We start from the raw sequence: 57494 nt of genomic DNA on the forward strand, positions 1-57494 counted from the left end.
TATAGTATATTGTTTTAATCTGTTCATTGCATTAAAATTTAAAGTTATAAGAAATGCCGGGTACTATACCAAAAATCGACAATCTTCGGGTTTCATTTGCTCCTGTATCTTCATTTGTTGTAAAGTTGATCGAAGCGGCATTTTTTCTATTGTAAAGATTGTAAATGCTGAATACCCAGTAACTCTGCCAGCCTTTCTTTTTGTCCGGTTTAGGTGTATAGGTTGCCGCAACATCAAGATGATGAAACAGAGGAAGTCTGTTTTCGTTTCGCAGCGAATAATTAGGAACGTGGATATCTCCAAATTCATAATACGAACCGGCATACGTTACAGGCTGGCCGGAACGCAGCGTGAAGTTAGCATTAAAAGACCATTTTGGACTGTATTCATAATTTCCAACTATACTTAAATTATGCAGTTTGTCGTAGCCGGATAAATACCAGTTACCATTGGCAACGCCTGGTTCATCAGGAGTTCTTCCCGGTGTTTTTTGTTCGGCTTTAGATAATGTGTACGAAACCCATCCTGTTAAAATACCTCTGTTTTTTCTAAATAATAATTCCATTCCGTACGATCTCGCTTTTCCGTTCAGGATAACCTGTTCTACATTATTGTTTGCCAAGACATCGGCACCGTCAATATAATCGATACGGTTTTGAACGTTCTTGTAAAACAATTCTCCTTCAAAAGTATAATCATTTTCATGGAAGTTTCTGAAATATCCTACTGCATATTGATCTAATAACTGCGGTTTTGTAAAAGGTCCGCTTGGCGTCCAGATGCTCATAGGCAATGGTGATTGTGTATTCGATAAAATATGAATGTACTGCGCCATTCTGTTGTAACTCGCTTTTACCGAAGTTTCATCATTAAAAGCATACGATAAGGCAGCTCTTGGTTCGAAATTATCAAAACTGCTGATGGTTTTTCCCTTTCCGTAATAAACGCTTCCTGTAGGAACTCCTTCTTCGTAAATATTATATAAAGGATTATATACCACAGCCTGATTGTTTGCGTAAGTGCTGATGGTTTCTGAACCTAAACGATAAAACGTGCTGTAACGAAGTCCGTAGCGGAAATTAAGTTTTTCGGTAATCTGGTTTTCAAAATCAATAAAAGCAGAAGCTTCTAAAGCATATTTTTTATCCAGCTGTTTGTAGTTAAATGAAGACCCCTGCGCAGTTGGACGCACAACTCCGGGATTAAAATCATAATACAAACCATCGACTCCGTAATTAAGTTTAAATTTTTCGGTTACCTGGTGGTTCCAGTTGTATTTTAAGCCGTAACTTTTGATGTTGCTGTCCCATTCGAAACTTTCTATCGGCATTCCCAGATTGAACTTGTAATCGCTGTAAAAAGCAGATAAATTGGTGTTTAAATTATCAGAAAATTTATGTTTCCAGCTTAAAATTCCCATTGTAGTTCCGTATGAACTCGAAAAACGATCGTTTATATCGAACACATCGCTTCCAAAATAACCCGAAAAAGCAATTGTATTATTGGCATTTAAGCGATAATTTAATTTAGCATTGAAATCATAAAACATAGCAGAATTTTTATTATCGGCCAGTTTCATAAATAAATGTGCGTATGATGTACGTCCGGCAAGAATAAAAGAACCTTTTTCTTTTTTTATCGGGCCCTGAACCAAAAGCCGGCTGGAGATTACTCCAACACCTCCGTTTACTTTATAATCTTCAAAATCACCTGTCTGCTGTGTTACATCAAGTACAGAAGAAACACGTCCTCCAAATCGGGAAGGAATTCCTCCTTTGTACAAATCCAGTCCGTTAACGATATCAGCATTAAAAATGGAGAAAAAACCAAACATATGCGAATCAGCATAAACCGGAGCACCGTCAAGAAGAATCAAATTCTGATCGGCAGCACCGCCGCGGACATTAAATCCCGAAGAAGCTTCTCCGGCATTGGTAACTCCCGGAAGTGTCAGGATTGATTTTAAAGGATCTGCTTCGCCCATTGCCACAGGAATTCGTTTTATATCCTGCATAGTCAGCCGGCTCACACTCATTTGAGTATTTTTGATATCAGCAGCTTTGTTACTTGTTACAATCACCTGTTCTAATTCCTGACTGTCAGATTCTATATTGAAATTTAGAGTAGTGTCATCAGAAATAGTAATGTGTTTTTCTCTGTTTTTAAAACCTATGTAACTTATAGAAACCGTATAACTTCCGTTTGGGATTTCGATGCTGAATTTTCCGTTCATATCCGTTACGGCACCAACTTCCAATTCTTTAATATAAACATTGGCACCAATAACGGATTGTTTGGTATCATCAAAAACCTGCCCTGTCAGCCTGCTTTTTTTTTTAGCCGGTTTTGGAGCCTGAGATTTTTGTTTTACAAAAATATTGTTGCCCACAATAGAAAACTGTATAGATGCACTTTTGTTTAGTTCAGTTATAAGCTTTTCGATTTCGGTTTGCTTAAAGGTGCTTTTTTTTGTAAAATACTTTTGATTGGTGTCGATTTGATCAGTAAAAGCAAATTTAAAATCGGTTTGATTCTCAATCTGCTTAAAGAATTCTTTTAAGGTTACATTTTGATCTACAGTTACTGTAACGCTCTGAGCGGATATACATAAACTGAATAAAAAAAAGCATGCTGAAATTATATGCTTCATGAAATTTTGTATTTTTGAATATTATTAACTGGAATAACCTCGTGTTATCCTGACTATGAGAAGGATGTGTAGTTTCGCGGCTTACATCCTTTTTCTTTTCTATTGAAAAGCAATCTGTTTTAGATCTTCATTTATTTCAAAGTTTAGGTTATACATTTCTGATAGTAATTGAACAATCGTTTTTAAATCTTCTTTCTTGTTGATTCTAATGGTGATTTTCTGATTTTGATATTCTTTTGGGAGAATTACTTTATAGCCGTAATTTTCTTCAATGTAAGTACTTACGACTGTTAGTTTTTCGTTGTCGAAATCTACAAAACGGCTGAACTCAGATATTGAAGCACCATGGTTTCCGTAAGTAAATTTTTCACCCGGTTTTAAAATCCATTTCTGATCCCGGCCTTTTACATTCATCTGAACGCTTCCTTCGTAAAGTTCGACCGTGACTTCTTTTTCTTTAAAACCTTTCACGGTAAAAGAGGTTCCTAAAACAGTAGTTGTCGTTTCATTACAAAAAACCAGAAAAGGATGCTGTTTGTCTTTTTTTACCTGAAAATAAGCTTCTCCAACGACTTCAATCTTTCTGTTCAAAGCAAAATTATCGGCATACGAAATTTTCGAATCCGGACTTAAATCGATTCTTGAACTATCGGGTAAAATAACCTGTTTGATTTTTGTTGTTTTGTTTTCGATTACATTTCCGGCCAGAACAACATTTTCCGTTTCATTTTCGGTGTTAAAATACATTCCTGTTCCAATAAGAACAAAAAGTAAAATCGTGGCAGCGGCATAATAACGCCATGGTTTAGACTTTTGCTTTTTGATAGCAAAAGTTTCAGAATGAAATTTCTTCCAGGAAGCTTCTTTGATGCCTTCGGGATTTGAAACCGGAGTTTCATTCCATAATTTTTCAAATTCGTTGTCTAATTTTTCCTTGTCCATTTTTTTTGGTGTTAGATAAGCTGACAATGAAATCCTTGTTTTGTAAAAACACCATAAACCATTTCTTTAATATCTCTGTTGGTTTCGATGTGCAGGATGTTTTCACGCCCTTGCTTGTCGAAATTTATGATACAGTCAGAAATGACGAATTGCAGAAGCGCTACAAGCAAGCTTGCATCTTTCTTTGTTCTGACATTTGTTTTATAAGCCTCAATATGCATTTTTGTGTTGTTATTTTTAGGTATAACAAACGAGAATGCAAAAGTTCCTAATGGTTTTCGATTTTTTTTCGAATAAATTTACTGGCGAGATAAATATGATTGGCAATGGTCTTTTCAGAAAGATCCGTTATTTCTGCAATCTCCTTATAGCTAAGGTTTTCCAGTTTGTGTAGAGTGAATATTTTTTGCTGCTGTTCCGGAAGCTGATTAATAAAATTATGTAATTTTTCTTTTCTGTCCTCAAAAATTCCTGAATCAGTTTCTTCCTGTGCAATGCTTACCTGAGAAGGATCAAGCTGAATTATTTTGTTTTCTCTGTTAACGTGGTTGATAATGATGTTTTTGCAGATGGTAAATAACTGTTTGTCAAACAAAACTTCTTCGTTAAGCAGTTCTCTTTTATTATACAATCGGATAAAGGTTTCCTGAACAAAGTCTTCCGGAGTGAGTACAGAAGAATTAAAACGTCTGGCAATATTTATCAGTTTATCGTAGTAATTGAAATAGGCTTCTTTAAAAGCGGCTTCATTACCTTTTTTTAAACTTATAATAAACTTTCTATTATCCATAACGAAAAAAATCGCAGCTAGTTTTAACTAGTCTAAACTCACTGAAATCAATATTATTGTATAGAAAACGAAGTGATTTCGAGTTGTGAATGTAATACGCTGCAAAGAACCGTAATTTAATTGTATAATTAGACGCAGTTATTAAAAAATGTTACAGACTAAAAGAGTTTTTTTATTTTCGAAATGTATCTTTACTTTGCAGTATTTTTATGCCTAATTATAAAATTAATAATCTTAGATTGATATGAAACAGTTATTCTGTGTGTTGGTTGTTTTGTTTTTGGTAAGTTGTAGAAATACAACAGAAAAGACGAAAAATGATGTGAGTAAAGAGACGCCTTCAGAAAAGAAAAATACTGAAGCTAAAGTCGATACTATTGTAAAAGTAGGTAAGCCGTTTGATGTTAATGGTATTAAATGCAATTGGAAGCAAATTGATTCTGCTTCTGTAAAAACAACAATAGAGTTATTGGAATACAAAACGAATCGTGTTCTGCTGAGTTATTCAGATGAATCTATATTCGAAAATGATTTTAATGCGGCTGATTATTTTAACGAGCACTTTAAAGATTTAAATTTTGACGGGCTCAAAGATTTTTTAATTACCAGTAAGGGCAGTACGGCTATGACTGATCTGATCAATATTTATATCTTTAATCCAAAGACAAAAACATTCGGGTTCTCGGAAAACTTGTCAGATAATACAATCGAAGAAATAAATAATGAAAAGCGAATGCTTGTAACGAGTTCGTTTAATATAGATGATGAAATTATACAGAAACATTATTTTGACAGCAACGGCAAAATAACATATTCTGAAATGATTACGAAATCAGATTTTACAGGAAATGACAACGTTGAAAAATATAAAAACCGATATGAAAAAATAGTCAACGGCGAAATTGTAAAAACAAAAGTATACATTACCACCGAATGATAATTGAAGCAAAGCACCACTTTTTAAGTGGTGTTTTTTGTTTACAGAATAATGTCTGAATTATTTGCTTTCTTCCTCCAAATTGTCGGCTGCAGAAATCTGATCCAGGATATTGGTTTGATTTGGAGAAATGTAGTTTTTTACTTCCGGAGTATTTTCTTTTTTAAAAAGAAGGTCCAATGCCGTATAAAGTCTTAATAAAACATCTTTGTCTTCTTTCTTAATGTCTAAAGCAGAGTTAAAATTGAAAACATAATTATTCGAATTGCGAACTTCTACTTTTATTGTTTTAGATGTGATTTTAAATTTGACTATATCCATTGTTTGTAAATTACCTACTGCAAAATAATGTTTTTAATTGCACTTATTTCCCTTATTTTATATTTTTTTTATTGTCAAAGATCATAATTTACAAAAAATCCTGCCTAGTGCTCGTTATTATAACGAGAGATAACTAAAAGACAAAACCCTTAAACAAATGATGTTTAAGGGTTTTGTGTTTTATAGAGGACGGGAGTTGAACCCGTGTCCGCCGCGGCGGATAAGAATCCTTGCTTTTAAAGAGATTCGATTAGTTCTTTAATGAATTCTCTTCCGATTCCGGTTTTGAAATATTTTTCTCTTTTGATGGCTTCATTTTTAGAATTGAAAAATTCTACATAAACAACTTCCCAAGGTCTGTATTTTACAGTATAGCCTTTTGCCGCAAGTAAATTATGAGATTTAAAACGTTCAATTAGATTAGAAGTAAATCCAGTATAGTTTTTATTGAATTTTTCTGAGAATAAGATATACACTACAAACTCTTCCATTTTGTCAAATTGTTTTAAGCAAAAAAAAAACACCACTTTAAAAAAAGTGGTGTTTTACCTTGTAGCGAGGACGGGAGTTGAACCCATGTCCGCCGTGGCGGATAAGAATCCTTGCTTTTAAAGAGAATCGATTAGTTTTTTAATGAATTCTCTTCCGATTCCGGTTTTCAAATATTTTTCTCTTTTAATTGCTTCATTTTTAGAATTGAAAAATTCTACATAAACAACTTCCCAAGGTCTGTATTTTACAGTATAGCCTTTTGCCACAAGTAAATTATGAGATTTAAATCGTTCAATTAGATTAGAAGTAAATCCAGTATAGTTTTTATTGAATTTTTCTGAGAATAAGATATACACTACAAACTCTTCCATTTTGTCAAATTGTTTTAAGCAAAAAAAAACACCACTTTGAAAAAAGTGGTGTTTTACCTTGTAGCGAGGACGGGAGTTGAACCCGTGTCCGCCGCGGCGGATAAGAATCCTTGCTTTTAAAGAGAATCGATTAGTTTTTTAATGAATTCTCTTCCGGTTCCGGTTTTGAAATATTTTTCTCTTTTGATGGCTTCATTTTTAGAATTGAAAAATTCTACATAAACAACTTCCCAAGGTCTGTATTTTGCAGTATAGCCCTTTGTAGCAAGTAAATTATGAGATTTAAAACGTTCAATTAGATTAGAAGTAAATCCAGTATAGTTTTTATTGAATTTTTCTGAGAATAAGATATACACTACAAACTCTTCCATTTTGTCAAATTGTTTTAAGCAAAAAAAAAACACCACTTTGAAAAAAGTGGTGTTTTACCTTGTAGCGAGGACGGGAGTTGAACCCGTGTCCGCCGCGGCGGATAAGAATCCTTGCTTTTAAAGAGAATCGATTAGTTTTTTAATGAATTCTCTTCCGGTTCCGGTTTTGAAATATTTTTCTCTTTTGATGGCTTCATTTTTAGAATTGAAAAATTCTACATAAACAACTTCCCAAGGTCTGTATTTTGCAGTATAGCCCTTTGTAGCAAGTAAATTATGAGATTTAAAACGTTCAATTAGATTAGAAGTAAATCCAGTATAGTTTTTATTGAATTTTTCTGAGAATAAGATATACACTACAAACTCTTCCATTTTGTCAAATTGTTTTAAGCAAAAAAAAAAAACACCACTTTGAAAAAAGTGGTGTTTTACCTTGTAGCGAGGACGGGAGTTGAACCCGTGACCTCAGGGTTATGAATCCTGCGCTCTAACCAACTGAGCTACCTCGCCTGGACTGCTATCATGAATTCGTGATTGCGGGTGCAAAGATAGAAATAATATTAAAGCAAACAAGAATATTTTGAAGAAAAAAAAATATTTTTAAAAACGCATTGTTTTTGGACATATATTCTTATATTTCCAAAAAAATTAAAAGTAGCACATGGATTCAAAAATACGTTACGAAATCGAGTTTCCGATCAATTCTTCGCCGCAGTTATTGTATCAATATATATCAACGCCGTCAGGTTTATCAGAATGGTTTGCTGACAACGTTAACTCAAGAGGTGAATTTTTTACCTTTATCTGGAATGATTCACAGGAAAAAGCACGTCTGGCTTCTAAAAAATCAGGCGAAAAAGTGAAGTTCAAATGGGTTGACGAAAGCAGTAAAGACACTGAATACTTTTTTGAACTGCATATTTTAGTTGATGAATTAACTAAAGATGTATCATTAATGGTAGTTGATTTTGCTGATAAAGAAGAAATAGGAGAGGCTAAACAATTGTGGGAGAATCAGATCTCAGATCTGAAACATCTTATTGGTTCTGTTTAGTAAAAGTCTATTTTATACCTTATATTTGCCCTGAACAAAATTCAGGGTTTTTTTATGATCAATTTTAACGGAAACACAGTACAGGAAGAAAATATATTAACTCAAAATCGTGCTTTTCTTTATGGAGACGGCGTTTTTGAAACCGTAAAAATAATCAATAACAAAATTTTGTTCCTCGAAGATCATTATTTCAGGTTAATGGCTTCGATGCGTGTTGTGCGAATGGAAATTCCAATGAACTTCACTATGGAATATTTTGAAGAACAGATTTTAAATTTCGTTCAGGCAAAAGGTATCACAGCATCGGCAAGAGCAAGAATTACCGTTTTTAGAAATGACGGCGGTTTGTATCTCCCAACAACAAATGAGATTTCATATTTAATTCATGCGGCCCCTCTTGAAAACACTTCTTATGTTTTAAATACAGCAGAATACGAAGTAGATTTATACAAAGACTTTTATGTAACAAAACAATTGCTGTCGTCTATTAAAACGACCAATAAAATGATAAATGTTACCGGAAGTATTTTTGCGCATGAAAACGGTTTGGCAAACTGCCTGCTGGTAAATGATGCAAAAAATGTTATAGAAGCTTTACAAGGTAATTTGTTTATGGTTTCGGGTAAAAAACTGATTACCCCGCCAGTATCTGAAGGCTGTTTAAACGGAATTATGCGTAAACAGATTTTAGCTCTGGCTAAGAAAATTGAAGGCATAGAGGTAACAGAGGAAATAATTTCGCCATTTGATCTTCAAAAAGCAGACGAATTATTCCTTACAAATGTTATCACGGGAATACAGCCGATAACTAAATACCGAAAAAAGGAGTTTACAAGTAATCTGGCTCATTTATTAGTGCAAAAGCTAAATGAATCCATTTCTGAAAATTAATTCAGATATGGATTCTCAGGTGCGTTTGACCAGATAACGTAATCGCCTCCCAGTTCAATGATCTGTTCCTTCCAAAAATGGGTGGTCGATTTTCCGATAATTTTATTCTTGTAATTATTATCGGCAATGATCCAGGAGTTGCCCTGCATTTCGCTTTCAAGCTGATTTTCATCCCAACCGGTATAGCCTAAGAAAAAACGAATGTTATTCTTGGTTATCGCTCCGTTGTTAATCAGGTCTTTGGTCGATTCAAAATCGCCTCCCCAATATATTCCGTTAGAAATCTCCACACTATTTGGGATTAACTCAGGAATGTTATGAATGAAGTACAGATTGTCTTGTTCAACCGGGCCTCCGTTATATATCTTGAAATTGGCATCAATCTCCGGAATTAAATCATTAATAGTATATTTTAGAGGTTTATTAATGATAAATCCTATTGATCCTTCTTTGTTATGGTCTGCTAATAAAATTACCGATCTGTTAAAAGATAAATCTCCAATTATTGAAGGCTCGGCAATAAGCAGGTGTCCTTTTTTTAATTTTTCTGAAATCATACGGCTACAATTTTCTTTAAATTTAATCATAAAATTTTTAAAATCGCAAAAAAAATCGTTAAACCGCATAAAAAAACCCTCCATAAGGAGGGTTTTAATTATATTATCTTAGTTTAGCGAACTTTAACTAATTAGTTCACTGCACCTTCTAATTCAGCTCCAGCTTTGAATTTTACTACATTTTTTGCAGCAATTTTGATAGTTTTTCCTGTTTGAGGATTTCTACCATCTCTAGCAGCTCTCGCAGACACTGACCAAGATCCGAAACCTACTAATGAAATTCTTCCGCCTTTTTTCAAAGTAGTTCCTACATTTCCTAAAAATGATTCTAAAGCTAATTTTGCCGCAGCTTTTGTAATTCCTGCATCAGCAGCGATAGCATCGATTAATTCTGATTTGTTCATAATAATTAGTTATTAATTGTTGGTTAAAAAAAAATGTTAATACACAAATTTAGTAGGAAATCCGTTGCGTGCAAGTGTTTTCTTTAATTTTAGCAATAATTGTTGATAACTTGCTTTTTTTGTTCATAAAGCACGTTGTTTATCGACTAAAAACAGGTACAAACCCCTGTTTTACTGAGCTTAATGCATCTTTGCTTCATCAGAAAAAGTAATGCCGTTTAATAATTCCGACACCTGCATTCTCTTCTTTCCCGGTAATTGTAGGCTTAATAACTCTATAAAGCCTCCTTTTATTGCAACTTTAATTTCTTTTTTACTGTTAATTAACTTTCCAATCTCATAAGAATGGCTGTCCGGCATCAGTTTAGCCTCGTAGATTTTGATATTTAAATTTTCATTTTTATCATTCAGGAAACACCATGCAGCAGGATAAGGACTCAAACCGCGTATTAAATTGTTGATTTCCTCTCCTGATTTTGTCCAGTCAATTTTGCAGTTTTCCTTGTTTAACTTGTATGCTGTCCTGATTTCGTCATTATCTTCCTGAATAGTTGTGGTCACATTTCCGTTTTCAATTACTTTTAAAGTATCAATTACAGTTGTGCTTCCTAAATTCATTAATCTATCGTGTAATTGTCCTGCATTTTCTGTAGGTTCAATTGAGATTTCCGAATTTAAAATCATGGCTCCGGTATCAATTTTATCATCTATAAAAAATGTTGTAACACCAGTTTTGGTTTCACCATTAATAATCGCCCAGTTAATTGGCGCTGCGCCGCGATAATTTGGCAGTAAAGAAGCGTGAAGATTAAATGTTCCTAAACTTGGCATTTCCCAAACTACTTTTGGAAGCATTCTAAACGCAACCACAATTTGCAGATTGGCATTTAAAGCTTTTAATTCAGCCAGAAAACTTTCGTCTTTTAAATTTACGGGCTGTAATAAAGTCAGGTTGTGCGCGAGTGCATATTCTTTTACAGCCGAGTATTTTATTTTTTGTCCGCGTCCTGCCGGTTTATCAGCAGCCGTAATAACGCCCACAACTTCGTAATTGTTTTTAAGAATGGTATCCAGAATTCCAACCGCAAACTCCGGAGTTCCCATAAATATAATTCGTAATTTTTCCATTATGATTTTAAAGTGTATTTATTGTTCGCCTGAATAACGATATGATTGTTTTCTAATAATTCCTGAATCACTGCCAGAACATCTTTTGTGTCGAGTTTTATCTGATTCTGAATTTCTCTTGATGTTAAAGCAGTTGCTTTTAGCAGATGAAGAATTTTATCTGCAATAGAATCAGCTTCGGTTATTTTTCCTTTTTGGGTAATACAATAGGAGCAGACCCCGCAGTTTGAATCGGCTTTTTCTCCAAAATAATCCAAAACCAAACGGTTTTTGCATGTTTTGTCTTCTTTTATATAATAAAGTACAGATGAAAGCTGGTCGCGTTTTAGTTTGTTTTGTTTTTCCAGATATTTCGAAACACGGTTTATCGTCAAATCATCTTCACGGACTTCATTAAATAATATAGTAGCATCGTTGTTTTTCGATTTGTATTCGATGATTTCTTTCTCTTTCAGTTTTTCCAAAACAGCCGTAATTTGTCCTTCGGTGTGATTTGATTTTTTTGCCAGTAACGGAAGGTTTAATGCTGTTTTCATTTCGTGAATTCCGGGATAGGTTCGTAAAATCGCCAGAATAATTTCTTCTTCGTTCGGATTCAGACTCATATACCGAATCACTTCTTTAGATTCAATTAAAAACTGCATCGTAACTTTTTCCGAAAATTCCTGAGACATCGTAATAATGCCCTGTTGATTCAAAAACTGCAGTGCATTGTAAGTTTTAAGAGTAGGGAAGTCGTATTTATTGCAAAAGTGATTCATTTTAAAAGAATAGGATTCGTCTATTCCTTCGCCGTAAGCAATCTGGAAATAATTGCACAATTTAATGTACATCGTTTTCAGGAATTTTTTATCCGGAAGAATATTCAGAAACTGCTGTTCAGTCTGATTGGCATCTGAGTTATTAAAAAGCAAAACCGAAAATGATTTTTCGCCGTTACGTCCCGCCCTTCCGGATTCCTGATAATAATTTTCTAAATTTTCGGGCAATTGGGTATGGATAACCGTTTTTACATTGTCTTTGTCGATTCCCATTCCAAACGCATTTGTAGCGACAATTACCTGTGCCTGTTCCGACATCCACAATTGCATGTTTTTGTCTTTTTCCTGAGCCGAAAGTCCGCCGTGATAATACGTTGCCCTAAATCCTAATGACTGTAGCTGTGTAGACATGTTCAGGCAAGATTTTCGGTTACGTACGTAAATAATAGAAGGCTGTGGATTTTTCTTTAAAATCTGTTCAACACGGTATAATTTGTCTTCGACTTCAAAGACCATGTATGCGATATTTTTTCTTTCAAAAGACTTTTGGAAAAGTTTGGTGTCTTTTAATCCTAATTCGGTTTTAATGTCTTCAACGACTCTTGGAGTTGCAGTTGCGGTTAAGGCCAAAAACGGAATTTTAGGAAAGTATTTTTTTAGTTCCGAAATTTTTAAGTAAGCAGGTCGGAAATCATGGCCCCATTGCGAAACACAATGCGCTTCGTCAATAGCGATTAAATTAATTGGGAGATTCTTTATTCGTTCCAAAATCCAGTCTGACTGAAGACGTTCCGGAGAAAGATAAAGAAATTTGTAATTCCCAAATTGGCAGTTGTCCAGAAGATCAATAATTTCTTCGGTGTGAATTCCTCCCGTAAGGGCAATGGCTTTAATATCTCTCTTTTGCAGATTAGCCACCTGATCTTTCATCAAAGCGATTAAAGGCGAAATTACGAGGCATATTCCTTCCTGCATCATGGCCGGAACCTGAAAGCAAATCGATTTTCCGCCCCCCGTGGGCAGCAGAGCAAAAGTGTCCTGACCTTCTAAAACCGAATCAATTATTTCTTTTTGCAAAGGTCGGAAACCTTGGTGTTTCCAGTATTTTAAAAGAATGTCTTGTGCTTCCTGCATGACCTGTGTTTTAAAGTTAAAAATGTAGAAATCAGTTTCTAGTTTTGCAACTTTAAAACCGGCTGCTAAATTTTGTCTAAGATAAAAAGAATTCTGTTTTCTACTGTATCTTTCGGAACCTCAATTAAATCGTAACCGTATTTCTTATAAGTTTCGATAAGATGTTTCTGGATTTCTAATGCCTGTTCGAAATTTTCATAACGTTCTGTGTCACTTTTATAAATTTCTTCCCAAGGCGGCAGAATAAATGTTTTAGAGTATTTATAGTTCTCGCAGGCATCTATAAAATATTCAGGATATTCATCGCCAATATAATCCATATAAGCGACAACATCGGGAATACCGCGGTCGATAAAAACTACATTATCGGGTTCCTGTACGGCACTTTTAAATTGCTGAATACGTCCTTCGAGGAGCATTTCGCTAAATAATAAGGGCTGTTCAAGGAATAATTGTTCGATACCTCTTTTTTGAGCTTCGAGCGTAACTTCTCTGGAAATTTCGGGATAACAGCAATAGCCACGAGCGACTAATTCGTTTATAAGTGTAGATTTTCCTGTACCAGGACCGCCAAGCAGGACTATGATTTCTTTTTGCACTATTCTAAAAATAAAGCGCAAATTTACCTAAACTTATTTATAATTAAAAAGAATATTTCTCAGAAACGAAAGATTTGATATTTTATAAATAAAGTTCTTGTTTTGAGACCCTGATTTGGAAGATATATTTCTCTAACATTATGTAATTCGCGTTTAGATCAGAAAATAAATATCTTCAAGGTTATAAAAACCTTGAAGGAGACCAAATAATACTTTCAAGAAATATCTTTTGTCAATTTTATCTTTATCCCGGGAAATTATTGCTCAGCCAAAAGCTGAATACTGTCAGAATGATTAATGATGTTATAGAACCATAAAAAATACCTGATCCTAAATTTTGCGCAGATTCTTTATTTTCTGAAAATTTTCTAATTACAAACCCAATAGTTACAGAAGCAATTAGTATCAAAATTATCAATAAAAAATTGTCCAGTAGTTTAAGAGTATAAATAATAAAAAGATGCAGTACTAAGGTTGACGTAAAAACGATTTGTTTCATCTTTATTTAAGCGTTACTCACAAAAAGAATATTTTTCAGAATCTTTCCCTTTTTTATTAGAAGGGATAATCAAATGCGATTGGAATTTTTTATCATTCAATACATTATTCACAAAATCCAAAACATATTGCTGTCCCTGGTGAAAAAGATAACCGGAAAATTCATGTCCGCCTCCGCAAAAAGTAATCAGCTCAACGTCTTTATGTAAATCGTTCATCTGATTGTAAACTGCGTATGAACCAAAAAGAATCAGCCAGCCCGAAGCATTTGTAGGGCACGAACGGTGCGAACCTGCGCTGTACGGAACTGTGTCGTCATTGTTTCCGTGAGCCAATAACATCGGAATTGCTTTTTCTTTGGTAATCAAATTAATATCCTGAATTGCGCCTGAACCTCCTATAAACCCTTTGTATTTAAAACTTTCAGGCAGATTGCTTTTGTATAAATTCATCAGTTTGTAATCCCAGAAAGAAGCATGAAAACCAATTTCGGCACCGGCACTGATTCCTGAAATAAAGAATTTTGAAGTATCGAGATTGTATTTGCTGGCATTTTCGATTAAATAACCGGTTGCCTGCCACATATCGCTTACGCCAATTTGGATTGCTTTTATTTTTTCGGTTAACGTTCCTTTACAGCCAAAATCCTTCCCTTTCATATACAAACTGTACGAAATACTGGCAACGGCATAACCATTTTGAGCCATAAATAAACCAAAGTTTTTTTCGCTTGTACGCTCTCCGCCTGAGAATCCGCCGCCAAATGCAAACAGAATCAACGGAATTTTTTCGTCCGTTTTTTTCTTTGGCAGATATAAATCTAAATCTAGTTTTAAAGTATCGTTTTGGAAATATGTCAGGGTTTTAACTTCTTGAGCGTTGCTGCTGTAAAAAGTGAAAGATGTAAAAAGGAAGAAGAGGAATTTTTTCATTATAAAGTGTTTTATTCTCGTAAAGGCGCTAAAACGCAAAGTTTTTTCTCAAATATAAGAGGAAATTTTACAAAGAAATAATCTTCTATTGCTTTTTTCTCTGCACCTTTGCGCCTTTGTTATTTTGAACCTTTTTTCAATAGAAAAAATCTAAAAATTCTGAAATCAAAAACGTATATTTGCGTTTATTTTTAATTACGAATGGAGAACGATAAAGAAAAAAATACCGCCGAATTTTACGAGAGATTAAAACTGGAGCTTGATAATGCAAACACCTGGCCTGCAGAATACTTGTATAAATTCATTGTACCATCTGTTGCAGATAATGTAGAGAGAGTAGAAAAAGCTTTTGACAGAATGGGCGCAGTTATTAAAACAACAAAATCTAAAACCGGTAAATTTACCAGTGTTTCTATAGATGTTACTATGAACAGCTCTGATGATGTGATTAGTAAATACAAAGAAGTTTCGACTATTGAAGGTATAGTATCATTATAAAAATTATGATCGAAAAATATAAAAGAGAAGCCGCAAGCGACGTTGTTTATAATTTAGAATACAATTCTGAAAGACAACGATTAATAATTCCGGAATATGGTCGTCATTTGCAAAAACTGATCGATCAGGCTACTGCAATCGAAGATGATGAAAAGCGCAACAAAGCGGCGAAATACATCATTCAGGTTATGGGAAGCTTAAACCCGCATTTGCGTGATGTGCCGGATTTTCAGCATAAATTATGGGATCAGCTTTTTATTATGTCTGATTTTAAACTGAATGTTGAATCTCCTTATCCTATTCCGTCAAGAGACGTTCTGCAGTTAAAGCCGGAAACTTTACAGTATCCGCAGAACTTTCCAAAATACAGATTTTACGGAAACAACATTAAATACATGATTGATGTTGCCAATAAGTGGGAAGAAGGAGAAATGAAAAATGCATTGGTAATGGTAATTGCCAATCATATGAAAAAATCTTTCCTGAGCTGGAACAAAGACACTGTAAAAGACGACGTTATTTTTGAGCATTTATACGAATTGTCAGGCGGAAAAATCAACTTGCTGCACAGTACAGAAGAGCTTTTAAATACTACAGATTTAATGCGTACCAACAAAAGAGTGTCAAACAAAACCACTCCGGGCGGTCAGGCAAAACCCCAAAACAATAAAAATAATAACAAAGGCGGTCAGAAAAAAACATTTCAAAAAAATAATAATCAGAAATAAAATAAGGTGCTAAGATGCTAAGGAACTAAGAAGCTAAGATTTTTTAGCTTAGAACCTCAGAATCTCAGAACCTCAGAACCTTAACAAAGATCTATGGGAATTTTTAAAATCGAAGGAGGAACACCTCTAAAAGGAGAAATCACTCCGCAGGGAGCAAAAAATGAGGCGTTACAAATTTTATGTGCCGTGCTTTTGACAGGAGAGAAGGTGAAAATTAATAACATTCCTGATATTATTGACATCAATAAATTAATCACTTTGCTGGGTAATTTAGGTGTAAAAATCCAACGCAATGAACCGGGTTCAATTACTTTTCAGTCAGATGAGGTAAATGTTGGATATTTAGAAACGGAAGCTTTCAAAAAAGAAGGAGGGGCGCTTCGTGGTTCTATTATGATTGTTGGACCGCTTTTGGCTCGTTTCGGCAAAGGATATATTCCAAAACCGGGAGGAGATAAAATCGGACGCCGTAGATTAGATACACACTTTGAGGGTTTTATTAACCTTGGAGCAAAGTTTAGATACAACAGAGAAGATCACTTTTACGGAGTAGAAACTCCTGAAGAAGGACTTCAGGGAACTGATATGCTTTTAGACGAAGCATCTGTAACCGGAACAGCAAATATTGTAATGGCTGCTGTTTTGGCAAAAGGAAAAACTACTGTTTACAACGCTGCCTGCGAGCCATACTTACAGCAGTTGTGTAAAATGTTAAACTCTATGGGAGCTAAAATTACCGGAGTTGGTTCTAATTTATTGACTATCGAAGGTGTTGAAAGCCTTGGAGGATGTGAGCACACAATTCTTCCGGATATGATTGAAATTGGATCATGGATTGGTCTTGCCGCTATGACAAAGAGTGAAATCACAATTAAAAATGTAAGCTGGGAAAATTTAGGTTTGATCCCAAATACATTTAGAAAGTTAGGAATTACAATTGAAAAGCGTAACGATGATATTTACATTCCGGCTCACAAAGATGGATATGAAGTAAAAACAGATATTGACGGTTCGATCCTGACTATTGCTGATGCACCTTGGCCGGGATTCACACCAGATTTATTAAGTATCGTTTTGGTTGTGGCAACACAGGCAAAAGGAGATGTTTTAATTCACCAAAAAATGTTCGAAAGCCGTTTGTTTTTCGTGGATAAATTAATTGATATGGGTGCAAAAATTATGTTATGTGATCCGCACAGAGCTGTCGTTATGGGACATAATTTCGAATCTCAATTAAAAGCAACAACAATGTCATCTCCTGATATTCGTGCGGGGATTTCATTATTAATTGCGGCGCTTTCTGCAAAAGGAACAAGCACAATCCAGAATATCGAGCAGATTGATCGCGGATATGAGCGTATCGACGAGCGTTTAAGAGCAATTGGAGCTAAAATCGTTAGAGCATAAAGTTATTACCGCAACCCGAACGATAGCGAAAAACGAAGCGATTCACGGATTTATTTTTGAAAATCTTTGAAGATATAAATTCGTGATCCCGACAGCTATCGGGAGCGGCGAAAAAAAATAGTCATAAATGACAAACGAACAAAAAGCTATAAAAGCTACTGTCTTTAGTATAGTTGGAAACACCTGCCTGGCCCTTGTAAAAGGTCTCGCAGGTTTTTTTGGCAATTCGTATGCCCTGATTGCAGATGCAATCGAATCAACAACAGATATATTTTCGTCCTGTCTGGTTTTGTTTGGAATTAAATATTCTAACAAACCTGCCGATGAGAATCATCCTTATGGCCACGGCCGTGCAGAACCATTGATTACGTTTTTGGTAGTTGGATTTTTAATTACATCGGCTACAATTATTGGTTACGAAAGTATCGCCAATATCCAGACGTCCCATGATTTGCCAAAATCATGGACACTTTATGTATTAGGAGCCATTATTATCTGGAAAGAATATTCGTTTAGACTGGTAATGAAAAGAAGCCGACAAACCAATAGTTCCTCTTTGGCGGCTGACGCATGGCATCATAGAAGTGATGCTATAACTTCTGTTGCCGCTTTTGTTGGAATTTCGGCCGCATTGGTTATGGGCAAAGGCTATGAATCTGCAGATGACTGGGCTGCACTATTTGCTGCTTTTTTTATTCTGTATAACAGTTATAAAATTTTCAGACCGGCCCTTGGCGAAATCATGGATGAAAACCTAAATGATGATTTAGTTGAAGAAATTCGTGTTGCAGCTTTGAAAGTACCGGGAATTCTTGGAACAGAAAAATGTTATATCCGAAAAGCCGGAATGCGTTACCATGTAGATCTTCATGCGATTGTTTCGGCTAAGATTTCAGTTAAAGAAGGACATGATCTTTCGCATAAATTGCAGGATGCTTTAAAAGAAGAAATTCCACAACTCGGACATGTTTTAATCCATATTGAACCGGATGATTATCATTGTTGAAAGGTTCTAAGTTGCTAAGGTTTATTTTAGAGATTAGTATTTTTTTTTCGGGCTGAGCGAAGTCGAAGCCCGCGTAAAGAGAATCAAAAAATATCCGTTTAAATCTGTAAAATCAGCGTGAAACCAGACATAAAGATTTAAACGGCTTTTTTTTATAAGACAGTAATAACTTTGTCGCTTTGTTTCTTTGAACTTCTAATTTAAAACATTCAAAATCTTCAGCCCAAATACTACACCGTTTTGCTGAATACCACCTTGATACGAATGTACATAATCAACTCTGAAAAGTTTAAATTTTCCGAAACCTAAGTTGTCTAAACCAACTGTAAATTCAGAATATGGTTTTTGGCCGGGGATTGCAAGAGAATGAAATCCGATATTCATGGTTGATTTTAAAAGATTCAGAAGCGGAATTTTATTCGTTACAAATCCCATGTCGTTGTGTTCAAGATGCATTTCTAAATAACGGTCATTTGTACTGTTGGAGTAATACGGCATCAGATTGAAAACATTCAAATAACGGTCAGTTGTTCCAATATGCGTTTGGTTTCCGTTAAAGTGCCGGTAATCTATAAAAGAGATATTTTCGGCATTAAAAAATTTACCTGCTTTAAGATTCATTCCTAAAACTCCTTTATTATTTAGTTTTAGATCATATTGAATGGCCGCTCCAATTCTTTCAAATTCATATTTTTTTTCGCTCGCTGCAAAAGCTTTTTCAAAAGCTAAAAAGATCGAAGGGTATTTTTCATCTTTAAAATTAAACCTTCCGTCCGGTCTTGAAATGTATTTGCTGCCAAAATTAATTCGAATATTTACGTCTGTTTTTATTAAATGATGAGGATCAAATGCAGATGAAGTGAAATCATTTGGAGCCAGAGGGTTATTTGACGAATAAATATCGTCTCTTTTAAAAAAAGAATAATCCGTTGTGTTAAAAAGCGGTTTTCGCTGCTCGTAAGCTGCTTTTGCATTTAAATTTATTCCGTTTGCGATATCCTGAGAATAACTGATTTGTGCAAATTCCAGATTGTACAATTTCATGTAATTATTCTTAAAAAATAAAGAGCTTACAGAATTGACAAATTTAGAAATAGGTTCTGCGCTGTTAAATTGAGCGGTTTTTGTTCCTCCCGAAACGTATAGCGAAGCATAATTGATATTATTAAATCGGTGGCTGAATTCGCCAATAACGCGCAGACGTTCATCTGAAAAACCATAGTTAAAAGTAGTGCTTACAGAAGTGCTTTTTCCATTTTCTTCATTCCATTTTTTAAAAGAAAAACCAGAATCCAGATTAAGACCCTGAACTGAATTGAAACTCAACGAAGTCAGGTTTAGTAAGCCATCATATTTAAAAGAATATTTTTTGAAAGTGTTCTTAAAATCATAACCCCTTAAAATATCCCAGATCCTGAACTTATTGTTTTTGGCATCAATAGAATCGGTATATTTTTTAGATTTCCGAATGGTCTGCAGACTGTCTTTTTTTGTATAATCGGTACTTTCTTCAAGTGTTAGCGGAATCGGACGAATTGTATTCCAGAAAGCATCATCTTTTTTATTGGCATTCAAATCAAAAGCAACAATTTCGTTCCCGAATGTTTTTTTAGCAAATGAATCCGGAAATTCATAATTTGAATACACATAATTGAACTGACCTGAAAATTTTATACCCAGACCGCCGGCGTTAAAAGATAATGTCTGTGAGTTTTTTGTCCATATTTTGTTTTGCGAATTGTAACTGTAGCTTTGTTTGAGATTCATTACTTCAGTAAATTCGTTTTTCATTCGATAGCCCTTTATGTCCAAATCGAGGGCATAAATTGCAAAGCTGTCGTCGACTATATAAATGTAACCTTCAAAAACAGGTTCTTTGTCTCGTTTTGGAATGACTTTTATTTTATAAATCTGTTGTTTATTATCATCATAAAAACTGCCTTCGAGTTTGTATTTGTAGTAGCTAAAAGCATTTACGGCAATAGGAGAGATGAGGTTTATATCAAATTCTAAAGTATTGTCGTAAAAATCGTAAGTCGATAATGCAGCTGTATTATAGCTGAAGCCTTTATTGTTTCCTGAAATTTTAGAAGCAGTGATTGTTTCTTTTAATTTATCCGGTTTTTGAAAAGAGACTTTCGAGATAGTTTCGGACAAGTATAAAATTCCTGTCCCGGTAGAATCTAAATTAGATGATAAATCCGGTCCGAGATCAACTTTTTGGCCGAGGATTTTTTTGGGTAAATCTTTTACTTTTAAAATCCCTTTAGAATAGAAATCAGCTGTAAAACGTGCTGTTTTCTCAGAGTTTTCTTTTCTGTTTGCAATGGCACTTTTAATAATGGCATTGGCAGGATTGTTTTTAGGATCAATAACGACTTCATTTAATGCAAAGCTTTCTTCCTGCATTTTTATATCTAAAGTCAGATTTTTAGAATCCGGAGAAATAATTATTTTTTGAGTTTTAAATCCAAGATATTGAAAAACGATTCGGTTTTTGCCAATTTCTTTTATCTGCAGCTGATACTGACCTTGTTCGTTAGAGGTTGTGCCGCTATATGTGTTTTCTTCAAATACAGAAACAAAAGGCAGCGGATTTCCTTTTTCATCGGTTATGGTGCCTTTAATCTGGGCAGAACTGATTAAAGACAAGAATAAAAGGGCAGATAAAATGATGGTTTTCATGTAAGCTGGTTTCTCTAACAAAAATAAAACAACCCGAAAATGAGCTTATTAATAATTTGTTAAATAACGATTTACAAAAAAGACTGAATCGCCAGTTCGTAACTTTTTAATCCAAAACCTAAAATAACCCCTTTTGCATTTCCTGATAAATACGACTGATGCCTGAAACTTTCGCGGGCATACGTATTCGAAATATGAACTTCGATAACCGGAGTGGTTACCGCTTTCATGGCATCGCCCAAACCAATAGAAGTATGAGTATAAGCGCCCGCATTGAGGATAATACCGTCAAATGTAAAGCCGCATTCCTGAATTTTACCAATCAGTTCGCCTTCAATATTACTCTGATAGTACGATAGTTCGATGTTTGGGAATTTTTGCTGCAGTGTTTCGAAATAATCTTCAAAAGTCTGGCTTCCGTAAACTTCTGGCTCTCTTTTTCCTAAAAGATTCAAATTGGGTCCGTTGATAATGCAGATTTTCATAAAGGCAATTTAGTTTTAATTAAGTTAATGTGAGACATTTTACATTTCACAAATTAGTGTAAAAATAGAAAACCGCTTCAAATAATTGAAACGGTTTTTATAAAAGTATGTGATATTTTTTAGAACATAAATCCGGCAGAAATCTGGAATACTGAGTTCTTAACGTCAGCATTTTTTGAAGCTTCGGTTAATCCAATACCATAACGACCTTGTAAGAAGAAGTTTTCGGTAAGTTTTACTCCTAATCCCGCGTTAAGCCCAAATTCAAAAGTTTCACCGTTTTTAACATTAAAATCATTTCTTTCACTTACTAAGAAAGAAGCTTGAGGCCCTGCTTCAATACTGAATGTGTTATTCAAATAAAATTTAGCCATAACCGGAATAGAGATATATCCAAGTTCATTTTTGATGTCTTCGCTTACATCACTAAATTTATAAGATGCTCCCGTAGTAGAGTATAAAAGCTCTGGCTGAATAGAAAATTTATCTAATAATTTTACCTCAGCAACCAAACCAGCATGATAACTAGTAATTCCATCTTTGTTAATTGCCTCCGGAAAATCTCCGGTTTGATTTGCAAAGTTAACCCCTGCTTTAACCCCGATCTTTAGTAATTGTGCTTGTACTGCCGCTGATGTTGCCAAGAACAATACAGCTGCCAAAAGTATTTTTTTCATAAAAAGGTTTTTTTTAAAAAATTGGTATTTTAAAATATTGTCTAAATTCAAAACTACATATTTAGGATTTTATTGCATTATATTTTGGAATAAATAATTACTAAAATTCCCATTTACAAGTGTTTTTTGAAGAAATGGAAACTAAGAGATGTTTTAAAGCACTGATTTTCAATTGTGTTTTGAGTAGTTTGTTATTCTGCCTTATTTTGACATCCTTTAGACTTATTAGGAATTTATTTTGTAGTGTAAATCTTATTTTTGTTAGTATTAATAGAGATATGATTTAAGGAATGAAAAAAAAAGTTTTGACTGTTATTACTATAATAACATTTGGTCTAACAAACGCCCAGGAAATTAAGTTTGGAGTTAAAGGAGGAGTAAATATCACAAACTGGACGGCAGAAAGCGAAGTCAATGTAAAATCAAAGACAGGCTTTAATGCGGGTGTTATAGCCGAGATTAAGCTTTCAGATAAATTCGACGTACAGCCGGAACTTTTGTATTCTACCCTGGGTACAAAATTTACAAACCTCCCAGCAGAATTTGATGGAGATTATTATATGCTGAGTACAGATTGGAAGCTTTCTTACATTGTCGTTCCGGTGATGTTTAAATATAATATTTCTGAAAAATTTAATGTAGAGGCAGGACCGCAGATTGGATTTTTGACCTCTGCAAAATTTGAAAAGATAAAGATGGAAGGAGTAAGTTTGGGATCTTCAGACGCCAAAGATATGTTTCAGACTGTAGATTTTGCTTTAAATGCGGGCTTGGGTTATAATCTTACTGAAAATGTTTTTTTTGGTATTCGATATGGATTTGGATTATCCAATATCACAAAGAGAGAATATGGCGATTCGAAATTACAAAACAGGGTATTATCTCTAACTGCCGGATATAAATTTTAAATAATTTTGTTTAATTGAAAGAAAAAACCTACATTTGTGCAGTAATTTAAAAAAAAACAAAAAAATGAAAAAAATTATTTTAGCTGTTATTGCAGTAATGACGTTTGGATGGGCAAATGCTCAAGATGTTAAATTTGGAATTAAAGGTGGAGTTGATTTTCATAAATTAACTAAACTAGAATCTGCTTCTATGAAAACTGGATTTGTAGCTGGTGCTTTTGCAGAATTTAAAGTTTCTGAGAATTTTGCATTCCAGCCAGAGATCTTGTATTCTGCTCAAGGTGTAAGAGTTAAATATTCAAAGGCATATTTTTCATCTGATGAAAAAGTAAACCTTGGATATTTAAATGTGCCATTAATGTTTAAATACTATGTTATTGAAGGGTTAAACATCGAAGCAGGTCCTCAGATAGGTTTCTTATTGTCAGCAAAATCAAAATATAAAGTTACTGACGATTATGGAACTGTATCATCTAATGACGATATAAAAAGACTATGCAATTCAGTTGATTTTGGTCTTAATTTTGGCTTAGGATACGATGTTACTAAGAATCTTTCTGTTGGAGCTCGTTACAATCTTGGTTTGACTAATGTTTATAAATCTGATTATTTTGCCAAGGCTAAAAACAGTGTGATTTCATTAACAGTAGGATACAAATTCTAAAAAAAAGTAAAAGTTTCACCAAACTTTTGATATATTTTTTAAGCCTTTTCATGTAAATGAAAAGGCTTTTTGTTTTGAATTAAACGAATTGGGTATAAAATAATGATTTGCCTTAAGAAAAAGAAGATTGATTTTTACTGAATTTATAGCAAAAACACGATCAATTAGCACGATTATTCTGTATTATTTTTAGCGTCTAATTTTTTATTTGGTTTTTAATTAACATTTTAGAAATCTATTACTACTTTATTTGTTAAAAAACAACTTTTTTCTTTAACAGTATTAATTTTATATTTGACCCGATAAATTTTAACCAAAACAAATTTAAGAATGAAAAAAATTATGTTAACTGCTGTGGCAGTAATGGCTTTTGCATTTTCAAATGCGCAAGAAACTAGATTCGGAGTTAAAGCAGGTGCTAACTTATCTAACTTTAGTGGAGATGTTGAAGACGCAAAATCTCTAATTGGATTTCAAGTTGGTGGTTTCGCAGAATTCAAACTTTCTGATAAATTCGCTATCCAGCCAGAGCTTTTATTCTCTACTCAAGGAGCTAAATCAGAAGAATCTGAATTTGGATATAGCTCTGAGTATAAAACTCATTTAAGCTACATCAATGTTCCTGTGATGGCTAAATATTATATTGTAGAGAAATTTAGTGTTGAAGCAGGTCCGCAAATTGGATTTTTAGTTAGTGCAAAAGAAAAATGGGAAACTTCAGGTCCAGGTGTTTCTGAGTCAGGAGATGAAGATGCTAAAGATTTTTATGAGTCAATCAACTTTGGTGTAAACTTTGGTGCTGGATATGATTTTACAGAAAATCTTTCAGTTGGTTTACGTTACAACTTAGGTTTGTCTAACATCGCAAAAACTGAAGATGGAGCAGACTTCAAAATCAACAATAACGTATTCTCTTTATCTGTTGGATATAAATTCTAATCTTACCATAATAAGATTTATAAGAACCCTTTCTAAATTTAGAAAGGGTTTTTTATTTGACAGCAGTTTAAAAAAGTATGATGTAGAAGTTATTTTAACAATAAATCTTAAATTAAGATTTAAATTGTTAAAATTATGCACGCCAATTGTGAAGAATATTTTTATATTTGACGCCTATAACTTAAAAACAAATTGTAATGAAAAGAATAATTTTCGCTGCTATCGCAGTTATGGCATTTGGTTTTACCAATGCACAAGAAACTAGATTTGGGGTAAAAGGAGGTTTGAATATCTCAACACTTGGCGGAGATGCTAGTGGTGTTTCTTCATTGGTAGGTTTTCATGTTGGCGGATTTGCTGAAATCAAAATTATTGAGAAATTAGCTATTCAGCCGGAACTTGTGTTTTCTACTCAAGGTGCCAAAGAGAAGTTTTTCGGTGAGAAATACAATACGAATTTAAATTATTTGAATATTCCAGTAGTGGCTAAATACTATATAACAAAAGAGTTTTCTGTTGAAGCTGGTCCGCAAATTGGGTTTTTAGTATCTGCTAAATCGGATGGCGAAGATGTGAAAGATCTTTACAAGTCTATTGATGCAGGTTTTAATATTGGTGCAGGTTACAATTTTACTGAAAATTTATCAGTTAATCTTCGTTACTATTTAGGTCTTGCTAATGTTGTTGATACTAATGATGATTATGAAGATTGGGAAGATTTTGTAGATAGTTACAGAGTAAATAATAATGTTATTTCATTGTCTGTAGGATATAAATTCTAATTTTTAGAGACAACCAAAATATTTAAAACCTTCCTCATTCAGGAAGGTTTTTTTATGCGTTTTATTTTGTTTAAAAATGTTTATATCACAATTATGTTTTTATAAATAAATATTTACATTTGATTCGTAATTTAACCAAAAACAAATCAAAAAAATGAAAAGAATTATTTTAGCTGCAATTGCAGTTATGACATTTGGCTTTGCCGGTGCTCAGGAAGTTAAATATGGTTTTAAAGGAGGACTAAATGTTTCTAGTCTTAACGGAGACACAGACGGTCTCGATTTAAATTCGCGTTTTGGATTTAATGCGGGAGGTTTTGTAGAAATTAAGTTCTCTGAAAAATTTGCTTTACAGCCTGAGATCTTATATTCTACTCAGGGTGCGAAATTTACGAATGTTGGTGCTGTGGTAAATGGAGATCTTTATACAGGAGATGTGTGTTTTAATTTGGATTATATCAATGTTCCGGTAATGTTTAAATATTATGCGGCAGAAAAATTTTCAATAGAAGCAGGTCCTCAACTGGGATTTTTAGTTTCAGCAAAAACAAAAACCAAATTAGACGGTTATAACCAGACTGTTGAAGGTGATGTTAAAGACAGTTTTCAGTCAATTGATTTTGGACTGAATTTAGGTGCCGGTTACGATTTTACAGAGCATTTCTTCGTGAATGCCCGCTATAATCTGGGAATAACTAAAATAGAGAAAACTGAGCCGGGAGATAATTCAAAAACTCACAATGGCGTTTTTTCATTATCGGCAGGTTATAAATTCTAATTTTAAGTTTTAAACTATTCCAAACCTTCCTCATTTAGGAAGGTTTTTTTATGTCAAAAATGATTTACTTTGCAACGTATGAAATGGAGTAATTATATAAAAGATTATCAGTCGTATCTGCGTATAGAAAGGGGTTTGTCTAAAAATACAATAGATAATTACAGCTTTGATATCGAACGATTGTGTCTTTTTTTAGAAACCAGCCAGATTGATGTTTCGCCTGTAAAAATTACAGACGAAACGGTGCAGCAATTCATCTATTCGGTTTCGAAAGAAGTAAATCCGAGATCTCAGGCCAGGATTATTTCCGGACTGAAAAGTTTTTTTAATTATCTGATTTTCGAAGATTACAGAAACGACAGTCCGCTGGAATTAATCGAAAGTCCCAAAACAGGACGAAAACTTCCGGATACCTTATCTGTTAAAGATATTGACGCCCTTATTGCTGCAATTGATTTAAGCAGTAATGAAGGCGAACGAAATCGTGCCATGCTGGAGACTTTGTACGGCTGCGGTCTTCGTGTCTCAGAATTGGTGGCGCTTAAAATATCCGATCTGTATTTTGAAGAAGGATTTATGAAAATTACCGGAAAAGGAAATAAAGAACGATTTGTTCCTATTGGTAAACTGACACAGAAATATATCGAGATTTATCAGAATGAAATTCGTTCGCATTTAAATATTAAAAAAGGCTGCGAAGATACCCTGTTTTTAAACCGAAGAGGCAATCAGCTTACCCGTGCCATGATTTTTACGATTATAAAAGATCTTGCAGTAAGGATTGGTTTAAAGAAAAGCATCAGTCCGCATACACTGCGCCATTCGTTTGCAACACATTTGCTCGAAAATGGCGCCGACTTAAGATCGATTCAGTTAATGCTGGGGCACGAATCGATTACCACTACAGAAATTTATGTGCATTTAGACCGAAGTTTCTTAAAAGAAGTGATGCATTCGTATCATCCAAGGAAATAATTTTCTTACGAAAAAGCTTTTTTAAATCAAAAAAACAGTACCTTGTATTCAGAATTTAAAGGAACAGAACTAGGAAACAACGATTTTTTAAATCAGAATCGTTTTCATAATTACTTGCTTAAACGATGGTATATGGTTTTTGATTTGTATAGTAATGAGGATTGCCTGGAGGTAAATAATTTCTACAGAAAACTGTTTGCCGAAATGCCGGATCTTCTTTTTCAGTTTATAATTGATAGGAATAATCAATACACTTTTCCTTTAGTCAGTAAATCTGTTGATGATATTTTTGAACTTTCAGAAAAGGAATTTACAGATGATATTAAGTTGGTAATTTACGAAAGAGTACTGCCTCAGGACCGCGAATTGTTTTTTCAGTCTTTAGTAAAAGCTAAAAAAGAAATAGTTCCGTGGGAAATTGAATTCAGGGCTGTTCTGCCTAAAAAAGGACTTCGCTGGTTTAAAGTTTCTGCTAAAACGGAGTTATCGCCTGATAAAAGAGTAAGTTTTTATGGTCACGTTTCGGATATAACCGAATTAAAAGATAAAGAAGAACGGCTGCGTATTTCAGAAGAGCGCTTTCAGTTTGCTCTGGAAGCTTCTACAGCCGGAATCTGGGACTGGGATATGACAACCAATACTGTTTTTTATTCTTCGCTTTCCCTTAAGATTTTAGAATTAGAATCGGCAGATATTTTTGATGATCCGGAACGCTGGGACAAAATCGTGCATCCCGATGATCTCCCAAAATATTATTCGGATATTCAGGAACATTTTGACAACAAAATCCCGTATTACGAAAATTACCATCGCGTCATGACGTCAAGCGGTAATTACAAATGGATTTTGGACAGAGGAAAAGTGATCAAACGCGATGAAAACGGTAAACCGCTGCGTGTTATTGGTACTCATACTGATGTTTCACTGCAAAAAGAAAAGGAACTGGAATTGCTGAAAACAATGAAGCTTTACAGCGACCAGAACAGTCGTCTGCTGAATTTTTCGCATATCGTTTCTCATAATTTAAATACACAGGCAGGAAATATAAAGTCGATCCTTGATTTTATTGATGCCGATGGCGACAGGGAAACAGTTACCGAAATGCTGGAACATCTCCGTACGGTATCAAATGATTTAAATGAAACCATTTCGAATTTAACACAGATTGTTAAAACGCAAAGCAATATTAATATTGCAGTGGTGCCTTTACGATTGTCTGAGTATATTGATAAAACAATTGCGGCTATAAAAGGGCATGACAAACAAAAGAAAGTTACGATTGTAAATAATGTGCCTCAATATGTCACGATTAATTTTAACCCCGCGTACCTTGAAAGTGTCCTGCTGAATTTTGCAACCAATGCAATCAAATACGCGCATCCGGATCGTGAGCCAGTTATTGTATTCGATTTTGGAATTGAAGCGGATGGTCATAAGTCTTTAAAAATTACAGATAATGGTTTAGGAATTGATCTGGAACTGTACGGCGATTTATTGTTTGGAATGTATAAAACATTTCATAAGCATCAGGAGGCGAGAGGAATTGGTTTATATATCACCAGGAATCAAATAGAGGCTATGAAAGCGATTGTTTCTGTAGAAAGTATAGTTGGAGAAGGAACGAGCTTTAAAATTGTCTTTAATGATGTTTAAAAGATTTAGAAATTGTATAAAACAATAAAGGCTGTCATTTGACAGCCTTTATTGTTTATATAGAAGAGATTATTTTGCAATGTTTACTGCTCTGGTCTCTCTGATTACCGTTACTTTAACCTGACCCGGATAGGTCATTTCAGTCTGGATTTTTTGTGAAATTTCAAAAGATAAGTTTGCGGCATTATCATCAGAAACTTTTTCGCTTTCAACAATTACACGAAGCTCCCTTCCTGCCTGAATTGCATAAGCATTTTTGACACCGCTGAATCCGTAAGCGACATCTTCAAGATCTTTTAAACGCTGAATATATGAATCCAGTACCTGACGTCTTGCTCCCGGTCTTGCTCCTGAGATCGCATCACAAACCTGAACAATTGGTGATAATAATGATTTCATTTCAATTTCGTCGTGGTGAGCTCCAATAGCGTTGCAAACCTCGTCTTTTTCACCGTATTTTTCGGCCCACTGCATACCTAATAAGGCGTGCGGCAAATCGCTTTCTGTATCCGGCACTTTACCGATATCGTGCAGTAAACCGGCTCTTTTTGCCAGTTTTACGTTTAGTCCTAATTCTGCAGCCATGATACCGCAAAGTTTAGAAACTTCTCTTGAGTGCTGTAATAAGTTTTGTCCGTAAGAAGAACGGTATTTCATTCTACCTACAACTTTAATTAATTCCGGGTGTAAACCGTGAATTCCTAAGTCTATTACGGTACGTTTTCCAACTTCGATAATTTCGTCGTCGATTTGTTTAGCAGTTTTAGCTACCACTTCTTCAATACGGGCCGGGTGAATACGCCCGTCAGTAACTAGTTTGTGTAACGACAAACGTGCAATTTCTCTTCGTACAGGGTCAAAACAAGAAAGGATAATAGCCTCCGGTGTGTCATCAACAATGATCTCAACTCCTGTTGCTGCTTCTAAAGCTCTAATGTTACGCCCTTCACGACCAATAATTCGTCCTTTTACATCATCAGATTCAATATTGAAAACAGAAACACAATTTTCAACTGCTTCTTCTGTTCCTACTCTCTGAATAGTATTGATAATGATTTTTTTAGCTTCCTGCTGTGCAGTAAGTTTTGCCTCTTCGATAGTTTCCTGAATATGAGACATAGCTTTGCTTTTAGCTTCGGCTTTTAAACCTTCAACTAACTGCTCTTTTGCTTCCTCTGCAGACAGACCTGAAATTACTTCAAGCTGCTGTAACTGGCTTTTGTGTAATTTGTCTACTTCGGCTTGTTTTTTGTCTAAAACCTCGATTTTGTTATTGTATTCAGCTGTTTTAGATTCAAATTCCTCGTTTATTTTTTTTGCTTTTGAAAGCTCATTAGAAACCTGAGATTCTTTATCGCGTACTCGTTTTTCTACTTCGGCAACTTTTTTGTCTCTCGCTAAAATAACTTGTTCGTGCTCTGATTTTAGTTCAATAAAACGCTCTTTTGCCTGAAGGATTTTGTCTTTTTTAATATTTTCGGCTTCTAAATTAGCATCTTTTAAAATGGAAGCTGCCTCTTTTTTAGCGTTTTTGATTAGATTTGAAATATTACTTTTCTCGATAATTTTAGCTATTGCAAAACCTGCCGCAATACCTACAATACCAATAATGATCGTTATGGTGTCCATGTTTGTTAGGGTTTATATATAAAAAAAGCCTACATTAATTGCTTGAATAAACTCGTAAAGACAAGTTTTGAGCTAACTCACTGTTCAAGTTTCCCAGCCAGAGGAGGGCATACTATAGTAGCGACGATTTGCTCATTCTAAATTGTTAGTGTTGAGTTTACCAATTGTGAACTAATGTAGGCAGTATCTTAGTTTCTTGTAAAGAACGTTTAGTTTTCGAGATATTGATCTAAAAGCGAATTTAGTCTTTTAATTCTTTCGATGGTTTCTTCTCCATCGATTGCGTTGTCAATTTGTTTTTGTTCCACCTGCGATGCGAACTGCAATGCGCACATAGCCAGTACATCTTGTTTGTCGCGAACTGCGTAACTTTCTTCGAATTGCCTGATCATAGCATCAATTTTTTTTGAGGCGCTTCTAAGTCCTTCTTCCTGAGCTGGTTCAACCGTTAGCGGGTAAACGCGGTCAGCAATTGATATTTTAATTCTAAGCTTTCCGTCCATGTTTTCTAATCTGATAGTTGTGCTATACAGTAATCAATTTCGCGAATTAATGAATTTATTTTAAGCTTTGTCTCTCTCTTGTTATTGTCGCTGCCGAGCAACGAATTGGCTATTTTAAGTGTATCGTGCTGCTTTTTCAAAGCTTCAATTTCTTCAGATTGTTTCTGGATAATTTGCACGGCTTTGGCTAATTCTAATCGTAAATCCTGATTATTTCGTTCCAGGCCTTTTGATTTTTCAAAAAGCTTTTCGACTTTATATTCAAGAGTATCAATTATTTCGGCAATTACACTCATTATAAATCCTATTCATTACTTAATCCTACAAAGTTAGTATTCCTTTTTATTAATGCAATTTTTTATCGATTTTTTTACATTAAAAATAAACAAATATGTGAAATTCAGTTAATTGTCTTTTTGGCTTATTCTGTTACTTTTTTAACTGGTAATTTTTTATCTTAGCAAAAATGTTATTTATGAAATTTATAATACCTGCCTTTTTTTACAGTTTTTTCTTATTTGCTCAAGCACAGTATCCTAAAGATTATTTTCGTCCGCCGTTAGATATTCCGATGCAGCTTTCGGGAAATTTCGGAGAGTTGAGACCGAATCATTTTCATGCCGGTTTTGATTTAAAGACGAATCAGAGAGAGGGATTGAATGTGTATGCCATTGCTGACGGCTATGTGTCAAGGATAAAGATTTCGACTTTTGGAAACGGTAAATGTATTTATATAACGCATCCAAACGGGTATACATCGGTTTATGGGCATTTGCAGACTGCGTTTGGGCCTATTCAGGATTATGTAAAAAAAACGCATTATGCAGAGAAGGCTTATGAAATTGAAATGTTTCCAAAACCGGATGAACTTCCGGTAACCAAGGGACAGGTAATCGGGCTTTCGGGAAATACGGGATCTTCAGAAGGACCGCATCTTCATTTTGAAATCCGCGATTCAAAAACAGAATTTGTAATCAACCCGATTTTCTTTGGCTTTGACCAAAATTTAAAAGATACCAAAAAACCTGTTTTATCCAGTTTATATGTCTATCCTCTGGATAATGCAACAGTTAATCAGTCCAAACAGCCTTTATTGTTAAGTATGACATTGCAAAAAGACGGAACGTATCTTGCCGGAAAAGTCAAATCAAACGGAAAAATGGGCTTCGGAATCAATGCTGTAGATTCTGATGATGTTTCGCATAACAGAAACGGGGTTTTTAATGTTTCGACTTTTTTAAACGGAAACCAAAATTATAACTATCAGTTTAATACCTATTCGTTTGATGAAATGCGTTATATCAATGCTTTAATCGATTATCCGCGATACAAAAAAAGCAGTCAGCGTATCCAGAAACTTTTTATGAAAACATTTTATCCTTTAAGCATCATTAAAACCGATTCGCTTAGAGGGATTGTTTCGGCTGAGCCAAATGTAGCGTCTATATACCGAATTGAAGTTTCGGATTATTTCGGAAATTTAAATTCGATCAATGTACCTATAGAATACGATACTGCAATACCTCTTGTGCAGTCTGAGCCGGTAACTTCCAAATATTTTGTTAGATACAACAAAGACAATATTTTCGAGAAAGACAATATGTCGGTTTTCTTTCCGGCAGGAACTTTCTATGAAGATTTTAATATGAATTTTGATGTTCGAAATAACAAAGTTTATATTCACGATGATACGGTTCCTGTACATTCTAATTTTACAATTACAATAAAAGATACGACATACCCGGAATCGCTGCGTGATAAATTGTATATTGGAAGAGGAACAAGTCATAACGGAACAATACGAAAAGGCGATACTTTTACGGCCAAGGCAAAAGTACTGGGAGCGTATGGTTTGGTTTTAGATACCATTCCGCCTGTTATAAAAATTCTAAAACCAATTGAAGGAAAATGGATCAGCAGTGACAAGAAAATTGATTTTACAATTGGCGATGCTGCATCCGGAATCAAATCGTACAACGGTTACTTAAACGGAAGCTGGGTTTTATTTGAATATGAAAATAAGAGCAGAAGAATCACTCATGTATTTGATGAACAGTATTTGGTGGAAGGAGAAAACTTTTTAAAAATGGAAGTGATTGATAATGTAGGAAATTCTACTATCTTTGAAACTCATTTTTATAGAAGTCAACAAAAATAAAACCCCAAATCCTTGAATAAAAACAGGTTTATATCCGCTTTGCTTTTTTTGTGCTTTACTTGTATTTCATTTGCCCAAAATGCACATGTAAAGGGAATTATTTTAGATAACGAAAATCATCCTGTTTCGAACGTAAACATTACATCAGGCAAGAGCCATGCTCAGTCTGACTTGAATGGTTATTTTGAAATTGATGTAGTTTCAAATAAAAAATCTTCTATAATTTTTACCCATATTTCATTAAAAATGATCAGCTTAACGGTAAACTTAAAGCCGGATGAAGTTTTTGTTTTTAATCCTGTAATGAATAATTCTCAGGAACAAATGGGAGAAGTTTTTGTATCGTCCCGAAACCGAAAAAGAGTTCAGGGAATTACCAATATCGAAACCGCAGCTATCAAAAAGATTCCCGGTGCAAATGCAGGGATAGAGAATATTCTAAAAACGCTTCCGGGGGTTAATTCAAATAATGAACTGAGTACACAATACGCAGTTCGAGGCGGTAATTACGACGAAAATTTAGTTTATGTAAACGAAGTCGAAGTCTATCGTCCGTTCTTAATCCGTTCAGGCCAGCAGGAAGGTTTAAGTTTTACCAACACCGATTTGGTTCAGAATGTTGATTTTTCGGCAGGAGGATTTCAGGCTAAATTTGGAGACAAATTATCTTCTGTTTTGGATATTACGTACAGAAAGCCAACTGAATTCGGCGCATCACTTGAGGCCAGTTTTTTAGGCGGAAGCGCTTCTGTAGATTTGGTTTCAAAAAATAAAAAATGGTCAGCCGTTACAGGTGTTCGTTACAGGAATAACAGCTTACTGGTAAACAGTCAGGACACGCAGACGAATTATACGCCGACTTTTGCCGACATTCAGACCAATATTAATTATGATATTTCTGAAAAATGGCAGATGAGCTTTTTAGGAAATATTTCTCAGAATAAATACTTATACCAGCCTTTAACCCGCGAGACTAAGTTTGGAACAATCGACCAGCCAATGGCACTTGCGGTTTATTATGAAGGCCAGGAAAAAGATCAGTACGATACTTATTTTGGAGCTTTAAAAACGACTTATAAAGTTTCGCCATCGCTTACTTTAAAATTAATTGGTTCGTTATTTCATACTACAGAAAAAGAACATTTTGATATTCTGGCGCAATATCGTTTAGGAAATATTGATGCCGAAGATCCAACAAATGCCGGTGGAATAGATTTTACCCGAGGTATAGGTTCGCAGTTAAATCATGCCCGTAATGATTTGGACGCCTTAATTGCCAATGTCGAATTAAAAGGTTCGAAAGACTGGAAAGAAAGCCAGCTCGAATTCGGGTTAAAATACACCAGAGAATCCATTCGGGACAGGGTAGTAGAGTGGGAGGTAATTGATTCGGCCGGTTTTTCGATTAATCCGCCTTTGATAATTCTGCCTGAAAATAATCAGCCTTATACACCTTATACCGGACCTCTTTTGCCGTATCAAAATATTCGTGCTACAAATTTTAATACCATAAACCGATTTTCTGGATATGCGCAGTGGAACAAACAATCAGAACTGGGCTCAAACCAGATTTGGTACCATATCGGAGCGCGTTTTCAGGGTTGGAATGTAGCAGGAGCTTTAGAAGAAGGGAAAACACAGTTTGTTGTAAGTCCGCGTGCACAGTTTGCTATCAAACCGGATTGGGACCGCGATATGGTTTTCAGGATTTCGGGAGGATTGTATCATCAGCCGCCGTTTTACAGAGAACTTCGTGATCTGGACGGTGTTGTGAATCCGAATGTAAAAGCGCAGGAAGCGATTCATGTAGTTTTGAGCAATGATTACAATTTCAAGATGTGGAACCGTCCTTTTAAATGGGTAACGGAACTTTATTATAAATCACTTTCGGATGTAAATGTGTATTCGATCGATAATGTCCGAATTCGTTATCTTGCCAATAACAATGCAAAAGCCTATGCACAGGGGTTTGATTTTAGGTTAAACGGAGAATTTGTGCCGGGAACTGAATCTTGGGTGAGTTTTGGCTATTTAAAAACCGAAGAGAATTACGAAAATAAAGGATATATAGCACGTCCGACAGATCAGCGTTTGAAATTTGCCATGTTGTTTCAGGATTATATGCCTAATATTCCGAGTGTAAAAGTATATCTGAATCTGGTTTATAATACAGGATTGCCGGGTGGCGCGCCAGCATATTCTGATCCGTATTTATATCAAAACCGATTAAACGATTACAGAAGGGCAGATATTGGTTTTGCAAAAGTTTTTGTTGATGCCGGCACGCAAAGTTCTAAAACAAGCTGGCTGAAAAACTTCAAGGAATTGTCTCTTGGATTGGAAATTTTTAACCTCTTTAATAACCAAAATGCGATAACGAATACCTGGGTTCGCGATGTGTATTCTAAAAATCAATATGCCATTCCAAATTATATGACTTCAAGGGTTTTTAATGTAAAACTGAATGCGAGGTTATGATCGAAAAACGTGAAAAACGAAAGATTTTTTACGTTCCGGGAATGATTTCTTTGGTTTTGATTCCTTTGTTTTGTTTTTATCATTTTTATAAAGTGGATGCTTTTAAGGTTTATGGTTCTCTAGATTTTTCAGTTCCAAATAAAGGAGATTTCGAAAAATACAAAGTAGCAGATTTAAGAAAATATAAAGTTTTTGATTTTAATGAAAAGAAATCCAAAGAACTGCGAAAACTAAATGAACTAAAATTTTTTGCTCGAGATTTAGTAAAAAGATATGATAGTGTAAATGGGGCTAAAATTCATTTTGGTTCAACTACAGATTATGGTACTTTTATTGGTGTGATTAATATTCTCTATGAAGAAAAAGTTCCAACTTGGGGTTTGTTTTCAGATAATTTATATGTTATGGGAAACCGAAAACCAAAACCAAGAGAAAGTGGTTTTATTTGTGGTACGGGAATATACTCAAAAGAAAATACACTTAGAATTCAGGAGGAAAACCGAAAAAAGGAACTTCAAATTTTTCAAATTCATTTTTTGAAACAGCAATGGATCATATTTTTGGGTATTTAGGACTTGTTTTTCTAAACATCTTTACCTTAGTAAAATTCAATAAAACCAAAAATTACAATCAAAAATAGTATATTTGATAATTGAATATAATTTATCGATGAGAAAGTACTTTAAATATATAGCCTTAGTAATTATCGGAACGTTGATTAGCTGCCGGGAAGAAGTTCAAAAACCGAAAGTAAGCTACGCTGCTTCAAACAAAGTAAGTATTGCGAAAACCGATACGACTCAAATTGAGATCGCCGATCTTCCGATTCAGATGGAAGGAACGAATTATTTAATTCACCCAGTTGGGGATTTAAGAGTTTTGGAAAGAGGATCGAAAGCTAGATTTGGTACTTCAAGTGTAAATGACGTCAGTTTTACCATTTCTAATTTAGGTGAATATGAAATTACGGGTTATCTTCAGAACTTAAAATTCCAAAAAGTCGATTCAGATTCGATTCGACCTTTATCTGATAAACCGGTTTTAATTTTAACGGCTACTTATTTGAAAACTGTTGCAGATAGAACACATAATAATATTATGGTTTACACACTGACAGATTCAGACACTAATAAAGACGGGAAAATTGATACCAGCGATATTAAAACTTTATATTTAAGTGATATCAGCGGTGAAAATTTTACTAAAGTTTCAGCTGATTTAGAAGAATTAGTAGATTGGAACTTAATCGAATCTAAAAACCGTTTGTATTTCAGAACTATCGAAGATACCAACCAAAATGGTCAGTTTGATAAAAACGATGTGTTGCATTATAATTATATAGATCTGGCTTCTAAAAAATGGGAAGTTAAGGCTTATAAGCCTATTTAAAGGTTTTGAGGTGCTGAGATTCTAAGGTGCTAAGGTTTTGCCACAGATTAAAAAGATTAGAGAGGATTTTCCTCTTTTATAAAATAAAGAAACCGTTTAGGAAATAAATTTCTAAACGGTTTTCTTTTATTTTTAGTTACGATTGTGAATTAATTTAAAACCTTTAATAATGGGTAAGAAAAAAGCTCAGCACCTTAAATTAAAATATCACTTTCCAGATCTGATTTTTCGATTTCAAAACCAAAATCCAGACGTTCCACTAATTCTATTACCAGTTTTTTATACCAGTTTTCAGATTTTGGATGAATGTAGATTTTCTCAATTAACTGATTGATATCAACATTAATTTTTATTCCGTCGTTTAGTTTGATATTGCTTTTTGATGTGTCGGTAAGGATGCGGACTTCGCGCTCGTACTGAAAACTTTTTCTTTTAAAGAGAAAGGGAAAAAATAAATCATCAAACGGAATGTATTCTTTTTTATAATCTATATAGTTTACTTCGCCAATATACTGGTCAAAGTTGTTTTCTGGCTTTACTGCTTTTTGCAGTCTTCCAATTGTAGACTGTATGGCTAAACCTTCGTTATTTTTTGTAAAAATCTGCCACATGGCAAACGATTCGTATTCGTTAATATGCCAGCTGCTAATGGCTGTTTTTTCGCGTTGTGTTTTGTAGTAATTTAAAAAGTCAGGATTGTCAATGGCGAGTTTTTTAATCTCTTCGTAAGTAGGTTCGCTGAAAGTTCCTTCGTATTGATCTTCAAACTTGTCCGAACGCGACATGAATAATTTCTTTGAAAGCAATAAATCCAAAAATTTCGATAAATCAAGGTATTTCCAAACTATGGTATCAGGATCGTCTGGTAATTTTATGTTTGGATTGTTCAGATACATTTCAGAAGGCGTTACAGGATTTGCTTTTTAATCAACCTAAAGTTATAAAAAATAAACACAGATTAAAGAAATTAAACGGAGTTTTAATATTTCCTTAATCTGTGTAAATGAATCGGGTAATAGGTGTCTTACGATTCGAAAGACTGCATGGTTACCAGTTTATTATAAGTGCCGTTTAGCGCAATTAACTGTTCGTGAGTTCCCTGCTCAACGATTCGTCCTTTTTGCATTACAACAATCACATCTGCTTTTTGAATAGTCGAAAGTCGGTGTGCAATTACGATCGAAGTTCTGTTCTGCATCATGTTTTCAAGCGCCACCTGAACGAATTTTTCGCTTTCGGTATCCAATGCAGATGTTGCTTCATCCAGAATCATAATCGGCGGATTTTTTAGTACAGCGCGGGCAATTGATAAACGTTGTTTCTGTCCTCCCGAAAGTTTGTTTCCACTGTCGCCAATGTTAGTGTAAATTCCAAGAGGCAGTTCTTTTACAAACTCATACGCATTGGCAATTTTAAGCGCCTCGATAATCTCGTCATCTGTTGCGTCTAATTTTCCTAAAGAAATATTGGCTTTAATAGTGTCGTTAAATAAAATACTGTCCTGAGTTACCAGTCCCATCAAACTGCGAAGCGAATGAAGATCCATATCTTTAATATTAATGCCGTCAATAGAAATCGAGCCGTCATTAACATCGTAGAAACGGGTAAGTAAGTTGGCAATTGTACTTTTACCGCTTCCTGATTGTCCAACAAGAGCAACAGTCTGTCCTTTTTGAATTTGAAGAGAAAAATCTTTTAAAACCGTTTCGTCTTCATATTTAAAATTAATATTCTGAACAGCTATATTGTTGTCAAAAGTAGTTTTTTCAACTGCTTTTTCTTTTGAAACAATCGTATTTTCCTGATCTAAAATTTCAAGAACACGTTCTGCGGCGGCATTTCCTCTTTTAACTCCGTAAGAAGCTTTAGAAATCGCCTTTGCAGGAGTCAGAATGTTATAAGCAAGTCCCATATAAGCAATAAAGGCTGCGCCGTCTAATGTTTTGTCAATTAAAACCATTTGTCCTCCGTACCAAAGCAATACTGCAATTACGGTAATTCCCATAAATTCACTTGCAGGAGAAGCCAGGTTCTGACGGTTTCCAATGCTGTTTGATAAAGAGAAAAAACGATCAGTAGAATTTTGGAAAATACCATTGAAATATTTTTCAGCATTGTATCCTTTTACCACTTTTAATCCGCCTATTGTTTCTTCGATAGTAGATAAAAAAGTCCCTTGTTCCTGCTGTGCTTTTGTAGATTGTTTTTTAAGCTGTTTTCCAATTATGGAAATTAAATAACCCGATACCGGAATAAAAATAAATACGAACAATGTTAGTTTGGCGCTGATAATCAGCATTGCAATAATAGTAAAAACAATTGTAAGCGGTTCTTTTACAATGAGTTCCAGTATGGCAAGAAAAGAAGTCTGAACTTCGTTGACATCGGCAGAAATTCTGGAGATAACATCTCCTTTTCTTTTTTCAGAATAAAAAGCCAAAGGCAGTTCCAGTGTTTTTTTGTACATCGCATTTCGCATATCTCTTAAAACACCGTTTCTTAGAAAAGTGATAAAAAACATCGCTAAATAATCGGCCAGGTTTTTTAATAAAAAGATAGAAATAATTACGCTTACCATAACCGCAAGTGTAAATCCTGTGTTGTGGCTGTCTGTGGTAGTTGTAATGTAGTAGCTTAAATAATCTTCACCATATTGTTTGATATGCGTAATTCCTTCGTAAGTTGGAATGGTGGTGTTTCTTTTTGTTTTGTCAAACAGCACCTGAATCATCGGGATCAATGCCATAAAGGATAGTGTACTGAAAAGAGCGTACAAAACATTAAAGAAAATGTTTAGGAATGCGTATTTTTTATATGGATATATAAAAGGAACTATTTTTTTGAAATTACTCATTTTTGTGAATATTGTTTTTTTTGCTATGGTAATGACTCTTACGAGTTTAATTTGTTTTTGAGATATTTTAAGCTACAAAAGTAATTCAATTGATCTATTTTCAATTTCTTTTGGTTGTTTTTCTTTTAAATGACAAAGACATTACAACTTTGAACAGTGCATTCAAAGCTGTAATGTCTTAAAAATACTATTTAGTGTAGTGAAACTGTGTTTTTATATTATTTAGTTCAACTTCATGTCAGAAATAATATTCTGGATTTTCTGATCTAAGAAACTTTCAGCTTCATCAAAATCTGAAACCGATTCGATTTCGGCATTTACGCTGATGTAGAATTTAATCTTAGGTTCTGTTCCGCTAGGTCTTGCACAGATTTTAGAACCGTCTTCTGTATAATAAATCAATACGTTTGATTTTGGAATATCCATAGAAGATTCTTCATTAGTCAATAAATTCAATGCAGTCGAAGACTGGTAATCCTCGACCATAACCACACGCTGCCCATTGATTTCTTTTAGGGGATTTTGGCGTAAATCTATCATCATCTGGTTGATTTCCTCTAAACCTTCCATTCCTTTTTTAGTTAAAGAAACCAGGTATTCTTTGTAGAAACCGTTTTCAACATATAATTGTAAAAGTTCTTTGTAAACAGAGCTTCCTGCAGCTTTTGCCTGTGCAGCCACCTCGCATATTAATAAAGTAGCAGCAACCGCATCTTTGTCTCTTACTGCATCGCCAACCATAAAACCAAAGCTTTCTTCACCGCCGCCAATAAATTGAAGTTCCGGGAAATCTACGATCATTTTGGCAATCCATTTAAATCCGGTTAATCCTACTTTGCATTCAACACCATAGCTTGATGCTAGTTCCATCATCATAGGGGTTGAAACGATTGTAGAACCCACGAATTGTTTACCGTTAAGTTTACCTGCTTTTTTCCATTGTTTCAATAAGAAAGAAGTCATTAGAACCATTGTCTGGTTTCCGTTCAGTAAAATCATTTTACCGTCGTTGTTACGAACAGCAACACCTAAGCGGTCACAGTCAGGATCTGTACCCACAACAATGTCTGAATTGGTTTTGTCAGCCAGAGCCAGAGCCATTGTTAAAGCCTCAGGTTCTTCAGGGTTAGGTGATTTTACAGTTGGGAAATTCCCGTCCGGAACAGCCTGTTCAGGCACAATGTGAACGTTTTTGTAACCGGCCTGCGATAAAGTGTCCGGAATAGATTTTATAGAAGTTCCGTGCAGTGAAGTAAAAACAATATGAAGGTTGTCTTTGGCTTCTGCCGGAGTATTAAAACTTGCGTTTTCGATAGATGATTTTACAAACGCTTTGTCGATTTCGGTATCAATATACTGAATCAGGCTTTCGTTTGCATTAAATTTGATTTTATCGTAACCCAGATTTTCGATTACTTTAATGATTTCGCCGTCCTGAGGAGGAACGATTTGTCCGCCATCCTGCCAGTAAACTTTATATCCGTTGTATTCCGGCGGATTGTGTGAAGCCGTAAGAACGATACCGCACTGGCAGCCTAAATATTTAAGAGCAAAAGATAATTCCGGAGTAGGTCGTAAGTCTGAGAATAAATAAACCTGGATTCCGTTTGCCGAAAATACATCAGCTACCACTTTTGCCAGAGTATTACTGTTGTGACGGCAGTCGTAAGCAATGACTACTTTTAAAGGCTCGTTTGGAAAAACTTTGTGAAGATAATCAGATAATCCCTGTGTGTTTTTTCCAAGCGTATATTTGTTGATTCTGTTATTTCCAATTCCCATAACACCACGCATGCCTCCAGTTCCAAACTCAAGGTTTTTATAGAAACTTTCTTCAAGTTCTTTTGGCGAAGTAGTCATTAATTCTTTAACTGCGGCTTGTGTTTCCTGGTCAAATGTAGGTGTCAGCCATTCGTTGACTGCATCTAATATATTAGGAGCTATATTCATGTAAATGTCTTTTTAAAATGTTTAATCTAAGGTAGAATTTTTTCAGGAGAAATTTCCTGCTGTGTAAAAAAATTACAGCGGTTTTTTTGTTGTAATAATTTGTCATAAAAAGCCCTTTCTCCTGATGATTTCAGGGGAAAGGGAAGTTGTTTTTTTGTTAAAAGTTAACCTCGCGTGAAACTTTGTATCTTTCTTCGTTGTTTTTGGTTCTTAAAATAATTTCACCTAAGAAACCTGCCAGAAACAGCTGCGTTCCCAGAATCATGGTAGTTAAGGCAATATAAAACCAGGGATTATTGGTTACCAGGCTGTATTTCATTCCGTTGTACATGTGGAATAATTTTGAAACCCCAATGTATCCGGCAGATAAAAATCCGATAATGAACATAAGAGATCCCATGGCTCCAAATAAGTGCATAGGTCTTTTTCCGAATCTTGATAAAAACCAGATTGTAATTAAATCAAGGAATCCGTTTATAAAACGTTCCATTCCAAACTTGGTTTCTCCGTATTTTCTGGCCTGGTGAATAACCACTTTTTCGCCAATTTTTGCAAATCCTGCATTTTTGGCCAGAACAGGAATGTATCGGTGCATCTCGCCCGAAACTTCGATATTTTTTACAACGACATTTTTGTAAGCTTTTAAACCACAGTTAAAATCGTTTAATTCAACGCCCGAAGTTTTTCTGGCCGCCCAGTTAAATAATTTTGAAGGCAGGTTTTTTGCCACAACAGAGTCGTAACGTTTCTTTTTCCAGCCGGAAACCAAATCAAATTTCTGATTGATAATCATTTCATACAATTCAGGAATTTCATCCGGACTGTCCTGTAAATCGGCATCCATAGTAATAATAACATCACCTTTTGCCTTTGCAAACCCGGCATGTAAAGCCTGCGATTTTCCGAAGTTTTTCATGAAGCGAATACCTTTCACATTTGGGTTTTCGTTTGAAAAACCTTCGATAATCTGCCACGAATCATCTGTACTTCCATCATCTACAAAAATGATTTCATAAGAATAATTGTTAGACTGCATCACTTTAATAATCCATGCATAGAGTTCTTTTAGTGATTCCTCCTCGTTTAGAAGCGGTATTAGTATAGATAGATTCATTTATGTTTTTTATTCTTGAATAGTTTTGCTTTTAAAAATTGCTGCGAAAATTAATCCCAAAATGGCGCTGATTACCATAGCAAAAACTGATCCTTTTAATAATTCCAGAGTAGAATACGGATTTGTAAGTTTCATTTTTGCGATAGTTTCATTGATGGCCGCTGCCGGAGTTCCAAATTTCTGCATCATGCCAACTGTATATTTAATCATGATTTCGCTTAAGGTGTCTTTTGCAGCAGGGTCAATAACGTTAAATAAGAGAATATTAAAAAAAGTAGAAATTAAAATACCAACTACTGCAGCTATAAAATAAGTGGTAAAAGCTTCTTTAAAAGTAAAAACACCTTTTAATTCTCTCTTTGTTTTAGAAAGTAAAAGAATGCTGATTGTAATACTTATAGCTATTCCCAGTAAACCCATCCACCATGCGGTGAACAAATTTAAATCAACAGCATAAATAGTTGCAGTCACTAAAGCAGATGCAACACCAATCATTACACCATAGTTAATACCGTTCTTTTTTATAACTTCATTAATCATATTTCTATATGTTTTAAAATTAATCCACAAATATAGTAATTCCCCATTATGCTATGATAAAAAAAGCTTTCTGAATTTAACTAAAAAAAAGTGAGCTAAGTATTTGTTTATTAAAAAAGAATTGTAAATTTGCACACTCAAAAATAATTAAATTTTTAAACAAAAAGAGTGTTGTTTGTTTATACCTTTTCGGATTAAGGGAAAGCTTCAAAATAAAAATACTCCAAACAATAAATATAAAAGAAAAGATGAAAAAAGGAATTCACCCAGAAAATTACAGATTAGTTGCATTTAAAGACATGTCTAATGATGACGTTTTTATCACTAAATCTACAGCAGATACAAAAGAAACAATTGAAGTTGACGGAGTTGAGTATCCAGTTGTAAAAATGGAGATTTCCAGAACATCTCACCCATTTTATACTGGTAAATCTAAACTTATCGATACTGCAGGACGTATTGATAAATTCAAAACTAAATACGCAAAACACGCTAAAAAATAATAGCTGTTTTTATCTAATACAAAAGCCTTCCAATCTGGAAGGCTTTTTTTTATGGCCCCGAATTCACAAATTAGTACAGATGTTTGCAGGCACTTGATTTTACGAATGCTTTAAAAATACGTTTTCGCAAATAATAATTCGTCAATTCGCGGCTATTTCCTCATAATCATGCTTAATGTAAAACAGAAATATTTGTAACTTTGGTCTTGGTAACCAAACAAATTTTAACACATTAAATTAATTTTATGAATTACATTCTTTTTGACGGTCCCGTCCGGAATGCGCTATTACCTTTTACCTTTACACGCCCCGTTGCCGATATTTTAATCGGAATTATGACGATTCGTCAAAAATGGGAAGCCCGTTTAGGTTCGACAATAACAACAATTACTGAGGATTATCTTTCTGCCAAATTCCCGATGGTAGAAATGGAAGAAAATATCATGATAAATGCCGCGTATTTACCAAATGATATGCTTGCAGAACTGGTTTCGGATTTAAAACCAAATCAGGCTGTTTTTAAAGGAGACGATGTAATTGCTTTTTTCTCATCTGAAAATCAGGAAGAAGTTGATTTTGATTCGTATGAAATCATTCAATATAACGAGGAGAGCATTACGGTTGAACATACCTGGGATATTTTTTCTAAAAATGATGCCGCTATCCGTGCTGATTTTGCTTTTTTGACAGAAGACAGAAAATCGCAGCCAATCCCGAAAAGTGTAAACGTTATTGCGCCTGAAAATGTATTTATCGAAGAAGGGGCTAAATTGGAATTTGTAACTTTAAATGCGTCAACCGGACCTATATATATAGGTAAGAATACCGAAATTATGGAAGGAACTGTTATTCGCGGTCCTTTTGCATTATGCGAAAACGCCATGGTAAAAATGTCGGCTAAAGTCTACGGTGCTACAACTGTTGGGCCTGGATCCAGAATAGGAGGAGAGGTTAAAAATTCAGTTCTTTTTGCTAATTCAAATAAAGGACATGAAGGGTTTTTGGGTGATTCTGTTTTAGGTGAATGGTGTAATATTGGTGCAGATTCTAATAATTCAAACCTGAAGAATAACTACGAAGAAGTAAAATTATGGAGTTATGAAACAGAAGGTTTTGCAAAAACAGGACTTCAGTTTTGCGGCTTAATGATGGGAGATCACAGTAAATGCGGGATTAATACGATGTTTAATACCGGAACTGTGGTTGGGGTAAGTGCCAATATTTTCGGGTCTGGTTTTCCGCGTAATTTTGTTCCGAGTTTCTCCTGGGGCGGTGCAGCGGGATTTACGACTTATGTAACCAAAAAAGCTTTTGAAACGGCAAGACTTGTTATGAGCCGAAGAAATATTGATTTTGACGAAGTCGAATCTTCAATCTTAGAACACATTTTTGAAGAAACTAAAAAATGGAGAAAGGATTAATTAGATAATTAGTCAATTCGAAAATTAGATAATTATAAGCAAACCCGACAGGTTTTTAAAATCTGTCGGGTTTTGTTGTGTTTAATTTAGAAAATTATCCAATTGCGGCATTTCTCATTATCTAATTAGAAATTAGTCAACTCTGATAAAATTACCCTGAAGGTCAAATACTAAATCGATATTTTTATAAAGTTCTACTTTTATGTATGCTTTTTCATTGTCTATAGAAGTAACAAATTGATCTGGGTAGTTTGCTTTTGTATAGGTATCAATTTTTTCCGGGATCAATTCATTTGGGATTTCCTGATTATTTCCATCTATACTAATCCAGTTTCCATTGCTGTCGAAATCAATTTCGAAACGATTTGAAAGTGTAACGTCATAAGCTGTTCCGTTTGCAGCCTGAGTGTTTTTCTTCTCTGCCAGCCTGATTGATGCAGTTGGAAAATATGTGCTAATTAATGTTTTTGCTTTTTCCGGAAGAGCAGTCGGAGCTATAACAACTTCATTGTGATTGTCTCCATCATGGTCTATTCTCACAAAATCACCTTCTGGAGTAAATACAAGTTTTAAGCCATTAGATAATCCTACATCATATTTAGTTCTTTCGTTTTCAATTTGTACAATTTGAAAATCAGCATAGTTTTCTGTAACATAGGTCATAATTGTTTCAGGAATTAAAGCAGTTGGTATTGCCTTGTTTCCTCCGTCTATTTCAATCCAGTTTCCATTGATGTCAAAATCAATTTCAAATCCATTTAGTAATGAAATATCATAAACCGATCCGTTCAAACCGGGTGTTTTTAGTTTTGATATATTTTTAAATCCAATGTTTGGAAAATAAGTATTAATAAACTCATTAGCAGGATTTGGTAAATTTGTATTTCTTATACCTGATTCATGATCATTGCTGCTGCATGAAGCGGTTGTTAGCAGAATCGATAAAGCTATAAGGCTTGATAAGATTACTTTTTTCATAGTTTTTCATTTTGGGTGATAATTAATTATCGATTCGTAAAAAATTTCCTTTCGAGTTAAATTCCAGTTCCAGCTCGTTGCTTAAATCTACTTTGTAGCCCCATCTTCCTTTGTCGATCTTGGTAATCGGAATTTTAGGATAATTTGTTTTTATATACGACAAAATGTTTTTTGGAATTATGCTTGAAGGAATCGAATTGTGATTGCCGTCCACTTCTTCCCAATTTCCTTTTCCGTCAAATTCTACTTTGGTAGTATTGGCAAATTGAACTTTATAATCTTTAGAGAATGTTTCTTTGTCTTCGATAATCGAAACAGGTTCCTGACCGGAAAAATGAGTCTTTAAAAAAGTCTGTGCGGCAACGGGCAGTTTCGTTTTTGCGATTACTGTTTTTTGCGCATTAGCCCAATATCCGCAGGTTAATCCTAAAAGAAGGCAGGCAGTGAGGTTTAATTTAGCTTTCATAAATTGATTGTTTATATTAAATACAAGTATATAAACTGAATCTGGAAACAATTAGGAAAAATAAAAGAAAAATACTACTTTTTTAAGAATGTGATTTTGAATTGATGACTAGTATTGAAAGTATATTCAATAGGAAGAGCATAATTGTTCAGGATAGATTTTACAATCGATAATCCAAGTCCTGTAGATTCATTTGTAGTTGTATTGCGATAAAATCGTCCAAAAACGACTTCTGAGTTTAATGGGATAACAGTACCGCTGTTTGAAATAACAAGGTTGTTTTTGTCGATGATAAAATTGACAAAACCATTTGTATGATTATGAATAATGGCATTTTTTAGCAAATTACTGATTAAGGCAGCGGCAAGGCCTTTGTTCATGGTGAAAAATAAAGAATCATTTTCAGTAACTGTAATCTTTACTTGTTTAAAATCGGCAAAATCCGAAAATTCATCCGTAAGTTCATTAATCAGCTTATTAAAGTTGATGTTTTCTTCTTCAGGAAATTGCTGGTTTTCTATTTTGGATAACATTAATAATGATTTGTTTAAGCGGGTCAATCGATTTAAAGTATCCGTTATTTTTCCAATTTCGATTATTTGTTCTTCGGTCAGAAGCATATTTTCTGCAAACAATTCCAATTTGTTTATACAAATTGCCAGCGGCGTCTGTAATTCGTGAGAAGCATTTTCGATAAATTGTTTCTGGCTCGAAAAAATAATTTCGTTTCGGCTGAGCATTTTTTCGACTTCAAGGGCTAAAACATTAAATTCATTTATAGGCGAATCTATTGGTTCCAGTTTATTTCCCGCACCCAGTTTAATTCCTTTCAGGTTTTCCAGAATGGTATGAAATGATTTCCATATTTTTTTTAGAAGCAGATGATTTACAGCTAAAATGCTAATGACAAGCATTATGTAAAGACCAATTAAAGCCAGGAATAAATCTTCCAGCAGTTCATCTTCTTCTACAATAGAAGCTTTTACAACTAACTCGTACGGATTTCCTTTGATATCGTTAAAAACTGTTTTTAAAATTCGTACAGGCTCATTGTCATTATCATATTCCATGAATTCTTTTGTAGTTAAGATTTCATCTTTAAAAGAATAACTGCCTTTTGGCAGCGGTTTAATGGTGAATTTATTTAGGCCGAATTCAGGTGTGTCCAATAATTTTTTATCTGCAAAAGCATGGCGGATAATTATCATTTTTGAATTTCTCAAATCATCATCAATATTGTCATATACTTCGTCTAAAATAAGGACATAAAAAATTCCGGCCCAGATTGGGATTATAATTAATAAAGTAAGTGCTAAATATTGAAGAGTATAGTTTTGTAATTTCATTACGTCATTTTATATCCAATTCCGTAAACAGCCTGAATATCAATTTCCGCCTGACTGTCTTTGAGTTTTTTTCGTAAATTTTTAATCTGTGAATATACAAAATCCAGATTATCTGCCTGATCGGTATGATCGCCCCACACGTATTCTGCAATGGCTGTTTTGTTGATTAAACGGTTAGGGTTGATGATAAAATAATATAGCAGATCAAATTCTTTCCGGTTCAAAACCAACTCCTGATTGTTTATTGAAACCGTTCTTTGTTCAGGAGAAAGTGAAATATTCTTCCAGATAATCAAATTATTACCATTATGATTGTGTCTTCTCATCGCCGATTTGATCCGGGCATGAAGTTCTGATAAATGGAAAGGTTTACTCAAATAATCATCGGCGCCCAAATTCAGTCCTTCGACCTTATCGTCTACCGCATCTTTAGCCGAAATGATGATAACGGCGCCCTGCTTTTTCAGCTTTTTTATTTCTTTAACAAGATGTAATCCGTTTCCGCCGGGAAGCATTATATCAATTAGGATGCAATCGTAATCGTAAGCGGCCAGTTTGTCAAAACCCGAAATGTAATCGTGCGCTGTTTCGACAATGTATTTTTCTTTTTCAAGTGACTGCTTCACCACTTCACGCAGACCAGCCTCATCTTCTATGATTAAAATTTTCATTATGCCTGTTTTTAGTGTATTTCAAATGTAAGAATACAATCTCAAAATAAGGCCGGCATTCTGGAAACATTTGGGAATAAGGTAATGAGATAATGCGGCAATTAGCAAATGAGATAATGTGGTAATTTGATAATTTGATAATTGGGTCATTGGATCATTGTCAATTACCAAACCGACAGGTTTTTAAATTAACATTGCGGTCGAAAAATCAAATCTCAAATTCAAAAACAACCTGACAGATTTAATTGCATTAAAAATTATTGAATTATCTAATAGTAACATTATCTAATTGTCGCATTGTCTAATTACCGCATTACTTAATTGCCACATTATTAATAGTATCTAAATAATAAATTGACACATTTTCTAATTGCCTAATTATCTAATTAATCTATCTTTGCAGCTTCAAAAAAATACTTGTTTTGAAATTCAAAAAACAAAACAGATAAAAACCTAAAAAATCTCAATGATTACAGTTAACGATATTTCAGTTCAGTTTGGCGGTACAACGTTATTCAGCGATGTTTCTTTTGCTATAAACGAGAATGATAAAATTGCCCTTATGGGTAAAAATGGTGCAGGAAAATCTACACTTTTAAAAATTATTGCAGGCGTTAACAAACCGTCGACCGGAAACATTTCGGCTCCAAAAGAAGCCGTTATTGCTTATCTGCCTCAGCATTTACTGGCAGAAGACGGTGCAACGGTTATGGAAGAAGCATCAAAAGCGTTTAGTGAAGTTTTTAAAATGAAAGCTGAAATTGATGAAATCAATGAGCAGTTAACCGTTCGTACAGATTACGAAAGCGACGAGTACATGAAACTGATTGAAAGAGTTTCTGACTTAAGCGAGAAATTTTATGCTATAGAAGAAGTAAATTACGAAGCCGAAGTTGAAAAAGTACTAAGCGGTCTTGGATTCGAACGTGAAGATTTTGCACGCCAGACTTCTGAATTTTCGGGAGGATGGAGAATGCGTATCGAGCTGGCAAAAATTTTATTGAGAAAACCTGATTTAATTCTGCTGGATGAGCCTACCAACCACATGGATATCGAAAGTATTCAATGGTTAGAGGAATTTTTACTGACTCAGGCAAAAGCAGTGGTAGTAATCTCGCACGACAGGGCGTTTGTAGATAATATTACAAACCGTACTATCGAGGTTACTATGGGAAGAATTTACGATTATAAAGCAAAATATTCTCATTATTTAGAATTAAGAAAAGACCGTCGTATACATCAGCAGAAAGCCTACGACGAACAGCAGAAAATGATTGCGGAGAACAGAGCGTTTATTGAGCGTTTTAAAGGAACTTTCTCTAAAACAGATGCTGTTCAGTCTCGTGTAAAAATGCTTGAAAAACTCGAAATCGTTCAGGTTGACGAAGTAGATACATCGGCATTACGTTTAAAATTCCCGCCGGCACCCCGATCAGGACAATATCCTGTTGTTGTAAAAGAAATGTCGAAATCGTACGGTGATCATGTGGTGTTTAAAGATGCCAATATCGTAATCGAGCGCGGACAAAAAGTGGCTTTTGTTGGGAAGAACGGAGAAGGAAAATCAACAATGATCAAAGCTATTATGAAAGAAATAGGAGTTGATTCCGGAAGCGTTGAAATTGGACACAATGCCCAAATTGGTTATTTTGCCCAAAATCAGGCTTCCTTATTAGATGAAAACGCTACTATTTTTGAAACAATTGATAATATTGCTGTTGGGGATATCAGGACACAAATTAAAAATATCTTAGGAGCGTTTATGTTCCAGGGAGACGATATTACCAAAAAAGTAAAAGTACTTTCAGGAGGAGAAAAAACTCGTCTGGCCATGATTAAATTATTGCTGGAACCGGTGAATTTGTTAATTCTGGATGAGCCTTCGAATCACCTTGACATGAAAACCAAAGACATTATTAAAGATGCCTTACGTGATTTTGACGGAACTCTGATCCTGGTTTCTCACGATCGTGATTTCCTTGACGGACTGGCAACGAAGGTTTTTGAGTTTGGAAACAAAAGGGTAAAAGAACATTTTGAAGATGTGGCAGGTTTCCTGGCGCACAAAAAAATGGATTCTATGAGAGAAATCGAAAAATAAGAAAATACCATCAAATAAATTACAAAAAGCATAAGTTAAGTCTTATGCTTTTTTTTATGGCTTCACGTCTCGGAATTTAGAAGTTATAAGACTATAAACCATGATTTTAATCAGGTTTTGGAATAGTTTATAGGATTATTTTTGGCGCCGGAATAAAAGTTTATTCTTACATTGAAATAATTCTTAAATATGAATCGAATGTCTGTTTTTTCAGGCTCTAAAGTCTGGCTTTTTGTTTTGTTGTTTCCTTTTCTTTCTATTGGGCAGGCTGTAGAGCCCAATTCTCAGATAAAATACCCGCAGTTTAAATTTCAGGGACTTTTTCAGGCACGTTACCTAAACGGATTGACTAAAGATATTGATGCGGTTTCAGGACAGCATCATGTAGATGACAATGCAGTCGAAAGTACATTTGATATTAAAAGAATGCGTGTAGGGGTTGAAGCCGCATTAGGTGAACGATTTGACTTGTTTGTTTTGGCGAATCTGGCAGAATTTAAAACAGATCCAAAAAATAAAGTGCTGGAAAATGCTTTTGCGAGATATATTTTTAATAAAAACTTCGGTATTATCGTGGGGCAGTTCAGACCTGCATTTGGAATAGAGGAATTAAATCCTGCCGATATTCTTAAATCATTCGATTATTCAAATCAGTATACAGAATTTGGGAATAACGGCTGGGCCAGTTTTCAAATCGGGGCTTCTGTGTTTGGAGACTTTAAACTGGGCGCAGTTCCGGTAACGTATGCTGTTTCTGCAGTAAATGGAAACGGAAGGGATCAGGTTTCGGATAAAGACAATGGCAAACAATATTCTTCAAGACTGGGATTTGAGTTAAATAAAAAACACAATATTGTTTTTGGACTGAACGGCGGAATTGGAGAAGTTTTTAAAAGCAAGGTTTTTGCTGTAGGTCTTGATCTTGCCGCCGATTTTAAACTGGCTGATAAACTGCTGCTGCAAACTCAAATTGAAGCAAAACAGGGAACGAATCATTATTTGTATTATTCACTTCCGGCTGATGCGAGAACCACAAACCTGAACCAATATCAAATGAGAGGTATTTATTTTCTGCCTAATCTGAGATATGAAATTCGGTATCAAAAATTAACAGCAATAGAGTTTTCGTGCCGTTATGAATATTTTGACAAAAGTTTTAAAATAGATTCAAATGCAAGGCAGACTTTTACGCCAATGACGGGATTAGAATTCGGGAAAGGTTATACAGGCCGTATAGAAATAGGAATGCAGCTCGACAATTACAAGCGTAATATTGCCAATACAACAGCCTACGATAATAACCTGTTTATTATGCAGTTTCAGGGCAGGTTCTTTTAAAAAAAAAATAATAATTTAAAAAAAAAGACATACGTTATTCGTGTGTCTTTTTTTAGTATTGCATTGATTGGTACTATTTTGAATAATTGCAGGAAGTTCTGCCGGGATTAGATTTGGTTTAAGGAACCTTAACCCACATGTCCGGCTCCCGTATTCTTCGGGAGCTCGTAACCAGACTTGTGTTGTTTGTTATATAGTTTATAAACTTTGTGTTTAGATTCTGATTCCCGGAGGAAGCAATTCTTTGTATTTTGGATTTTTTTTGAAAAATGCCGCAATTTTTGGGTGAATAGGAACTACTCTGAAATTTTTCTCGGTGCTTAATTCCATAATATTTTTAAGCAGTATGTCGATTACAGACTGGTTTTCAAAGTTTTCAGGCGTATTTATTTTAGTTAAAAAGATTTTCTTTTCCTGAAAAGAGTATTCTACGCTTAATAATCCTTCAGGGACTGTGGCTTCAAATTGTCTTGCAAAAGTATTGTCTTTGATTTCCATAGTTAAAGTAGGTTCCATATTTGTCATGTTTTTGGGGTGGATAAAAAATATTAGAAAAAGAACGTGGGAAAATGTATCAAATAAAAAATGATTTGATATGCCGTATAAATACTGTGTATTATGAGTGCAAAGTTAATCATTTGATTTTCAATATCGAATGTTTTTGGGAAGTTTAAGGCGAAAGTAAGGTAATACGTCGTTTTTGTAATTTAATTTGTTTTAATATAGAATTGTGGTGTAAGATTTGCTGTGCATATTATTTAAACAATTATCTTTAGCATAAAAAATAACTAATACGTAATCCCTTTTTTTCTGGCAAATGAGTAAAATTCCCGTATACTTTATGCCTGGTCTTGCTGCAAGTCCGGCTATATTTGAAAGAATCAAATTAGATGAATCTGTTTTTGAGACATTTCTCCTGGAATGGGAAATTCCAAACCCAAAAGAATCATTATCGGATTATGCACTCCGGATTTCAAAAAAAATTAAACATGAAAATCCTGTTTTAATCGGGGTTTCTTTTGGCGGCATTCTGGTTCAGGAAATTTCAAAACATGTCAAAGCCAGAAAAGTAATTATTATTTCGAGCGTAAGGAGTAATGTTGAATTTCCAAGAAGAATGAAAATAGGCAAGACTACAAAAGCCTATAAACTTATCCCGATGAAACTTATCCTTAATATTGAGAATCTGGCTAAATATTCGTTTGGAGAAAAAGTAAACAAACGAATAAAATTATACGAGAAATTTTTAGCGGTACGAGATATCAATTACCTGCAATGGGCTGTAGAATCGGTAATTTTATGGGATAGAAACCAAATCGACGAAAACGTGGTTCATATACACGGCGATCAGGATGATGTTTTTCCTATAAAGTATATTAATAAATGCATTGTAGTAAAAGGAGGGACTCACATAATGATCCTGAACAAATACAAATGGCTGAATGAAAATCTGCCTTCGATTATACTGGAGTAAACTTTAATGAAAATTCCAGAATTGTGAAATGTGAGATGTGAGTTGTGAATTGTGAGTTGTGAATTGTGAGTTGTGAGTTGTGGAGATGTTAGTTGAGAATTGTGAGTTGTGAAATGTTAGCTGAGAATTAAGAATTATGAGTATTAAAATTTCGCATAATATATTTTACGTTTCACGTTTCACATAACACATAACACATTTCACATAACACATTTCACATAACACATTTCACATAAAACATTTTACATTTCACATTAAAAAAAATCCACACTATCGAACCTATTCGTGTTTTTTGTCCTGATTATTGGATTCTTTAATTCTTTGAAGTTTATGGGTAAGATGTTCGATTTTTTCGTTCTTAAGTTTGATAATTTCCAGTCTTGCCTCTGCTAATTCTTTATAGCTGTTATTTTCGTCTGTGGCGGTGTTTTGCGACTTCAGCATATATCCTTCGTTTTTTATCAGCCATTCGCAGTTGTAATGAGGGTAAACTTCAACTATTTTTGTGATCCATTTGGTCTGAATGTCACTATTTTGGGCTATTGCTCTGGATAAAACGCCTTTACTTGCACCAATTAATTTCTCTAATTTTGTGATTGTAATAAGCTCGTTATCGGCTATTTGTTTGATATTTTTTAAAATCTCGCTCATTTACGACGGAAATTATCGTCTATTTTTTTCGTTGAAAATTTTCTCCGGTCTTTGTTGCAATATTTGAAACAGACAAAAGAACGTGCAAAAATAAAACAAAAAAGAAATAAATCCTTTTTAAGTTGTTGGAAATATTTAAACTATTTAATATAGTGTAGGGAAAGGTTTTTCTGACTGAATCGGTTGAGACTTTTTTTAGATTTTATTAAAAAAAGATGTTTTAAATCGCATAAAAAAAATAAGGATGTATTTGGGTGCATTAGGTTGAACCCGGTTAAAAAAAATAAAGCCCGGAAAAAAATCTTAATCCATAATTTTAGATAACTAAGTTTGTTGAAGATTGTGCGTGTGTCATTTGTGTCCTCTTTTTCTTTCTGGGCAATAACAAGGCTGTAAAGAAGTGATTTCTTTATGGCTTTTTTTTTTAAGACAGCTTGGTTTGAAAGGTGTTTTGAACTTCTTCTCTTTTTTTCTGAAATACATTTTCGCAATGAAACATAAGCTGATGTTTATTTTTGTCTTTCTTATTGAAGAAAATTATCTTCTTTTAATTTGTGTTTTTACTTCTAATTTTCTGTTTTATACGCATTTTAGAATTTGTTTCACAATGCTTTTTTTATCTTTTTGACTCGTATTTAGTTTGTAATTAACTGATAATCAATATATTGTCTTATTTTATTATAAAAATAACCTCTATATAGGGGATATTATCTTACAAAAAATATTTTTGTTGAAAATTATCAACTATCTTTGTTGCGAAATTTAAAACAACAAGACAATGGGAAGCACAAGAAATTATAACTCCTATGATTCTATGGTATTAGAAGCATTGTTTTTAAAATATAAAGTTTCTAAATACTATATCAGACAATGTGTTAACGGATCTGTTCAGGGAATTACAGCAGATGCCATTAAGAAGGATTACTCCAAAATGGAGAAGGCAAACAAAGAGACTATTTCAAATCTTATAAAAAAAACTTTAGAATAAAATTTTAGGTTATTAAAAACAAATAGAAAAATGAAAAAGATTGTATGTTTTTTACTGCTGTTTCAGGGCGGAATGATGATGGCGCAGACAGAAACTGTGGCGACAATAAATGGAAAAAAAATACAGGTAGTTCCAAATGGGGTAGGAACTGCTGATAACGGGATTACAGCTGCAAACAATAACGTACAGCTGGGCGGGCTTTTAGTAAAACCCACAACCTTAATCACAACATCTACTGAAACCCTTTCGCTGCTGGGGCTTCAGGATGGTGTGGCAGCAGATAAGATATTGGTTGTAGATGCGGGCGGGGTAATAAAATCGGTAGCAAATACTTCTAACATTAAGGAAATTAAAAAAATTGCTGCAGACTATACTGTAGCAGATACTGATTTTACCCTTCTGGCTTCTCAATTAACAGGTGATATTACCATTACTCTGCCTGCCGCATCAACTAATAAAGGAAGGATGCTGGTCATTAACCAGCTAAACGTTGCAAATGATTCCGGAGCCGAGGTAACAGTAAAATTCAATACCGATGTGGTGTATACCGATAAATTAAGTGCAAAAGAATTAACAGCAGGATTTAATTCCGTATCCGGAACACTTAAAGTAATACTGCAGTCTGACGGAACAAACTGGAACGTGGTTTCGTCTCTGTAAAAACACTACTTTTTTAAGCATGGCATTTTGCCGGCCTTAACCGGTTCGGTTTATTCTTTATATCCGGAACGGAAAGCAATTAACAATAATAACAATAGTAATACTAATAAAATTAAACAATGAAGAAAAATATATTTTGTATTTGGCTCACATTGCTGGCCATTATATGTACGGTTACTGTGGAAGCCCAGATGACCATTGGCGGGAAAAAGGCCCCCGAACCATTTTCGGTACTGGAGCTTCTTAATAAAGGCGGACTCAGACTGCCGCAGATTACCACAGAAGAGCGCAATGCTTATGCGGTAAAAAATAATAATCTTGGCGATGGGCTTACCATTTATAATAAGACAACCAACTGTGTAGAGTACTGGAACAAAGTACGCTGGGTAAGCTTGTGCGAGGGTGATTCTCAGGCATCGATAAGCCCGCAGCCTTGTATAGATGTTGCGGCAGATGGCACAGGCTGTGATGAAGAGTTTACAATTACAGATCCGGACTGTCCTAACGGACCGTTTAACATTGCTATAATGGCAGGCGGTGAATATGCCGGTTTATATGACCTGGACAATAGTGCAGGGACTTTTAAGGTAGCTTTTGCTGAAAACAACTCTGTAAACGCACGCACCGTACTGGTTCGTGTTACGAGCACCTGTACGAGTTTGTACAAAGAATTTTTATTCTCTCAAGAAGGGATAGACTGCAGTACGATGTCGTACACAGTGCCCGCTATTTTGCCGTCAGAAGCTTCTTTGACCTTATGTTCGGGAGGTTCGGTATATTTATCTGTTCCTGCAAATACGGCAGACCTTGGTAAATTAATCTGGACGCGCAACGGTATCGAAGTAGCACGCGGGGTTTCATACTATGTGGCGTCATTACCGGGAAAATACAATATTTCTATGGGGGCCATTGGCTGTAATACCAATGCTTCAAACGAGCGTACGGTAACAGCATCCGGTACAGTGGCACCGGGAAAAATTACAGCATTTGCCTCAAACAACGGGGTAATGTGCGGTACGAACTCAGTGACTTTGTCAGCAGTGTCTTCAACGGGTACTATTGTATGGTTCCATAACGGAAAAGAAGAAAAAACCGGTTCTTCGGTATCTATAAGCGGAGACAGCAGTGTTGGCGAATGGTTTGCTGCCGTTAAAGACGGAAGCTGCTACAGCAAACAGTCAAACATCCTTACGATTACAAAACAAGCAGGAACAGGAAGTGTATCGCTGCCTGCGGCTGATGTATTGGTAAACGGTGTGGCGTTG

The 57494-nt window shown here is 34.6% G+C and carries 59 protein-coding genes and 1 tRNA gene (2 of these 60 running past the window's edge); 26 read left to right on the forward strand and 34 right to left on the reverse strand.

The features are described from left to right. From OZP11_RS18790 to OZP11_RS18810, 5 genes are all read right to left on the reverse strand, one after another. Positions 1-27, reverse strand: the 5' portion of a protein-coding gene (locus tag OZP11_RS18790) for a DUF4249 domain-containing protein (protein ID WP_281232044.1). It extends 816 nt beyond the left edge of the window; only the first 27 of its 843 coding nucleotides appear in the window; its start codon is at positions 25-27; its stop codon lies off the left edge, out of view. Between the two features lie 4 nt (positions 28-31). Beyond that, entirely contained in the window at positions 32-2650 is a 2619-nt protein-coding gene (locus OZP11_RS18795) for a TonB-dependent receptor (protein ID WP_281232045.1), read from the reverse strand. Between the two features lie 99 nt (positions 2651-2749). Then, entirely contained in the window at positions 2750-3592 is an 843-nt protein-coding gene (locus tag OZP11_RS18800; protein WP_281232046.1) for a FecR family protein, read from the reverse strand. Positions 3593-3603: 11 nt separating this feature from the next. Next, positions 3604-3813, reverse strand: a complete 210-nt coding sequence (locus OZP11_RS18805) for a hypothetical protein (protein WP_281232047.1) — start codon at positions 3811-3813, stop codon at positions 3604-3606. 47 nt (positions 3814-3860) lie between these two features. Continuing rightward, entirely contained in the window at positions 3861-4382 is a 522-nt protein-coding gene (locus OZP11_RS18810) for an RNA polymerase sigma factor (RefSeq protein WP_281232048.1), read from the reverse strand. 244 nt (positions 4383-4626) lie between these two features. Between OZP11_RS18810 and OZP11_RS18815 the strand changes: the two genes are divergently transcribed. After that, positions 4627-5319: an XAC2610-related protein gene (locus OZP11_RS18815; protein WP_281232049.1), complete on the forward strand. Its 693-nt coding sequence runs from the start codon at positions 4627-4629 to the stop codon at positions 5317-5319. Between the two features lie 60 nt (positions 5320-5379). On the opposite strand, the gene OZP11_RS18820 is transcribed toward OZP11_RS18815, so the two are convergent. The 6 genes from OZP11_RS18820 to OZP11_RS18845 form a co-directional block, all read right to left on the reverse strand. Then, entirely contained in the window at positions 5380-5640 is a 261-nt protein-coding gene (locus tag OZP11_RS18820) for a hypothetical protein (protein ID WP_281232050.1), read from the reverse strand. Between the two features lie 236 nt (positions 5641-5876). Then, positions 5877-6131: a GIY-YIG nuclease family protein gene (locus OZP11_RS18825; protein WP_281232051.1), complete on the reverse strand. Its 255-nt coding sequence runs from the start codon at positions 6129-6131 to the stop codon at positions 5877-5879. A gap of 117 nt (positions 6132-6248) precedes the next feature. Further along, complete coding sequence (locus tag OZP11_RS18830) at positions 6249-6503, reverse strand: GIY-YIG nuclease family protein (protein ID WP_281232052.1); 255 nt, start codon at positions 6501-6503, stop codon at positions 6249-6251. Positions 6504-6619: 116 nt separating this feature from the next. Continuing rightward, complete coding sequence (locus OZP11_RS18835) at positions 6620-6874, reverse strand: GIY-YIG nuclease family protein (RefSeq protein ID WP_281232053.1); 255 nt, start codon at positions 6872-6874, stop codon at positions 6620-6622. Positions 6875-6991: 117 nt separating this feature from the next. Beyond that, positions 6992-7246, reverse strand: coding sequence for a GIY-YIG nuclease family protein (locus OZP11_RS18840; RefSeq protein ID WP_281232053.1), 255 nt, complete (start codon positions 7244-7246; stop codon positions 6992-6994). A 64-nt stretch (positions 7247-7310) separates the two neighbouring features. After that, positions 7311-7384, reverse strand: a tRNA-Met gene (locus OZP11_RS18845). Between the two features lie 151 nt (positions 7385-7535). Here OZP11_RS18845 and OZP11_RS18850 point away from each other — a divergent pair. Both OZP11_RS18850 and OZP11_RS18855 read left to right on the forward strand, forming a co-directional pair. After that, positions 7536-7928, forward strand: coding sequence for an START-like domain-containing protein (locus tag OZP11_RS18850; RefSeq protein WP_281232054.1), 393 nt, complete (start codon positions 7536-7538; stop codon positions 7926-7928). A gap of 54 nt (positions 7929-7982) precedes the next feature. Beyond that, entirely contained in the window at positions 7983-8819 is an 837-nt protein-coding gene (locus OZP11_RS18855; protein ID WP_281232055.1) for an aminotransferase class IV, read from the forward strand. On the opposite strand, the gene OZP11_RS18860 is transcribed toward OZP11_RS18855, so the two are convergent. The 6 genes from OZP11_RS18860 to OZP11_RS18885 form a co-directional block, all read right to left on the reverse strand. After that, positions 8816-9376, reverse strand: a complete 561-nt coding sequence (locus OZP11_RS18860; RefSeq protein WP_281232056.1) for a YqgE/AlgH family protein — start codon at positions 9374-9376, stop codon at positions 8816-8818. The two genes, OZP11_RS18855 and OZP11_RS18860, sit on opposite strands and share 4 nt — an antisense overlap. A gap of 131 nt (positions 9377-9507) precedes the next feature. After that, positions 9508-9780, reverse strand: a complete 273-nt coding sequence (locus OZP11_RS18865; RefSeq protein ID WP_012022249.1) for an HU family DNA-binding protein — start codon at positions 9778-9780, stop codon at positions 9508-9510. Between the two features lie 180 nt (positions 9781-9960). Then, entirely contained in the window at positions 9961-10908 is a 948-nt protein-coding gene (gene fmt, locus OZP11_RS18870; RefSeq protein WP_281232057.1) for a methionyl-tRNA formyltransferase, read from the reverse strand. Then, positions 10908-12803, reverse strand: a complete 1896-nt coding sequence (locus OZP11_RS18875; RefSeq protein ID WP_281232058.1) for a RecQ family ATP-dependent DNA helicase — start codon at positions 12801-12803, stop codon at positions 10908-10910. Before OZP11_RS18875 ends, fmt begins: the two co-directional genes overlap by 1 nt. Positions 12804-12868: 65 nt before the next feature. Continuing rightward, positions 12869-13402 carry an AAA family ATPase gene (locus OZP11_RS18880; protein WP_281232059.1) on the reverse strand — a complete coding sequence of 178 codons (534 nt, stop codon included), beginning with the start codon at positions 13400-13402 and terminating at the stop codon, positions 12869-12871. Positions 13403-13914: 512 nt separating this feature from the next. Next, a complete protein-coding gene (locus tag OZP11_RS18885; RefSeq protein WP_281232060.1) occupies positions 13915-14832 on the reverse strand; it encodes an alpha/beta hydrolase family protein in 918 nt (305 codons plus the stop codon). 201 nt (positions 14833-15033) lie between these two features. On the opposite strand from OZP11_RS18885, the gene OZP11_RS18890 reads away from it, so the two are divergent. The 4 genes from OZP11_RS18890 to OZP11_RS18905 all read left to right on the forward strand — a co-directional run bounded on the left by OZP11_RS18890 (position 15034) and on the right by OZP11_RS18905 (position 18471). Next, positions 15034-15330 (forward strand): DUF493 family protein, encoded by a 297-nt coding sequence (locus tag OZP11_RS18890; protein ID WP_281232061.1) that lies wholly within the window; start codon positions 15034-15036, stop codon positions 15328-15330. A gap of 5 nt (positions 15331-15335) precedes the next feature. Next, positions 15336-16058, forward strand: coding sequence for a DUF4290 domain-containing protein (locus tag OZP11_RS18895; protein ID WP_281232062.1), 723 nt, complete (start codon positions 15336-15338; stop codon positions 16056-16058). Positions 16059-16151: 93 nt separating this feature from the next. Then, positions 16152-17465, forward strand: a complete 1314-nt coding sequence (gene murA / locus OZP11_RS18900; protein ID WP_281232063.1) for a UDP-N-acetylglucosamine 1-carboxyvinyltransferase — start codon at positions 16152-16154, stop codon at positions 17463-17465. Positions 17466-17592: 127 nt separating this feature from the next. After that, entirely contained in the window at positions 17593-18471 is an 879-nt protein-coding gene (locus OZP11_RS18905; protein ID WP_281232064.1) for a cation diffusion facilitator family transporter, read from the forward strand. 195 nt (positions 18472-18666) lie between these two features. On the opposite strand, the gene OZP11_RS18910 is transcribed toward OZP11_RS18905, so the two are convergent. The 3 genes from OZP11_RS18910 to OZP11_RS18920 all read right to left on the reverse strand — a co-directional run bounded on the left by OZP11_RS18910 (position 18667) and on the right by OZP11_RS18920 (position 22318). After that, on the reverse strand, positions 18667-21156 hold the full coding sequence (locus tag OZP11_RS18910; RefSeq protein ID WP_281232065.1) for a DUF5686 and carboxypeptidase regulatory-like domain-containing protein: 2490 nt from the start codon (positions 21154-21156) through the stop codon (positions 18667-18669). Between the two features lie 71 nt (positions 21157-21227). Further along, complete coding sequence (aroQ, locus tag OZP11_RS18915) at positions 21228-21641, reverse strand: type II 3-dehydroquinate dehydratase (RefSeq protein WP_213259054.1); 414 nt, start codon at positions 21639-21641, stop codon at positions 21228-21230. A gap of 119 nt (positions 21642-21760) precedes the next feature. Next, positions 21761-22318, reverse strand: coding sequence for a porin family protein (locus tag OZP11_RS18920; protein WP_281232066.1), 558 nt, complete (start codon positions 22316-22318; stop codon positions 21761-21763). Positions 22319-22608: 290 nt separating this feature from the next. Between OZP11_RS18920 and OZP11_RS18925 the strand changes: the two genes are divergently transcribed. The 7 genes from OZP11_RS18925 to OZP11_RS18955 all read left to right on the forward strand — a co-directional run bounded on the left by OZP11_RS18925 (position 22609) and on the right by OZP11_RS18955 (position 29017). Further along, positions 22609-23226, forward strand: coding sequence for a porin family protein (locus OZP11_RS18925; RefSeq protein WP_281232067.1), 618 nt, complete (start codon positions 22609-22611; stop codon positions 23224-23226). Between the two features lie 64 nt (positions 23227-23290). After that, positions 23291-23890, forward strand: a complete 600-nt coding sequence (locus OZP11_RS18930; RefSeq protein WP_281232068.1) for a porin family protein — start codon at positions 23291-23293, stop codon at positions 23888-23890. A 330-nt stretch (positions 23891-24220) separates the two neighbouring features. Then, positions 24221-24829 carry a porin family protein gene (locus tag OZP11_RS18935; protein WP_281232069.1) on the forward strand — a complete coding sequence of 203 codons (609 nt, stop codon included), beginning with the start codon at positions 24221-24223 and terminating at the stop codon, positions 24827-24829. A gap of 197 nt (positions 24830-25026) precedes the next feature. Next, entirely contained in the window at positions 25027-25611 is a 585-nt protein-coding gene (locus OZP11_RS18940) for a porin family protein (protein WP_281232070.1), read from the forward strand. A 154-nt stretch (positions 25612-25765) separates the two neighbouring features. Beyond that, positions 25766-26389, forward strand: coding sequence for a porin family protein (locus OZP11_RS18945; RefSeq protein WP_281232071.1), 624 nt, complete (start codon positions 25766-25768; stop codon positions 26387-26389). Between the two features lie 78 nt (positions 26390-26467). Beyond that, positions 26468-27364: a site-specific tyrosine recombinase XerD gene (gene xerD, locus OZP11_RS18950; RefSeq protein WP_281232072.1), complete on the forward strand. Its 897-nt coding sequence runs from the start codon at positions 26468-26470 to the stop codon at positions 27362-27364. A gap of 42 nt (positions 27365-27406) precedes the next feature. Further along, positions 27407-29017 (forward strand): PAS domain-containing sensor histidine kinase, encoded by a 1611-nt coding sequence (locus OZP11_RS18955; RefSeq protein ID WP_281232073.1) that lies wholly within the window; start codon positions 27407-27409, stop codon positions 29015-29017. A 69-nt stretch (positions 29018-29086) separates the two neighbouring features. Here the strand turns inward: OZP11_RS18955 and rny are convergent, their stop codons facing one another. The 3 genes from rny to OZP11_RS18970 form a co-directional block, all read right to left on the reverse strand. Continuing rightward, positions 29087-30646, reverse strand: a complete 1560-nt coding sequence (gene rny, locus OZP11_RS18960; RefSeq protein ID WP_281232074.1) for a ribonuclease Y — start codon at positions 30644-30646, stop codon at positions 29087-29089. A gap of 209 nt (positions 30647-30855) precedes the next feature. Beyond that, on the reverse strand, positions 30856-31149 hold the full coding sequence (locus OZP11_RS18965; protein ID WP_281232075.1) for a cell division protein ZapA: 294 nt from the start codon (positions 31147-31149) through the stop codon (positions 30856-30858). Positions 31150-31154: 5 nt separating this feature from the next. After that, complete coding sequence (locus OZP11_RS18970; RefSeq protein ID WP_281232076.1) at positions 31155-31445, reverse strand: hypothetical protein; 291 nt, start codon at positions 31443-31445, stop codon at positions 31155-31157. 179 nt (positions 31446-31624) lie between these two features. Between OZP11_RS18970 and OZP11_RS18975 the strand changes: the two genes are divergently transcribed. From OZP11_RS18975 to OZP11_RS18990, 4 genes are all read left to right on the forward strand, one after another. Next, positions 31625-33307 carry a M23 family metallopeptidase gene (locus tag OZP11_RS18975; RefSeq protein ID WP_281232077.1) on the forward strand — a complete coding sequence of 561 codons (1683 nt, stop codon included), beginning with the start codon at positions 31625-31627 and terminating at the stop codon, positions 33305-33307. A 12-nt stretch (positions 33308-33319) separates the two neighbouring features. Then, positions 33320-35785, forward strand: a complete 2466-nt coding sequence (locus OZP11_RS18980; RefSeq protein ID WP_281232078.1) for a TonB-dependent receptor — start codon at positions 33320-33322, stop codon at positions 35783-35785. After that, on the forward strand, positions 35782-36357 hold the full coding sequence (locus tag OZP11_RS18985) for a hypothetical protein (RefSeq protein ID WP_281232079.1): 576 nt from the start codon (positions 35782-35784) through the stop codon (positions 36355-36357). Before OZP11_RS18980 ends, OZP11_RS18985 begins: the two co-directional genes overlap by 4 nt. 97 nt (positions 36358-36454) lie before the next feature. After that, entirely contained in the window at positions 36455-37174 is a 720-nt protein-coding gene (locus OZP11_RS18990; protein ID WP_281232080.1) for a CREC-EF hand family protein, read from the forward strand. A gap of 194 nt (positions 37175-37368) precedes the next feature. On the opposite strand, the gene OZP11_RS18995 is transcribed toward OZP11_RS18990, so the two are convergent. The 5 genes from OZP11_RS18995 to OZP11_RS19015 all read right to left on the reverse strand — a co-directional run bounded on the left by OZP11_RS18995 (position 37369) and on the right by OZP11_RS19015 (position 43632). Continuing rightward, positions 37369-38070: a hypothetical protein gene (locus OZP11_RS18995; protein WP_281232081.1), complete on the reverse strand. Its 702-nt coding sequence runs from the start codon at positions 38068-38070 to the stop codon at positions 37369-37371. 128 nt (positions 38071-38198) lie between these two features. Beyond that, entirely contained in the window at positions 38199-40028 is a 1830-nt protein-coding gene (locus tag OZP11_RS19000) for an ABC transporter ATP-binding protein (RefSeq protein WP_281232082.1), read from the reverse strand. Positions 40029-40250: 222 nt separating this feature from the next. After that, a complete protein-coding gene (locus OZP11_RS19005; RefSeq protein ID WP_281232083.1) occupies positions 40251-41978 on the reverse strand; it encodes a phospho-sugar mutase in 1728 nt (575 codons plus the stop codon). Positions 41979-42135: 157 nt separating this feature from the next. Beyond that, a complete protein-coding gene (locus tag OZP11_RS19010; protein WP_281232084.1) occupies positions 42136-43092 on the reverse strand; it encodes a glycosyltransferase family 2 protein in 957 nt (318 codons plus the stop codon). A gap of 9 nt (positions 43093-43101) precedes the next feature. Beyond that, positions 43102-43632, reverse strand: coding sequence for a DUF4199 domain-containing protein (locus OZP11_RS19015; protein ID WP_281232085.1), 531 nt, complete (start codon positions 43630-43632; stop codon positions 43102-43104). Positions 43633-43880: 248 nt separating this feature from the next. On the opposite strand from OZP11_RS19015, the gene OZP11_RS19020 reads away from it, so the two are divergent. Next, positions 43881-44135, forward strand: coding sequence for a type B 50S ribosomal protein L31 (locus tag OZP11_RS19020; RefSeq protein ID WP_011921626.1), 255 nt, complete (start codon positions 43881-43883; stop codon positions 44133-44135). A 245-nt stretch (positions 44136-44380) separates the two neighbouring features. After that, a complete protein-coding gene (locus OZP11_RS19025) occupies positions 44381-45556 on the forward strand; it encodes a GlmU family protein (protein WP_281232086.1) in 1176 nt (391 codons plus the stop codon). Between the two features lie 132 nt (positions 45557-45688). Here the strand turns inward: OZP11_RS19025 and OZP11_RS19030 are convergent, their stop codons facing one another. The 4 genes from OZP11_RS19030 to OZP11_RS19045 all read right to left on the reverse strand — a co-directional run bounded on the left by OZP11_RS19030 (position 45689) and on the right by OZP11_RS19045 (position 49017). Next, positions 45689-46534 carry a PepSY-like domain-containing protein gene (locus OZP11_RS19030; RefSeq protein ID WP_281232087.1) on the reverse strand — a complete coding sequence of 282 codons (846 nt, stop codon included), beginning with the start codon at positions 46532-46534 and terminating at the stop codon, positions 45689-45691. Between the two features lie 22 nt (positions 46535-46556). Then, a complete protein-coding gene (locus OZP11_RS19035) occupies positions 46557-47000 on the reverse strand; it encodes a PepSY-like domain-containing protein (RefSeq protein ID WP_281232088.1) in 444 nt (147 codons plus the stop codon). 74 nt (positions 47001-47074) lie between these two features. Continuing rightward, positions 47075-48346 (reverse strand): sensor histidine kinase, encoded by a 1272-nt coding sequence (locus OZP11_RS19040; RefSeq protein WP_281232089.1) that lies wholly within the window; start codon positions 48344-48346, stop codon positions 47075-47077. Beyond that, positions 48346-49017, reverse strand: coding sequence for a response regulator transcription factor (locus tag OZP11_RS19045; protein ID WP_281232090.1), 672 nt, complete (start codon positions 49015-49017; stop codon positions 48346-48348). The genes OZP11_RS19040 and OZP11_RS19045 overlap by 1 nt, the downstream gene beginning before the upstream one ends. Positions 49018-49483: 466 nt before the next feature. Between OZP11_RS19045 and OZP11_RS19050 the strand changes: the two genes are divergently transcribed. Together OZP11_RS19050 and OZP11_RS19055 are read left to right on the forward strand one after the other, a co-directional pair. Then, positions 49484-51118, forward strand: a complete 1635-nt coding sequence (locus OZP11_RS19050) for an ABC-F family ATP-binding cassette domain-containing protein (RefSeq protein ID WP_281232091.1) — start codon at positions 49484-49486, stop codon at positions 51116-51118. 198 nt (positions 51119-51316) lie between these two features. Then, a complete protein-coding gene (locus OZP11_RS19055) occupies positions 51317-52456 on the forward strand; it encodes a porin (RefSeq protein ID WP_281232092.1) in 1140 nt (379 codons plus the stop codon). A gap of 213 nt (positions 52457-52669) precedes the next feature. On the opposite strand, the gene OZP11_RS19060 is transcribed toward OZP11_RS19055, so the two are convergent. Further along, positions 52670-52981: a GNAT family N-acetyltransferase gene (locus OZP11_RS19060; RefSeq protein ID WP_281232093.1), complete on the reverse strand. Its 312-nt coding sequence runs from the start codon at positions 52979-52981 to the stop codon at positions 52670-52672. A gap of 292 nt (positions 52982-53273) precedes the next feature. Here OZP11_RS19060 and OZP11_RS19065 point away from each other — a divergent pair, with 292 nt between their 5' ends. Next, on the forward strand, positions 53274-53930 hold the full coding sequence (locus OZP11_RS19065) for an alpha/beta hydrolase family protein (RefSeq protein ID WP_281232094.1): 657 nt from the start codon (positions 53274-53276) through the stop codon (positions 53928-53930). 279 nt (positions 53931-54209) lie between these two features. Here the strand turns inward: OZP11_RS19065 and OZP11_RS19070 are convergent, their stop codons facing one another. Next, on the reverse strand, positions 54210-54581 hold the full coding sequence (locus OZP11_RS19070; protein WP_281232095.1) for a hypothetical protein: 372 nt from the start codon (positions 54579-54581) through the stop codon (positions 54210-54212). Positions 54582-55359: 778 nt separating this feature from the next. On the opposite strand from OZP11_RS19070, the gene OZP11_RS19075 reads away from it, so the two are divergent. The 3 genes from OZP11_RS19075 to OZP11_RS19085 all read left to right on the forward strand — a co-directional run. Beyond that, positions 55360-55569 (forward strand): hypothetical protein, encoded by a 210-nt coding sequence (locus tag OZP11_RS19075; RefSeq protein WP_281232096.1) that lies wholly within the window; start codon positions 55360-55362, stop codon positions 55567-55569. Positions 55570-55599: 30 nt separating this feature from the next. After that, positions 55600-56229 (forward strand): hypothetical protein, encoded by a 630-nt coding sequence (locus tag OZP11_RS19080; protein WP_281232097.1) that lies wholly within the window; start codon positions 55600-55602, stop codon positions 56227-56229. A gap of 119 nt (positions 56230-56348) precedes the next feature. Continuing rightward, positions 56349-57494, forward strand: the 5' portion of a protein-coding gene (locus OZP11_RS19085; protein WP_281232098.1) for a phage tail-like protein. It continues 2058 nt past the right edge of the window; 1146 of the gene's 3204 nt are visible here — the first part of the coding sequence; the start codon lies at positions 56349-56351; the stop codon falls past the right edge of the window.

The organism is Flavobacterium gelatinilyticum (assembly GCF_027111295.1).
Classification (GTDB): domain Bacteria; phylum Bacteroidota; class Bacteroidia; order Flavobacteriales; family Flavobacteriaceae; genus Flavobacterium; species Flavobacterium gelatinilyticum.

Excerpts from the sequence above, each read along its gene's own strand:
- OZP11_RS18945 (WP_281232071.1), top strand. The coding sequence starts at position 25,766 with ATGAAAAGAATTATTTTAGCTGCAATTGCAGTTATGACATTTGGCTTT.
- OZP11_RS18910 (WP_281232065.1), bottom strand. The coding sequence starts at position 21,156 with ATGAAAACCATCATTTTATCTGCCCTTTTATTCTTGTCTTTAATCAGT.
- OZP11_RS18805 (WP_281232047.1), bottom strand. The coding sequence starts at position 3,813 with ATGCATATTGAGGCTTATAAAACAAATGTCAGAACAAAGAAAGATGCA.
- OZP11_RS18925 (WP_281232067.1), top strand. The coding sequence starts at position 22,609 with ATGAAAAAAAAAGTTTTGACTGTTATTACTATAATAACATTTGGTCTA.
- OZP11_RS18905 (WP_281232064.1), top strand. The coding sequence starts at position 17,593 with ATGACAAACGAACAAAAAGCTATAAAAGCTACTGTCTTTAGTATAGTT.
- OZP11_RS18935 (WP_281232069.1), top strand. The coding sequence starts at position 24,221 with ATGAAAAAAATTATGTTAACTGCTGTGGCAGTAATGGCTTTTGCATTT.
- OZP11_RS19070 (WP_281232095.1), bottom strand. The coding sequence starts at position 54,581 with ATGAGCGAGATTTTAAAAAATATCAAACAAATAGCCGATAACGAGCTT.
- OZP11_RS19055 (WP_281232092.1), top strand. The coding sequence starts at position 51,317 with ATGTCTGTTTTTTCAGGCTCTAAAGTCTGGCTTTTTGTTTTGTTGTTT.
- OZP11_RS18850 (WP_281232054.1), top strand. The coding sequence starts at position 7,536 with ATGGATTCAAAAATACGTTACGAAATCGAGTTTCCGATCAATTCTTCG.
- OZP11_RS18835 (WP_281232053.1), bottom strand. The coding sequence starts at position 6,874 with ATGGAAGAGTTTGTAGTGTATATCTTATTCTCAGAAAAATTCAATAAA.
- OZP11_RS19005 (WP_281232083.1), bottom strand. The coding sequence starts at position 41,978 with ATGAATATAGCTCCTAATATATTAGATGCAGTCAACGAATGGCTGACA.
- OZP11_RS18855 (WP_281232055.1), top strand. The coding sequence starts at position 7,983 with ATGATCAATTTTAACGGAAACACAGTACAGGAAGAAAATATATTAACT.
- OZP11_RS18865 (WP_012022249.1), bottom strand. The coding sequence starts at position 9,780 with ATGAACAAATCAGAATTAATCGATGCTATCGCTGCTGATGCAGGAATT.
- OZP11_RS18885 (WP_281232060.1), bottom strand. The coding sequence starts at position 14,832 with ATGAAAAAATTCCTCTTCTTCCTTTTTACATCTTTCACTTTTTACAGC.
- OZP11_RS19025 (WP_281232086.1), top strand. The coding sequence starts at position 44,381 with ATGAATTACATTCTTTTTGACGGTCCCGTCCGGAATGCGCTATTACCT.
- xerD (WP_281232072.1), top strand. The coding sequence starts at position 26,468 with ATGAAATGGAGTAATTATATAAAAGATTATCAGTCGTATCTGCGTATA.
- OZP11_RS19045 (WP_281232090.1), bottom strand. The coding sequence starts at position 49,017 with ATGAAAATTTTAATCATAGAAGATGAGGCTGGTCTGCGTGAAGTGGTG.
- OZP11_RS19000 (WP_281232082.1), bottom strand. The coding sequence starts at position 40,028 with ATGAGTAATTTCAAAAAAATAGTTCCTTTTATATATCCATATAAAAAA.
- OZP11_RS18800 (WP_281232046.1), bottom strand. The coding sequence starts at position 3,592 with ATGGACAAGGAAAAATTAGACAACGAATTTGAAAAATTATGGAATGAA.
- OZP11_RS18815 (WP_281232049.1), top strand. The coding sequence starts at position 4,627 with ATGAAACAGTTATTCTGTGTGTTGGTTGTTTTGTTTTTGGTAAGTTGT.
- OZP11_RS19050 (WP_281232091.1), top strand. The coding sequence starts at position 49,484 with ATGATTACAGTTAACGATATTTCAGTTCAGTTTGGCGGTACAACGTTA.
- OZP11_RS19030 (WP_281232087.1), bottom strand. The coding sequence starts at position 46,534 with ATGAAAAAAGTAATCTTATCAAGCCTTATAGCTTTATCGATTCTGCTA.
- OZP11_RS18840 (WP_281232053.1), bottom strand. The coding sequence starts at position 7,246 with ATGGAAGAGTTTGTAGTGTATATCTTATTCTCAGAAAAATTCAATAAA.
- OZP11_RS18975 (WP_281232077.1), top strand. The coding sequence starts at position 31,625 with ATGAAATTTATAATACCTGCCTTTTTTTACAGTTTTTTCTTATTTGCT.
- OZP11_RS18970 (WP_281232076.1), bottom strand. The coding sequence starts at position 31,445 with ATGAGTGTAATTGCCGAAATAATTGATACTCTTGAATATAAAGTCGAA.
- OZP11_RS18825 (WP_281232051.1), bottom strand. The coding sequence starts at position 6,131 with ATGGAAGAGTTTGTAGTGTATATCTTATTCTCAGAAAAATTCAATAAA.
- OZP11_RS19065 (WP_281232094.1), top strand. The coding sequence starts at position 53,274 with ATGAGTAAAATTCCCGTATACTTTATGCCTGGTCTTGCTGCAAGTCCG.
- OZP11_RS19080 (WP_281232097.1), top strand. The coding sequence starts at position 55,600 with ATGAAAAAGATTGTATGTTTTTTACTGCTGTTTCAGGGCGGAATGATG.
- OZP11_RS19015 (WP_281232085.1), bottom strand. The coding sequence starts at position 43,632 with ATGATTAATGAAGTTATAAAAAAGAACGGTATTAACTATGGTGTAATG.
- OZP11_RS19075 (WP_281232096.1), top strand. The coding sequence starts at position 55,360 with ATGGGAAGCACAAGAAATTATAACTCCTATGATTCTATGGTATTAGAA.
- OZP11_RS18965 (WP_281232075.1), bottom strand. The coding sequence starts at position 31,149 with ATGGACGGAAAGCTTAGAATTAAAATATCAATTGCTGACCGCGTTTAC.
- OZP11_RS18860 (WP_281232056.1), bottom strand. The coding sequence starts at position 9,376 with ATGATTTCAGAAAAATTAAAAAAAGGACACCTGCTTATTGCCGAGCCT.
- aroQ (WP_213259054.1), bottom strand. The coding sequence starts at position 21,641 with ATGAAAATCTGCATTATCAACGGACCCAATTTGAATCTTTTAGGAAAA.
- OZP11_RS19020 (WP_011921626.1), top strand. The coding sequence starts at position 43,881 with ATGAAAAAAGGAATTCACCCAGAAAATTACAGATTAGTTGCATTTAAA.
- OZP11_RS18810 (WP_281232048.1), bottom strand. The coding sequence starts at position 4,382 with ATGGATAATAGAAAGTTTATTATAAGTTTAAAAAAAGGTAATGAAGCC.
- OZP11_RS18985 (WP_281232079.1), top strand. The coding sequence starts at position 35,782 with ATGATCGAAAAACGTGAAAAACGAAAGATTTTTTACGTTCCGGGAATG.
- OZP11_RS18820 (WP_281232050.1), bottom strand. The coding sequence starts at position 5,640 with ATGGATATAGTCAAATTTAAAATCACATCTAAAACAATAAAAGTAGAA.
- OZP11_RS19060 (WP_281232093.1), bottom strand. The coding sequence starts at position 52,981 with ATGACAAATATGGAACCTACTTTAACTATGGAAATCAAAGACAATACT.
- OZP11_RS18920 (WP_281232066.1), bottom strand. The coding sequence starts at position 22,318 with ATGAAAAAAATACTTTTGGCAGCTGTATTGTTCTTGGCAACATCAGCG.
- OZP11_RS18940 (WP_281232070.1), top strand. The coding sequence starts at position 25,027 with ATGAAAAGAATAATTTTCGCTGCTATCGCAGTTATGGCATTTGGTTTT.
- OZP11_RS18890 (WP_281232061.1), top strand. The coding sequence starts at position 15,034 with ATGGAGAACGATAAAGAAAAAAATACCGCCGAATTTTACGAGAGATTA.
- murA (WP_281232063.1), top strand. The coding sequence starts at position 16,152 with ATGGGAATTTTTAAAATCGAAGGAGGAACACCTCTAAAAGGAGAAATC.
- OZP11_RS18875 (WP_281232058.1), bottom strand. The coding sequence starts at position 12,803 with ATGCAGGAAGCACAAGACATTCTTTTAAAATACTGGAAACACCAAGGT.
- OZP11_RS18830 (WP_281232052.1), bottom strand. The coding sequence starts at position 6,503 with ATGGAAGAGTTTGTAGTGTATATCTTATTCTCAGAAAAATTCAATAAA.
- fmt (WP_281232057.1), bottom strand. The coding sequence starts at position 10,908 with ATGGAAAAATTACGAATTATATTTATGGGAACTCCGGAGTTTGCGGTT.
- OZP11_RS18995 (WP_281232081.1), bottom strand. The coding sequence starts at position 38,070 with ATGTATCTGAACAATCCAAACATAAAATTACCAGACGATCCTGATACC.
- OZP11_RS19010 (WP_281232084.1), bottom strand. The coding sequence starts at position 43,092 with ATGAATCTATCTATACTAATACCGCTTCTAAACGAGGAGGAATCACTA.
- OZP11_RS18895 (WP_281232062.1), top strand. The coding sequence starts at position 15,336 with ATGATCGAAAAATATAAAAGAGAAGCCGCAAGCGACGTTGTTTATAAT.
- OZP11_RS18795 (WP_281232045.1), bottom strand. The coding sequence starts at position 2,650 with ATGAAGCATATAATTTCAGCATGCTTTTTTTTATTCAGTTTATGTATA.
- rny (WP_281232074.1), bottom strand. The coding sequence starts at position 30,646 with ATGGACACCATAACGATCATTATTGGTATTGTAGGTATTGCGGCAGGT.
- OZP11_RS19035 (WP_281232088.1), bottom strand. The coding sequence starts at position 47,000 with ATGAAAGCTAAATTAAACCTCACTGCCTGCCTTCTTTTAGGATTAACC.
- OZP11_RS18930 (WP_281232068.1), top strand. The coding sequence starts at position 23,291 with ATGAAAAAAATTATTTTAGCTGTTATTGCAGTAATGACGTTTGGATGG.
- OZP11_RS19040 (WP_281232089.1), bottom strand. The coding sequence starts at position 48,346 with ATGAAATTACAAAACTATACTCTTCAATATTTAGCACTTACTTTATTA.
- OZP11_RS18990 (WP_281232080.1), top strand. The coding sequence starts at position 36,455 with ATGAGAAAGTACTTTAAATATATAGCCTTAGTAATTATCGGAACGTTG.